General features: G+C 63.3%; 49 protein-coding genes and 1 riboswitch (1 of these 50 cut by a window edge). Of the genes, 34 read left to right on the plus strand and 15 right to left on the minus strand.

The annotated features are described in order from the left end of the window. The first annotated feature begins 73 nt into the window (after window positions 1-73). The 9 genes from epd to B4L76_RS15985 all read left to right on the plus strand — a co-directional run bounded on the left by epd (window position 74) and on the right by B4L76_RS15985 (window position 8,259). A complete protein-coding gene (epd, locus tag B4L76_RS15945; RefSeq protein WP_296233787.1) occupies window positions 74-1,135 on the plus strand; it encodes an erythrose-4-phosphate dehydrogenase in 1,062 nt (353 codons plus the stop codon). Window positions 1,136-1,147: 12 nt separating this feature from the next. Then, a complete protein-coding gene (locus B4L76_RS15950) occupies window positions 1,148-2,311 on the plus strand; it encodes a phosphoglycerate kinase (protein WP_296233788.1) in 1,164 nt (387 codons plus the stop codon). After that, window positions 2,311-2,562, plus strand: coding sequence for a hypothetical protein (locus B4L76_RS15955; RefSeq protein WP_296233789.1), 252 nt, complete (start codon window positions 2,311-2,313; stop codon window positions 2,560-2,562). Before B4L76_RS15950 ends, B4L76_RS15955 begins: the two co-directional genes overlap by 1 nt. Before the next feature lie 78 nt (window positions 2,563-2,640). Further along, complete coding sequence (locus tag B4L76_RS15960; protein WP_296233790.1) at window positions 2,641-2,970, plus strand: MliC family protein; 330 nt, start codon at window positions 2,641-2,643, stop codon at window positions 2,968-2,970. Between the two features lie 100 nt (window positions 2,971-3,070). Then, entirely contained in the window at window positions 3,071-4,135 is a 1,065-nt protein-coding gene (gene fba, locus B4L76_RS15965) for a class II fructose-bisphosphate aldolase (protein ID WP_170033124.1), read from the plus strand. Between the two features lie 245 nt (window positions 4,136-4,380). Then, entirely contained in the window at window positions 4,381-6,507 is a 2,127-nt protein-coding gene (locus B4L76_RS15970; protein WP_296233791.1) for a putative bifunctional diguanylate cyclase/phosphodiesterase, read from the plus strand. A gap of 39 nt (window positions 6,508-6,546) precedes the next feature. Further along, a complete protein-coding gene (locus tag B4L76_RS15975; RefSeq protein ID WP_225779493.1) occupies window positions 6,547-7,047 on the plus strand; it encodes a M48 family metallopeptidase in 501 nt (166 codons plus the stop codon). A 12-nt stretch (window positions 7,048-7,059) separates the two neighbouring features. Beyond that, window positions 7,060-7,356 (plus strand): winged helix-turn-helix domain-containing protein, encoded by a 297-nt coding sequence (locus B4L76_RS15980; RefSeq protein WP_003249396.1) that lies wholly within the window; start codon window positions 7,060-7,062, stop codon window positions 7,354-7,356. 165 nt (window positions 7,357-7,521) lie between these two features. Then, complete coding sequence (locus B4L76_RS15985) at window positions 7,522-8,259, plus strand: substrate-binding periplasmic protein (protein ID WP_296233794.1); 738 nt, start codon at window positions 7,522-7,524, stop codon at window positions 8,257-8,259. Between the two features lie 19 nt (window positions 8,260-8,278). Here the strand turns inward: B4L76_RS15985 and yccS are convergent, their stop codons facing one another. The 7 genes from yccS to B4L76_RS16020 all read right to left on the minus strand — a co-directional run bounded on the left by yccS (window position 8,279) and on the right by B4L76_RS16020 (window position 19,403). Beyond that, complete coding sequence (yccS, locus tag B4L76_RS15990) at window positions 8,279-10,462, minus strand: YccS family putative transporter (RefSeq protein WP_296233959.1); 2,184 nt, start codon at window positions 10,460-10,462, stop codon at window positions 8,279-8,281. Between the two features lie 83 nt (window positions 10,463-10,545). Beyond that, window positions 10,546-11,727: an NAD(P)/FAD-dependent oxidoreductase gene (locus tag B4L76_RS15995; RefSeq protein WP_296233796.1), complete on the minus strand. Its 1,182-nt coding sequence runs from the start codon at window positions 11,725-11,727 to the stop codon at window positions 10,546-10,548. Window positions 11,728-11,820: 93 nt separating this feature from the next. Further along, a complete protein-coding gene (dbpA, locus tag B4L76_RS16000) occupies window positions 11,821-13,158 on the minus strand; it encodes an ATP-dependent RNA helicase DbpA (protein ID WP_296233962.1) in 1,338 nt (445 codons plus the stop codon). A 112-nt stretch (window positions 13,159-13,270) separates the two neighbouring features. After that, window positions 13,271-14,698 carry a multidrug transporter subunit MdtD gene (gene mdtD / locus B4L76_RS16005; RefSeq protein ID WP_296233798.1) on the minus strand — a complete coding sequence of 476 codons (1,428 nt, stop codon included), beginning with the start codon at window positions 14,696-14,698 and terminating at the stop codon, window positions 13,271-13,273. A gap of 109 nt (window positions 14,699-14,807) precedes the next feature. Further along, window positions 14,808-16,127, minus strand: a complete 1,320-nt coding sequence (locus B4L76_RS16010) for a TldD/PmbA family protein (RefSeq protein ID WP_296233800.1) — start codon at window positions 16,125-16,127, stop codon at window positions 14,808-14,810. Further along, window positions 16,127-17,569, minus strand: coding sequence for a TldD/PmbA family protein (locus B4L76_RS16015; protein WP_296233801.1), 1,443 nt, complete (start codon window positions 17,567-17,569; stop codon window positions 16,127-16,129). Before B4L76_RS16015 ends, B4L76_RS16010 begins: the two co-directional genes overlap by 1 nt. A 31-nt stretch (window positions 17,570-17,600) precedes the next feature. Next, the gene (locus tag B4L76_RS16020) at window positions 17,601-19,403 is read right to left on the minus strand and encodes an acyl-CoA dehydrogenase (RefSeq protein ID WP_296233802.1); all 1,803 of its coding nucleotides are present in this window, start codon (window positions 19,401-19,403) and stop codon (window positions 17,601-17,603) included. Between the two features lie 304 nt (window positions 19,404-19,707). Here B4L76_RS16020 and B4L76_RS16025 point away from each other — a divergent pair, with 304 nt between their 5' ends. After that, window positions 19,708-20,271, plus strand: coding sequence for a hypothetical protein (locus tag B4L76_RS16025; RefSeq protein WP_296233804.1), 564 nt, complete (start codon window positions 19,708-19,710; stop codon window positions 20,269-20,271). A gap of 191 nt (window positions 20,272-20,462) precedes the next feature. Next, a complete protein-coding gene (locus B4L76_RS16030) occupies window positions 20,463-20,861 on the plus strand; it encodes a hypothetical protein (RefSeq protein WP_296233806.1) in 399 nt (132 codons plus the stop codon). A gap of 96 nt (window positions 20,862-20,957) precedes the next feature. Here the strand turns inward: B4L76_RS16030 and putA are convergent, their stop codons facing one another. Further along, window positions 20,958-24,911 carry a trifunctional transcriptional regulator/proline dehydrogenase/L-glutamate gamma-semialdehyde dehydrogenase gene (putA, locus tag B4L76_RS16035; RefSeq protein ID WP_296233808.1) on the minus strand — a complete coding sequence of 1,318 codons (3,954 nt, stop codon included), beginning with the start codon at window positions 24,909-24,911 and terminating at the stop codon, window positions 20,958-20,960. A 68-nt stretch (window positions 24,912-24,979) separates the two neighbouring features. Here putA and B4L76_RS16040 point away from each other — a divergent pair, with 68 nt between their 5' ends. From B4L76_RS16040 to B4L76_RS16085, 10 genes are all read left to right on the plus strand, one after another. Next, window positions 24,980-25,162 (plus strand): hypothetical protein, encoded by a 183-nt coding sequence (locus B4L76_RS16040; protein ID WP_296233810.1) that lies wholly within the window; start codon window positions 24,980-24,982, stop codon window positions 25,160-25,162. A 105-nt stretch (window positions 25,163-25,267) separates the two neighbouring features. Further along, window positions 25,268-26,746 (plus strand): sodium/proline symporter PutP, encoded by a 1,479-nt coding sequence (gene putP / locus B4L76_RS16045; protein WP_296233812.1) that lies wholly within the window; start codon window positions 25,268-25,270, stop codon window positions 26,744-26,746. Window positions 26,747-26,852: 106 nt separating this feature from the next. Next, a complete protein-coding gene (locus B4L76_RS16050) occupies window positions 26,853-27,689 on the plus strand; it encodes a 23S rRNA (adenine(2030)-N(6))-methyltransferase RlmJ (protein WP_296233813.1) in 837 nt (278 codons plus the stop codon). Between the two features lie 150 nt (window positions 27,690-27,839). Continuing rightward, window positions 27,840-29,597: a carbamoyltransferase family protein gene (locus B4L76_RS16055; RefSeq protein ID WP_296233814.1), complete on the plus strand. Its 1,758-nt coding sequence runs from the start codon at window positions 27,840-27,842 to the stop codon at window positions 29,595-29,597. Continuing rightward, window positions 29,581-30,711 carry a glycosyltransferase gene (locus tag B4L76_RS16060; RefSeq protein ID WP_296233816.1) on the plus strand — a complete coding sequence of 377 codons (1,131 nt, stop codon included), beginning with the start codon at window positions 29,581-29,583 and terminating at the stop codon, window positions 30,709-30,711. Before B4L76_RS16055 ends, B4L76_RS16060 begins: the two co-directional genes overlap by 17 nt. Next, window positions 30,711-31,607 (plus strand): antimicrobial resistance protein Mig-14, encoded by an 897-nt coding sequence (locus B4L76_RS16065; protein WP_296233817.1) that lies wholly within the window; start codon window positions 30,711-30,713, stop codon window positions 31,605-31,607. The genes B4L76_RS16060 and B4L76_RS16065 overlap by 1 nt, the downstream gene beginning before the upstream one ends. Beyond that, window positions 31,604-33,007, plus strand: coding sequence for a PIG-L deacetylase family protein (locus B4L76_RS16070; protein WP_296233963.1), 1,404 nt, complete (start codon window positions 31,604-31,606; stop codon window positions 33,005-33,007). Before B4L76_RS16065 ends, B4L76_RS16070 begins: the two co-directional genes overlap by 4 nt. 44 nt (window positions 33,008-33,051) lie before the next feature. Next, window positions 33,052-34,008, plus strand: a complete 957-nt coding sequence (locus B4L76_RS16075) for a glycosyltransferase family protein (protein ID WP_296233818.1) — start codon at window positions 33,052-33,054, stop codon at window positions 34,006-34,008. Between the two features lie 66 nt (window positions 34,009-34,074). Continuing rightward, on the plus strand, window positions 34,075-34,848 hold the full coding sequence (locus tag B4L76_RS16080) for a glycosyltransferase family 2 protein (RefSeq protein WP_296233819.1): 774 nt from the start codon (window positions 34,075-34,077) through the stop codon (window positions 34,846-34,848). A gap of 37 nt (window positions 34,849-34,885) precedes the next feature. After that, window positions 34,886-35,977, plus strand: coding sequence for a glycosyltransferase (locus B4L76_RS16085; protein WP_296233821.1), 1,092 nt, complete (start codon window positions 34,886-34,888; stop codon window positions 35,975-35,977). A gap of 3 nt (window positions 35,978-35,980) precedes the next feature. On the opposite strand, the gene B4L76_RS16090 is transcribed toward B4L76_RS16085, so the two are convergent. Further along, window positions 35,981-36,586 carry a toluene tolerance protein gene (locus tag B4L76_RS16090; RefSeq protein ID WP_296233823.1) on the minus strand — a complete coding sequence of 202 codons (606 nt, stop codon included), beginning with the start codon at window positions 36,584-36,586 and terminating at the stop codon, window positions 35,981-35,983. A 101-nt stretch (window positions 36,587-36,687) separates the two neighbouring features. Here B4L76_RS16090 and B4L76_RS16095 point away from each other — a divergent pair, with 101 nt between their 5' ends. The 3 genes from B4L76_RS16095 to hldE all read left to right on the plus strand — a co-directional run bounded on the left by B4L76_RS16095 (window position 36,688) and on the right by hldE (window position 41,240). Then, entirely contained in the window at window positions 36,688-37,863 is a 1,176-nt protein-coding gene (locus B4L76_RS16095) for an O-antigen ligase family protein (protein ID WP_296233824.1), read from the plus strand. 15 nt (window positions 37,864-37,878) lie between these two features. Next, entirely contained in the window at window positions 37,879-39,687 is a 1,809-nt protein-coding gene (msbA, locus tag B4L76_RS16100) for a lipid A export permease/ATP-binding protein MsbA (RefSeq protein ID WP_296233825.1), read from the plus strand. A 131-nt stretch (window positions 39,688-39,818) separates the two neighbouring features. Further along, window positions 39,819-41,240, plus strand: coding sequence for a bifunctional D-glycero-beta-D-manno-heptose-7-phosphate kinase/D-glycero-beta-D-manno-heptose 1-phosphate adenylyltransferase HldE (gene hldE, locus B4L76_RS16105; protein ID WP_296233827.1), 1,422 nt, complete (start codon window positions 39,819-39,821; stop codon window positions 41,238-41,240). Between the two features lie 26 nt (window positions 41,241-41,266). On the opposite strand, the gene B4L76_RS16110 is transcribed toward hldE, so the two are convergent. The 4 genes from B4L76_RS16110 to B4L76_RS16125 are packed head-to-tail and all read right to left on the minus strand — an operon-like array spanning window position 41,267 to window position 44,651. Continuing rightward, on the minus strand, window positions 41,267-42,235 hold the full coding sequence (locus B4L76_RS16110) for a metal ABC transporter ATPase (RefSeq protein ID WP_296233828.1): 969 nt from the start codon (window positions 42,233-42,235) through the stop codon (window positions 41,267-41,269). A 52-nt stretch (window positions 42,236-42,287) separates the two neighbouring features. Beyond that, complete coding sequence (locus tag B4L76_RS16115; protein WP_296233829.1) at window positions 42,288-43,100, minus strand: aldo/keto reductase; 813 nt, start codon at window positions 43,098-43,100, stop codon at window positions 42,288-42,290. Next, complete coding sequence (locus B4L76_RS16120; RefSeq protein ID WP_296233830.1) at window positions 43,097-44,272, minus strand: NAD(P)/FAD-dependent oxidoreductase; 1,176 nt, start codon at window positions 44,270-44,272, stop codon at window positions 43,097-43,099. Before B4L76_RS16120 ends, B4L76_RS16115 begins: the two co-directional genes overlap by 4 nt. A gap of 46 nt (window positions 44,273-44,318) precedes the next feature. Beyond that, the gene (locus B4L76_RS16125) at window positions 44,319-44,651 is read right to left on the minus strand and encodes a DMT family transporter (protein WP_225779464.1); all 333 of its coding nucleotides are present in this window, start codon (window positions 44,649-44,651) and stop codon (window positions 44,319-44,321) included. 88 nt (window positions 44,652-44,739) lie between these two features. Here B4L76_RS16125 and B4L76_RS16130 point away from each other — a divergent pair, with 88 nt between their 5' ends. The 3 genes from B4L76_RS16130 (at window position 44,740) to B4L76_RS16140 (ending at window position 47,632) form a co-directional block, all read left to right on the plus strand. Next, entirely contained in the window at window positions 44,740-45,630 is an 891-nt protein-coding gene (locus tag B4L76_RS16130) for a LysR family transcriptional regulator (protein ID WP_296233832.1), read from the plus strand. Between the two features lie 11 nt (window positions 45,631-45,641). Beyond that, window positions 45,642-46,916: a lipid IV(A) 3-deoxy-D-manno-octulosonic acid transferase gene (gene waaA, locus B4L76_RS16135; RefSeq protein WP_296233834.1), complete on the plus strand. Its 1,275-nt coding sequence runs from the start codon at window positions 45,642-45,644 to the stop codon at window positions 46,914-46,916. 257 nt (window positions 46,917-47,173) lie between these two features. Beyond that, window positions 47,174-47,632: a hypothetical protein gene (locus B4L76_RS16140; RefSeq protein ID WP_296233836.1), complete on the plus strand. Its 459-nt coding sequence runs from the start codon at window positions 47,174-47,176 to the stop codon at window positions 47,630-47,632. A gap of 56 nt (window positions 47,633-47,688) precedes the next feature. Here the strand turns inward: B4L76_RS16140 and B4L76_RS16145 are convergent, their stop codons facing one another. Beyond that, window positions 47,689-49,122, minus strand: a complete 1,434-nt coding sequence (locus tag B4L76_RS16145; RefSeq protein ID WP_296233838.1) for a TolC family outer membrane protein — start codon at window positions 49,120-49,122, stop codon at window positions 47,689-47,691. Between the two features lie 161 nt (window positions 49,123-49,283). Beyond that, window positions 49,284-49,390, plus strand: a riboswitch (TPP riboswitch). A gap of 154 nt (window positions 49,391-49,544) precedes the next feature. On the opposite strand from B4L76_RS16145, the gene thiC reads away from it, so the two are divergent. Together thiC and cytX are read left to right on the plus strand one after the other, a co-directional pair. Continuing rightward, a complete protein-coding gene (gene thiC, locus B4L76_RS16150; protein WP_296233840.1) occupies window positions 49,545-51,425 on the plus strand; it encodes a phosphomethylpyrimidine synthase ThiC in 1,881 nt (626 codons plus the stop codon). A 169-nt stretch (window positions 51,426-51,594) separates the two neighbouring features. Next, window positions 51,595-52,878, plus strand: coding sequence for a putative hydroxymethylpyrimidine transporter CytX (gene cytX / locus B4L76_RS16155; protein ID WP_296233842.1), 1,284 nt, complete (start codon window positions 51,595-51,597; stop codon window positions 52,876-52,878). Here cytX and B4L76_RS16160 read toward each other — a convergent pair. Next, entirely contained in the window at window positions 52,847-53,593 is a 747-nt protein-coding gene (locus B4L76_RS16160) for an RsiV family protein (protein ID WP_296233843.1), read from the minus strand. The genes cytX and B4L76_RS16160 overlap by 32 nt on opposite strands. A gap of 185 nt (window positions 53,594-53,778) precedes the next feature. On the opposite strand from B4L76_RS16160, the gene B4L76_RS16165 reads away from it, so the two are divergent. From B4L76_RS16165 to parE, 5 genes are all read left to right on the plus strand, one after another. After that, entirely contained in the window at window positions 53,779-54,396 is a 618-nt protein-coding gene (locus tag B4L76_RS16165) for an NUDIX domain-containing protein (RefSeq protein WP_296233845.1), read from the plus strand. Beyond that, window positions 54,387-54,839 carry a DUF1249 domain-containing protein gene (locus B4L76_RS16170; protein ID WP_114170587.1) on the plus strand — a complete coding sequence of 151 codons (453 nt, stop codon included), beginning with the start codon at window positions 54,387-54,389 and terminating at the stop codon, window positions 54,837-54,839. The genes B4L76_RS16165 and B4L76_RS16170 overlap by 10 nt, the downstream gene beginning before the upstream one ends. A 95-nt stretch (window positions 54,840-54,934) precedes the next feature. Further along, window positions 54,935-55,735: a 3',5'-cyclic-AMP phosphodiesterase gene (cpdA, locus tag B4L76_RS16175; protein ID WP_296233847.1), complete on the plus strand. Its 801-nt coding sequence runs from the start codon at window positions 54,935-54,937 to the stop codon at window positions 55,733-55,735. A 164-nt stretch (window positions 55,736-55,899) separates the two neighbouring features. Further along, window positions 55,900-56,508 (plus strand): YqiA/YcfP family alpha/beta fold hydrolase, encoded by a 609-nt coding sequence (locus B4L76_RS16180; RefSeq protein WP_296233848.1) that lies wholly within the window; start codon window positions 55,900-55,902, stop codon window positions 56,506-56,508. 35 nt (window positions 56,509-56,543) lie between these two features. Next, window positions 56,544-57,250: the beginning of a DNA topoisomerase IV subunit B gene (parE, locus tag B4L76_RS16185; RefSeq protein WP_225779454.1), read on the plus strand. Its footprint extends 1,198 nt past the window's final position; the window shows 707 of its 1,905 coding nt (coding positions 1-707); the start codon lies at window positions 56,544-56,546; the stop codon falls past the right edge of the window.

The raw sequence follows: 57,250 nt of genomic DNA on the forward strand, positions 1-57,250 counted from the left end.
TGTAGGAGCGGCCTTGTGCCGCGAATGGGCTGCGCAGCGGCCCCGTTCAACTGCCGGAGTTCAAGAGCTACCTATGTCCCACCCGCGTCCCTACAAAGTTGCACTCAACGGTTATGGCCGTATCGGCCGCTGTGTCTTGCGCGCGCTGTTCGAGCGGGGGGCAAAGGCCGGTTTCGAGATCGTCGCGCTGAACGACCTGGCCGACCAGGCCAGCCTGGAATACCTGACACGCTTCGACTCCACCCACGGGCGCTTTCCCGGTGAGGTGAAGGTCGACGGCGACTGTCTGCATATAAATGGCGACTGCGTGAAGGTGATGCGCAGTGCCACCCCTGAAGGCATCGACTGGGCCGCCCTGGACATCGACCTGGTCCTGGAATGCTCCGGCGCCTACCACACCCGCGCCGATGGCCAGCGTTTCCTCGACGCCGGTGCACCGCGGGTGCTGTTCTCGCAGCCGATGGCCAGCGAGGCCGATGTCGACGCCACGGTGGTCTTTGGCATCAACCAGGCCTGCCTGACCGGCCGTGAGCGCCTCGTGTCCAACGCCTCGTGCACCACCAACTGCGGCGTGCCGCTGCTGCGCGTGCTGGACCAGGCGTTCGGTATCGAGTACGTGCAGATCACCACCATCCACTCGGCGATGAACGACCAGCCGGTAATCGATGCCTACCACCACGAAGACCTGCGCCGCACGCGTTCGGCCTTCCAGTCGGTGATCCCGGTGTCCACTGGTCTGGCGCGTGGCATCGAGCGTCTGCTTCCGGAACTTGCCGGGCGAATCCAGGCCAAAGCGGTACGCGTACCGACCGTCAACGTTTCGTGCCTGGACATCACCCTGCAGACTGCCCGCGATACCAGTGCGGTCGAAGTCAACCGGGTGTTGCGCGAGGCGGCGCTGGAAGGCCCGCTGAAAGGCTTGCTGGCCTACACCGAGTTGCCGCATGCCAGCTGTGATTTCAACCACGACCCGCATTCGGCGATCGTCGATGCCAGCCAGACCCGTGTTGCCGGCCCACGCCTGGTTAACCTGCTGGCCTGGTTCGATAACGAATGGGGCTTTGCCAACCGTATGCTCGACGTTGCCGAACATTATCTGCACGTCGTCCACCCCACCCGCAACAAACAGCCCTGAAGGACTGCATTCATGACCGTGTTGAAGATGACCGACCTCGACCTGCAAGGTAAACGCGTACTGATTCGCGAAGACCTCAACGTGCCTGTGAAGGACGGTGTGGTAGCCAGCGACGCGCGCATCCTGGCAGCGCTGCCGACCATCAAGCTGGCCCTGGAGAAGGGCGCGGCGGTAATGGTCTGCTCGCACCTTGGCCGCCCGACCGAAGGCGAATTTTCGGCCGAGAACAGCCTCAAGCCAGTCGCCGACTACCTGAGCAAGGCCCTGGGCCGTGAGGTGCCGCTGGTGGCCGATTACCTCGACGGTGTCGAAGTCCCGGCCGGTTCCCTGGTGCTGTTCGAAAACGTGCGCTTCAACAAGGGCGAGAAGAAAAACGCCGACGAGCTGGCGCAGCAATACGCTGCCCTGTGCGACGTGTTCGTCATGGACGCATTCGGTACCGCCCACCGCGCCGAGGGTTCGACCCACGGTGTCGCCAAGTTCGCCAAGGTCGCCGCTGCCGGCCCGCTGCTGGCGGCCGAACTGGATGCCCTGGGCAAGGCCCTGAAAGCCCCGGCCAAGCCGATGGCTGCCATCGTTGCCGGCTCCAAGGTGTCCACCAAACTGGATGTGCTGAACAGTCTGAGCGCAGTCTGCGACCAACTGATCGTCGGCGGCGGCATCGCCAACACCTTCCTCGCTGCCGCCGGCCACCCGGTGGGCAAGTCGCTGTACGAGCCGGACCTGGTCGACACGGCCAAGGCTATCGCCGCCAAGGTCAGCGTGCCGCTGCCAGTCGATGTGGTGGTTGCCAAGGAGTTTGCCGAAAGCGCCGAAGCCACGGTCAAGGCCATTGCCGATGTTGCCGCTGACGACATGATCCTGGACATCGGCCCGCAAACCGCAGCCCACTTCGCCGAGCTGCTGAAGTCGTCGAAAACCATCCTGTGGAACGGTCCGGTCGGTGTGTTCGAGTTCGACCAGTTCGGCAACGGCACCGAGGTGCTGGCCAAGGCCATCGCCGACAGCGCGGCGTTTTCCATCGCCGGCGGCGGTGACACCCTGGCGGCGATCGACAAGTATGGCGTTGGCGCCGATATCTCCTACATTTCTACCGGTGGTGGTGCCTTCCTCGAGTTTGTCGAGGGCAAGGTCCTGCCGGCCGTGGCCATTCTGGAAGAACGGGCCAAGGCCTGATGATGCCGGCGCTTGGCAAAGGGAGTGGCCTGATGGTCAAGCAATTGCCTGTGATGATGCTGGTTGGCCTGCTGAGCGCATGCGCTGGCAGCCCGGCCTCGGATGTCGACCCGGCGCAGCCGCCCAAGGGCGGCTGTTACCAGTCCGAATGGCAAGCCGAGACCGTGCCGGTCATCAGCAAGCGCGTGGGCCCGGAAGGCCTGGAGAAATACGACGAAGACCACCAGCGCAAGGCGCCGGGTTGCCCTTGATCGGGTGACAGGCAACCTGAAGACTGATTTGTGGTCTTGAAAAGGGGCCGCGGTGCGGCCCTGTATCGAGGAAGCTGAATGAAAGCGCTTTTGGCCGTGATGGCCCTGGCGACACTGGCAGGATGCTCGCTGCTGCAGCCGGCGCAACCCGCCCCGGCAGAGGACTGGACCCGTTGGGTCTGCGATAGCCAGGCTGAAGTGCTGTGGCGTTTCGCGGATGCGCAACGTGACCAGGTCGACGTGCGCCTGGGGGGCGGTGACCAGGTCTACCGACTCAAGGCCGAGCCCGGTGCATCGGGTGCGCTGTACAGCGATGGCATGCTGGCCTTCCATACCAAGGGCGAAGAGGGCCTGGTGTACTGGGTGGCAACCAACGATCTGATTGGGCGGGGCTGCAAGGCACCGTGACTGGCCGGGCCGCGAGGGTGGCCCACACTACTTGAACAGCAACCGCCCCTGCGGCAGGCTTGCACGAAACAAACGACGCTTGTCGGGAGAGAGATACACCATGGCACTCATTAGCATGCGCCAGATGCTGGACCACGCCGCCGAGTTCGGTTACGGCGTACCAGCTTTCAACGTCAACAACCTCGAGCAGATGCGCGCCATCATGGAAGCGGCCGACAAGACCGACTCCCCGGTGATCGTCCAGGCTTCGGCCGGTGCCCGCAAATACGCCGGCGCGCCGTTCCTGCGTCACCTGATCCTGGCGGCCATCGAAGAATTCCCGCACATCCCGGTGTGCATGCACCAGGACCACGGCACCAGCCCTGACGTCTGCCAGCGTTCGATCCAGCTGGGCTTCAGCTCGGTGATGATGGACGGTTCGCTGGGCGAAGATGGCAAGACCCCGACCGACTACGAGTACAACGTGCGCGTTACCCAGCAGACCGTTGCCATGGCTCACGCCTGCGGTGTTTCGGTAGAAGGCGAGCTGGGCTGCCTGGGTTCGCTGGAAACCGGCATGGCCGGTGAAGAAGACGGCATTGGCGCCGAAGGCGTGCTGGACCACAGCCAGATGCTGACCGACCCGGAAGAGGCTGCGGACTTCGTCAAGAAGACCCAGGTCGACGCCCTGGCGATCGCCATCGGTACCAGCCACGGTGCCTACAAGTTCACCAAGCCTCCAACCGGTGACGTGCTGGCTATCGACCGCATCAAGGAAATTCACAAACGCATCCCCAACACCCACCTGGTGATGCACGGTTCGTCCTCGGTACCGCAAGAGTGGCTGGCGATCATCAACCAGTACGGCGGCGACATCAAGGAAACCTACGGTGTACCGGTCGAGGAAATTGTCGAAGGCATCAAGTACGGTGTGCGCAAGGTGAACATCGACACCGACCTGCGTCTGGCGTCCACCGGCGCCATCCGCCGCCACATGGCCATGCACCCGAGCGAGTTCGACCCACGCAAGTTCTTCGCCGAAACCGTGAAGGCCATGCGTGATGTGTGCATCGCCCGCTACGAAGCCTTCGGCACCGCTGGCAATGCCTCGAAGATCAAGCCGATCTCCCTGGAAGGCATGTTCCAGCGCTATGCCAAGGGCGAGCTGGCCGCCAAGGTCAACTGATCGACTGGCAACACGGAAGACCCGCAGAAATGCGGGTTTTTCATTTTCGCGGTGCAGGAAACCTGCTGCTAATGCAGGCCTGGTCATCGGCAGCACGGAAAGCCCGGCGAACCGACCGTTAGTCGGCTTCGGTACAGTTGAGTCGCTGATAGCGTTCTGATTGCATTGCGTGTTATTCGCTCAGAGCTAGAGTACTAGTGGATCCAAGTGTATTTTTGAAGTCGGTCACATAATAGAGAAGCAGCATGGATGGCGCTCACGCTCTACCACAGCCACTGGATGGCAGTTCGGTTCTCCTGGTGGTAGACGATTACCCCGAGAACCTCATCAGCATGCGGGCATTGCTGGCCCGTCAGGATTGGCAGGTACTAACGGCAAGTTCGGGTATCGAAGCCTTGAACACATTGCTTGAACATGAAGTCGATCTGGTCTTGCTGGATGTACAGATGCCGGAGATGGATGGCTTCGAAGTCGCCCGGCTGATGCGCGGCAGCCAGCGTACCCGGCTGACGCCGATCATCTTCCTCACCGCCAACGAACAGTCCGAAGCCGCCGTGCTCAAAGGCTATGCCAGCGGCGCCGTGGACTACATGTTCAAGCCGTTCGACCCACAGATCCTCAAGCCCAAGGTCCAGGCCCTGCTCGAGCAGCAGCGAAACCGGCGCATGCTGCAACGCCTGACCCGTGAGCTGGAGGCGGCCACGGCGTTCAATGCGTCGATCCTGGAAAACGCCGCCGAGGGTATTCTGGTGGTGGATGCGCAGGGCATCATCCGCTTTGCCAACCCGGCCATATCCAACCTGTTGTCCACGCCGGTAGCACAGCTGCAGGGCGCCCGCCTGCTCGATCTGGTGCAGCTGGCCAATGCCGGCCTGTGGGAGGACTCGGCCTTCTACCAGGCGTACCTGGGCAGACAGATCTTCCGTGTGCATGATGCCCAACTGCGCACCTCTGGTGGTGAGCTGTTGCCCGTGGCATTGTCCTGCGCGCCGCTGCCGGTCGACCAGCAGGCCATGGTGGTGACGGTGCTGGACATGTCGGTGGTGCGCAACCTGCACCAGCAGCTGGAGTACCAGGCCGTGACCGACCCGCTAACCGGCCTGCTCAACCGCCGCGGTTTCTACCAGGCCGCCGAAGGCGTGCTGTTGCGCAACGAGCGCTCGGACAAGGCGCAGGCGCTGATGTACATGGACCTGGACGGCTTCAAGCGCATCAACGACTCGCTTGGCCACGACGCCGGTGATCGGGTGTTGCGCTGGGTGGCCGAGCAGCTCAAGGACTGCCTGGGCAGCGAGGCGCTGTTGGCGCGCATGGGCGGTGATGAATTCACCGCGCTGTTCGACGGCCTGCCGTATCCGGAGCAGGCCGGGCGTTATGCCGAGCGGCTGTTGGAGCGTGTTTCCATCAGCCACGAGGTGGACGGCTTCGACGTGTGCCTTGGGGTCAGCATCGGCATCGCCACCTACCCGGACTGCGGCGCCAACGTCGAAGGCCTGTTGCGTGCCGCCGATGCGGCGATGTACGCGGCCAAGCAGGCGGGGCGCCAGCAGTACCGCTTCTATGACCAGGAGCTCAATGGCCGGGCACGTTCGCGGCTTATGCTCGAAGACAGCGTACGCGCGGCCATCGAGCAGCAGGACTTTACGTTGGTGTACCAGCCGCAGGTCGCCTTCAATGGCGGCCAGCTGCGAGGTTTCGAGGCGTTGCTGCGCTGGCAGCACCCCAGTGTTGGCGATGTGCCGCCCGGGTTGTTCATCCCGCTGCTGGAAGAGGCGCGCCTGATCAACCGCCTGGCCAGCTGGATCTACCGCCAGGGTGCGGCCCAGCGTCAGGCCTGGTGCCAGCGCTTTGCCCCGGACCTGGTGCTGGGTATCAGCCTGAGCCGTGCACAATTCGTCATGCCTGGCCTGGTCGAAGAGTTGCAGCGGGTGATCCAGCTGTACCAGCTGGACCCGGCACAGCTTGAAGTAGAGGTGGCGGAAACCTCGCTGATGTACAACATCGATGCGGCGGTGAAACAGATCCACCGTTTGTGCGACCTGGGTGTGCGGGTGGCGCTGGACGATTTCGGTGCCGGCGACTGTTCGTTGCGCATGTTGCGTGACCTGCCGATCGATACCCTCAAGCTCGACCGCCACCTGGTGGCGCGCCTGCCCGGCTCGGCGGTGGACGCCGCGCTGGTGCGCAGCGTCATCAGCCTGTGCGGCGACTATCGCATCACGGTGATCGCCGAGGGCGTGGAAACCCCGGTTCAGGCGGCCTGGCTGAAGGCCAACGGTTGTGAGTACGTGCAAGGCTTCCTGGTGGCGTATCCGATGACCGCAGCGGATGCCAGCAGTTTCCCGGCGATTTTCTCCTGGCCAGTGCCCTGATTGGCTAGAATCGGCATTCGTCATACCGAAACCCGCGCCATGACTGTATTACGTTACTTGCAAGCCTACCCCCCGCACCTGCAGCAGCAGGTGCGGCAGATGATCGACAGCGGCCGCTTGGGCGAGTATCTGCAGCGCCGTTACCCTGGCCGCCACGACGTGCAAAGCGACAAGGCGCTGTACGGCTATGCCCAGGATCTGCGCCAGCAGTACCTGCGCAGCGCGCCGCCCCTGGACAAGGTATTGTTCGACAGTCGCCTCGACCTGACCCACCGTGCCCTGGGCCTGAACACGGCGGTATCAAGGGTGCAGGGCGGCAAGCTCAAGGCGAAGAAGGAAATCCGCATTGCCTCGCTGTTCAAGGAAGCAGCGCCGCAATTCTTGCGCATGATCGTGGTGCACGAACTGGCGCACCTGCGCGAGCGTGATCACAACAAGGCGTTCTACCAGCTCTGCCAGCACATGGAGCCGGACTACCACCAACTGGAATTCGACCTGCGCGTCTACCTGACCTATCGGGAGCTGCCGGGCAACTGTTAAGGACCACGCAGCATGGAAGTGAGCAAGACCAAGAGCAGCTTCTACCGGCGCCTGTACGTCGCCTGGCTGATCGACAGCCAGACCGCGACCAGCGTGCCCGCCCTGATGGAGGCTACCGGCATGCCGCGGCGCACCGCCCAGGACACCATCGCCGCGTTGGCCGACCTGGATATCGTCTGCGAATTCGAGCAGCAGGAAGGCGCGCGCAATCACGCCGGGCATTACCGCATCCATGACTGGGGGGCAATCGACAAGCAGTGGATCATCCGGCACTTGCGGCAGATCCGTGAAGTGCTGGGTTATCCCTGAACAGATCGCGGCTTTATGCGGCCAGACAGAGGCTTCGGCCAAAATAGAGGCTAAATGACACTATTGGCCGCTGTCCTGGGCAGAGGCTTTGTGTAATCTCATCGGTAGTTGCGAAGAAGACCGCCCTGACAATGTGTGCTCCCCCATTGCGAAAAGGACTTGAGCATGCGGCCACTGCTTTGTGTGCTGGGATTACTGGCAATGATGCTGGCGACGCCTGCTCTGGGTGCTGACCGGCTGCGCCTGGTGGCGGACAACTGGCCGCCGTTCACCGACACCAATATGCCCGGCGGCGGCCTGGCGACCAGCATCGTCACTACCGCGCTGACTCGGGCCGGCTACACCAGCGGGTTCGAGGAGGTGCCATGGGCGCGGGCGTTGCTCGGGGTCAGCGAAGGGCGCTACGACGTGCTGATCAACGCCTGGCACAACGACTCGCGCGAGCGTATCGGGCAGTTTTCCTCTGCCTACCTGACTAACCGCGTCCGGCTGCTGCAGCGCAAAGGCGAGGCGTTTCGCTACAGGCGTCAATCCGACTTGTATTCCTACAGCATCGCCGTGGTGCGTGGTTACGCCTATTCCCCGGCGTTCGATGGTGACAGCCGCCTGCACAAAGTGCCGGTGCGCAACTTTTCATCAGCGGTACGCATGTTAGCCGCTGGGCGGGTGAACCTGGCGGTGGAAGACGAATACGTGGCCCGCTACAACCTGCAGCGCGAGCCGCAGGAAGTGCGTGATGGGGTGATGCTGGTGGAGCCCCCGTTGGGCGAGAACACCCTGCATATCCTGGTCAGCCTGAAGCATCCCGAGCATGCGCAGATCGTCGAACGGTTCGAGCGGGCGATTGCGGCGATGAAGGCCGATGGCAGCTATGCACGGCTGCTGCGTCAGCATGGCTTCTGATAGCCCAGACACCCAGGAATCAGCTTGGCGCACCTTCCTTGATCAGGTGCGCGGCCAGGGTCCGCAAGGGGGCCAACTGTCGGCAGATCAACGCCAGCTGCGTTTGTACCAGACGCTGGTGCTCATCCAGGTCGTCCGGCATCTGCTCCAGGGCATTGGCCAGCGCTTCTTCGGCATCACTGTGAATCGCCACCGGCGCGCGCGCGGCCAGGCCGTTGGCGATCTCGTCCAGGCTGCTGGCCAGGCTCTGCCCGGCACCTTCGATCAACTGTTCCTGCACTTGCGCAGGCAAGGCGGTATCGCGGTGCGCGCCCAGCCCGGAGAGGTAGCTGAGCAAGGTGTGTGACAGCACCAGGAAGCGGAAGCCGACGTCGGCCTCCTTGCGGAAATGCCCGGGCTCCATGAGCATGTTGGCCAAGGTGGTGGACAGTGCCGCGTCGGCGTTATGGGCATTACGCCGGGCCAGGCGGTAGGCCAGGTCGTCGCGCTTGCCGTGGGCATATTGTTGCATGATCTGCCGCAGGTACTGGCTGGCGCAGGTCAGGGTATTGGCCAGCACCTTGTTCAGGCGCCGCCCTTGCCAGTCGGGCAGGAACAGGAACACCGCGAGGATGGCGATCAGGCTGCCCACCAGGGTATCGAACAGGCGTGGCAGGAACAGGCCGTAGCCATCGCCGATCTGGTTGAAACAGAACAGCACCATCAGGGTGATGGCTGCCGTGGCCAGGGTATAGCGGGTGGTGCGATTGACGAAGAACACCACCCCTGCGACCACGGCGAACAACGACTGCACAACCGGGTTGGGGAACAGGTCGAATAACGCCCAGCCTACGGTAAGGCCGAACGCGGTGCCGACTATCCGCTGCCCCAGCTTGCGCCGGGTTGCACCGTAGTTGGGCTGGCATACGAACAGGGTGGTGAGGATGATCCAGTAACCTTGGGTCGGGTGGATCAGGTGCACCATGCCATAGCCGATCGACAATGCCAGCGGCAGGCGCAAGGCATGGCGGAACAGCAGTGAGGTTGGTGTCAGTTGGGTGCGCAAGCGGGTCCACACGTCCTTCAGCGAACGGGGTGAGCGATCGAGCAGGCTGCTGTCGCTGGCATCGGCCAGGCTGTCCGGGTTGCTGGCCGCACTCAGCAGGCGGTCCAGCGTCGCCAGGTTGGCAGCCAGTGCCCTCAGCGAGCGCAACAGGCCGCGCCACGCCGGGTTGCTCTGGATGCGCAGGTGTTCAAGCGAGGCGTTGAGGTCCTCGAGGGCTTCGGGGTAACCGCTGGCCAGCACGAACGGTTGGCGCAGGCGGATCGAACGGGCCAGTTCCTGGCAGGATGAGCCCTGTTTGCGCAACAGACGCTGGCAGCGGAACATCACGTCGCTGTGGAAGAATGTCTCGGTCAGTGCGTTGTAGGGGTAGTGCGAGGCACTGACCCGCTCATGGATGTCCTGTGCCAGGAAATACAGCTTGAGGTACCGGCTGACCTTGGAGTTGGGCTGGCTGTTGCCGACCCGGTGCAGAATGATCTCCTTGGCTGCGTTGAGGGCCGCCACCACCTTGCCGTTCTGTCGGGCCAGCTCCAGACGTCGGGCTTCGACGTCGAGGGTGCGGATGGGCTCGAACAGGCTGGCCTTGAGCTTGAGGTAGCTGCCCAGCTCGAAGAACAGCCTGGCCAGGCTCTGCTGCACCGGCTGGTTTGAAAACAACGCTTGCCACAGCACTGACAGCAGCCCGTACCAGGCCGCACCGGCCACCAGCAGCAGCGGTTCGTGCCAGAAGTCGGTGACTTGGCCGCCGCGCTGGTCTACGCCGATCATCGTGTATACCGAAGTGATCAAGGTTGCCGAAGCAATGGCGCCATAGCGCTCGCCCAGCGCCCCGAGCATGGTCAGGCTGAAGGCGGCGAGGGCCAGGGCAATGACGAAGATCCAGGGGTAGGGGAACAGCAATTCGACCGCCAGCGCGGCGATCGCGAAACACACCAGGGTAACGGCCAGGGCGCTGAGGCGGCCCTGCCAGCTGTCATCGGTTTCCGCCAGGGCGCTGGCGATGATGCCGAGAAACAGCGGAATCAGCAGGGCCATCTCGTTCTGGTACCAGCACAGGGCCAGGCTGCCGGTCAGGGCGATGGTCACCCGGATGCTGTAGCTGAACTTGTCTTGGCCCCACAGGCGACGCAGTGACTGACGGAACGAGCTCGATGACATGATGGCCTGCTGGGCAGTGATCGATTGAATGCATGGCGGCACGGTCAGCAAGAAGCGTTCCGTGCTGCTGAATGGATTCTACTCTACACGAACTGCGCAGCGGCGTTGGCGGAGGCCCAGGCCCACTGGAAATTGAAACCGCCCAGGTGGCCGGTCACATCCAGCACCTCACCGATGAAATACAAGCCGGGGCTCTTCAGCGACTCCATGGTCTTGGACGACACTTCGCGGGTATCCACCCCACCCAGGGTCACTTCGGCGGTGCGGTAGCCCTCGGTGCCGGCCGGCACTACCTGCCAGTTCGCCAGCTTGTCGGCGATCTGCGCCAGTTCTGCCGGGGTGTACTGCTTCATGGGCCTGGACTCGAACCACTGCTCGGCCAGCAGGTTGGCCAGTTTGCGGGTGAATACCTCGCCGAGCACGGTCTTCAGTTCGGCGTTGGCGCGTTCGGCCTGCATCTGTTGCAGCCAGGCCAGCGCATCGCGGTCGGGCAGCAGGTTGATCTCGACCGTGTCACCGGCTTCCCAGAATGACGAGATCTGCAGGATCGCCGGGCCGCTGAGGCCGCGGTGGGTGAACAGCAGGTTCTCACGGAAGCTGGTGCCGTTGCAGCTGGCGGTGCAATCCAGCGAGGTGCCGGACAGCTCGCTGCACAGTGCCTTGAGTTGGGGCTCGGTAATGGTGAATGGCACCAGGCCGGCGCGGGTCGGCAGCAGGGTGTGGCCGAACTGGCGCGCCACCTGGTAGCCGAAGCCGGTGGCCCCGAGGGTCGGGATCGACAGGCCGCCGGTGGCGATCACCAGCGACTGGCAGGCGAACTGGCCGCCGCTGGTCTGCAGCAGGTAGCCGCCTTCGGTCTTCTCGATCTGTTCGATGCTGGTGTGCATGCGGATCTCGGCACCGGCCTCGTCGCATTCGGCCAGCAGCATGTCGAGGATGTCGCTGGCCTTGTTGTCGCAGAACAGCTGGCCGAGCTTCTTCTCGTGGTAGGGCACGGCGTGCTTGCACACCAGCTCGATGAAGTCCCACTGGGTATAGCGGGCCAGGGCCGATTTGCAGAAGTGGGCGTTGTGCGAGAGGAAGTTGCCGGGTTCGGTGTACAGGTTGGTGAAGTTGCAGCGCCCGCCACCGGACATGAGGATCTTCTTGCCCGGTTTGTTGGCGTGGTCGAGCACCAGCACCCGGCGGCCGCGGCGGGCGCTGAGCTGGGCGCACATCAGGCCGGCGGCGCCGGCGCCGAGGATGATCACGTCGGTGGAGTGCACGGTGTTACCTCTTCAGGATTGCTGGGGCTGCGCGGCCCCTGCGGGAGCGGCCTTGTGTCGTGAACGGGCCGCAACGCGGCCCAAAAATCAGCATCAGACGATGCGCACTTTCAGGGAGCGCCCCTTGATCTTGCCGTTGTTCAAGCGCTGCATGGCCTGCCTGGCCAGTGGCCGCTCCACGGCAACAAAGGCCTGGAAGTCAAAGATCGCAATCTTGCCCACCTGCTTGCCCGGGATCCCGGCATCCCCGGTCAACGCGCCAAGGATGTCGCCCGGGCGCAGCTTGTCCTTGCGCCCGGCAGCGATGCACAGAGTGCTCATCTGCGGCAGCAGCGGCTCGCCGCCCTTGCTCTTCAGGCTGTCCAGCTGGTCCCAGCGCAGCGGGCTCTTCTGCAGGTCTTCGATGGCCTGGGCGCGGTGCCCCTCGGCAGGTGCCACCAGGCTGACTGCAATGCCTTTTTCGCCCGCGCGGCCGGTACGGCCCACCCGATGCACATGGATCTCAGCGTCACGCGCCAGCTCGACGTTGATGACCATGTCCAGGCCGTCGATGTCCAGGCCGCGGGCAGCCACGTCGGTGGCTACCAGCACCGAACTGCTGCGGTTGGCGAACATGGTCAGCACCTGGTCGCGGTCGCGCTGCTCCAGGTCGCCATGCAGGGCCTGGGCAACGATACCCTTGGCGGTCAGGTGGGCGACCAGGTCCTCGCACTGCTGCTTGGTGAAGCAGAACGCCACGCAGGACTGCGGGCGATAGTGGCCGAGCACGCGGGTAACGGCCTCCAGGCGCTGCTGCGGGTCGATCTCGATGAAGCGCTGCTCGATCTGGTTGTCGCTGTGCAGGCTCTCGACCTTGACCTGTTGCGGGTTGCGCATGAAGTCGGCGGCCAACTGCTTGATACCGGCCGGGTAGGTGGCCGAGAACAGCAGGGTCTGGCGGCGCGACGGGGTCTTGCCGATGATGCTGGCGATGGCGTCGAAGAAGCCCATGTCGAGCATGCGGTCGGCTTCATCCAGCACCAGAGTGTTCAGGCCGTCGAGGACCAGGGTGCCTTTGTCCAGGTGCTGCTGGATGCGGCCCGGGGTGCCGACGATGATGTGCGCGCCATGCTCCAGCGAAGCGATCTGCGGGCCCAGCGAAACGCCGCCGCAGAGGGTGAGGATCTTGATATTGTCCTCGGCGCGGGCCAGGCGGCGCAGTTCCTTGGCCACCTGGTCGGCAAGCTCGCGGGTGGGGCACAGCACCAGCGCCTGGCAGCCGAAATAGCGCGGGTTGATCGGGTTGAGCAGGCCGATGCCGAAGGCGGCGGTCTTGCCGCTGCCGGTCTTGGCCTGGGCAATCAGGTCCTGGCCCCTGAGGATGACTGGCAGGCTCTGGGCCTGGATCGGCGTCATCGAGGCATATCCGAGGGCGTCCAGGTTGGCCAGCATGGCAGCGGACAGCGGCAGGGAGGCAAAGGCGGTGGAATCGGTGGTCACGAGGCAGGCCTGCGGTGCGAAGCGAAAAATGCCGCATAGTCTACCAGCCTCGTGGCCATTCGCCCTACGACTCCATGTGTTGTTCCGGACGACGGGCACGCCTTCCGTCCGTCGGCGCCAGCTGCAGGAAGATCGCCGCCGCGAGCATGGCCATCACGCCGATGGTCACGAAGGTCAGCTGGAATGCGCCCAAGGTGGTTTCCACACCTTCGGCGCTGCCGGCAGCGGTGAAACCACCCAGCAGCGCACCGGCGCAGGCCACGCCCAGGCTCAAGGACAGCTGCGCCACCACCGACAGCAGGCTGTTGCCGCTGCTGGCGCTGGCGTCGTCAAGGTCGATCAGGGTGACGGTGTTCATTGCCGTGAACTGCATGGAGTTGACTGCTCCGAGCAGGCCAAGCTGAAGCAGCAGCACGGCATAGGGCGTCTGCTCGTCGACCAGGCCGAGGCTGGCCAGCAGCACGCCCAGCAGCAATGTGTTTGCGGTGAGGATGATGCGGTAGCCAAAGCGTTCGATCAGCGGCCGGGCGATGGACTTGGCGAGCATGGCCGCCGCGGCCAGCGGAATCATGCTCATGCCGGCCTGGGCCGGTGAGTAGCCCAGCGCCACCTGCAGCAGCAACGGCACCAGGAACGGCAGGGCGCCACTGCCCAGGCGGGCGAACAGGTTGCCGAGGATACCGATGGCAAAGGTGCGCACGCGGAACAGGCTGGGCGAGAACAGTGGCTCCGGGTCGCGCCCGGCGCGCAGCCAGTAGGCCGCCAGGCAGGCCATGCCGGCGAACAGCAGCAACATCACCCGCAGGTGTGGCAGGTGCAGCTCACCCAGGCCCTCCATGGCGATGGTGATCAGCACCATCGCCGCGCCAAACAGCAGGAACCCTGGGCCGTCGAAGGTGGTGCGTTCGGCGCCGCGCAGGTCGGGGATGAACTTCCATACGGCATAGCAGCCGACCAGGCCGACGGGCAGGTTGAGCAGGAAGATCCAGTGCCAGCTTAGAATTTCCACCAGCCAGCCGCCAACCGTCGGGCCCAACAGCGGGCCGAGCAGGCCGGGAATGGTGATGAAGCTCATGATGCGCACCAGCTCGGTGCGTGGGTAGGCGCGCAGTACCACCAGTCGCCCGACTGGCAGCATCAGCGCACCGCCCAGGCCTTGCACGACCCGGGCGAAGATCAGGAAGCCGAGGCTGTTGGCCGCGGCGCACAGCAGCGAGCCGAAGCTGAACAGCAGGATGGCGCTGAAGAAGATGCGCTTGGTGCCGAAGCGGTCGGCGATCCAGCCCGAGGCGGGGATCAACAAGGCCACCGTGAGCATGTAGGCGATGATCACGCCTTGCATGCGCAGCGGGTTTTCGGCCAGCGAGCGGGCCATGGCCGGCAATGCGGTGTTGAGGATGGTGCCATCCAGGGACTGCATGAAGAAGGCGATGGCCACCACCCAAGGGATCCAGCGGGCGGTGACGGGGTCCAGCGGGGTGCGTTCGGGCATGACTTCCTCGTTTGTCAGTGCCGGCCTTTTCGCGGCGCAAACCTCTACCACAGGGGGTGTGCGTTCCCTGTTGGAGGGGCTTTAGCCGCGAAAGGCCCGGCAAGTCCAATCACAATGTCAGGGTCAGGCGTTTGACCAGCGCCCCCGGCAAATGACTCGACCCGGTACTGCGCTGCCCATAGGTACTGGTCGATAGAATCATCTCGCGCTCACGGGTCAGGTCTTCCAGCTGGTTACCCAGCAAGTTGTACAGGCTGTCATCGAAGCGCATGGTGCGCACCGGCTCCTGGATCTGCCCATTCTCCACCCAGAAGGTGGCGAAGCGGGTCAGCCCGGTCATTCGCGCTGCTGGCAGGTCGGAGTAGTTCAGGTACCACAGGTTGCTGATGTACAGCCCGGTGCCGAGCCGCTCAAGCACCGCTTCGCTGGGCAAACTACCTGGTGCAAGGCTGAGCGCACATGGCGATTCGTAGCTATCGGCACCATTGGCCAGCAACCCGAATTCGGCGGCGCTGCGTGCGCTGACCAGCCGTTGCAGCGCCTTGCCTTGCTGGATCAGCGGCACATCCAGGCGCGGTGAGCCTTCATCGGAAAACGCCGGGCTCAGCGAGCCGCTGACCTGCTCGGTGAAATTCACCAGCGGGCTCAGCCGCGCATCGCCGTGGTAGAGGCGCTGCAAGGCGCTGTTGCCGGTGGCCAGGGCCTGCGCGGAAAACCCGCCCCAGCACAGCATGCCGGCAATCTCGTCCATCGCCGCCGGGGCCAGGTAGGCGCGATAGCTGCCAGGCTTCAGGGAAACTGCCGGGCGGCCGAGGAAACCTAGTTGTTCTCGTGCCTGGCGCAGGCGCGTGGTGAACTCGTCAGCGCGCCACGCCTGCCCCGCGTAGTTGGCCTTCACCGCCTCGCCATTTGCGTGAAACAGGCTCCAGTCGAAGTTGAAGCTGTTGGCCTGATGCCAGCCGAAGGCTCCGAACGAGCTGGCGAAGCCCCGGCACACGGGGCCGGCGGCGTAGATGCCGACCAAGTCCAGGTCGCCGGCTTCGTGCTCGAGCAGGGCCAGTACTTCATTCAGTTCGGGCAGCGGCTGTTGCTGCTGGCTGTGGCTACGCCAGGCGCTTTCGTCCAGACGCAGGTACGGATCGACGGCCAACAGCGGCAAGGTCTGGCGCAGTTGCTCAAGGGCAGTGTTCAGGCGCTGGCCATCGAGTTGCGCGTCACCACTCAAGGTCACCTGTTGCTCTGCCTGACGGCCATCGCAGACAAGCCGCAGTTGCGCACTGGCCTGGCTCACTTCGCCGGCCTGGCGCACCTTGGCATGGTTGAAACGCACGAACTGCGACCGTTCGGCGCTGTAGCCAAGGGTGAAGTGTTCGCCCGCTTGCAAGGCGGCATGCAGGTTTCCGACCAGGGTTTCGAATGCGTGTTGCATCAGGCGTCTCCTCCGAATACGTCGATCTGGCGGAACACGCAGGCCGGTGAAGCGTGACCAACCCGTACCACCTGGTTGGGTTCGCCCTTGCCGCAGTTGGGCGTACCCAGCACCTGGAAGGTGGTACGGTCACCGACTGCCGCCAGGTTGCGCCAGAAATGCGCGGAGATGCCGCGGTAGTTGGGGTTCTTGACGATGCCCTTGAGTTCGCCGTCTGCGATCAGCTGGCCCCATTCGCAGCCGAACTGGAACTTGTTGCGCGCGTCGTCGATGGACCAGGAACGGTTGGTGCGCATCAGGATGCCGTGCTCGATGCCCTCGATCAGCTCGTTCAGCGATTTGTCGCCCGGCTCGATGTTGAGGTTGGCCATGCGGTCGATCGGCGCACGGTTCCAGCCGCAGGCACGGCTGTTGGCCACGCCGTCCAGGCCGGAGCGGAACTGCGACAGCGCACCACCCAGCGGGCGCAGCAACAAGCCGTCGCGGATCAGGAACTGTTTGCTGGCCAGGGTCCCGTCATCATCGAAGCTGTAGCTGGCCAGCTCTTCGTCGATGGTCGGGTCGAAGGTCACGTTCAGCAGGCTGGAGCCGTACTGCAGGTGGCCGAAATCGCTGGCTTTGACGAAGCTGGTGCCGGCGTAGTTACGTTCGTCACCCAGGATGCGATCCATCTCCAGCGGGTGGCCGATCGATTCGTGAATCTGCAGCATCATCTGGTCCGGCATCAACAGCAGGTCGCGCGGGCCGCTGGGAGTGTTCGGCGCCAGCAGCAGTTGCAGCGCCTCGTCCGCCACCCGGCGGGCGGCGCCGACCAGGCCGCAGCGCTCGATGATCTCGAAACCGCCCTGCTGGCCGAAGTTGTCACGGCCCAGGCTGCGGCTCTGGCTGTCCTGGCCGTCGCTGGCGGTCACCCCTAGGCCGGGGAACAGGAAGCGCTGGGCATGGCGCAGTTGTGCGCCGGCCGAATTCAGATAGGTCTGTTCGACCAGGCTCATGCCCAGGCTGGCTTGCCAATCTACCAGGCGGCTGTCCTTGGGCACGCTGGCCGATTCTGCCGCGAGCAGGCCAAGGCAATCGGCGAGGGAGGGCACAGGCTGGTCAAAGTTGGGCGAAATGTGGTCATGCCGGGCACTGGTCACTGCCTGCCCGCGCAGGTCCAACAAGCTGTGGCGGGCGATTTGCCGGGCCAGTGCCTCGGCTTGCTCCAGCGTACGTTGCAACCCGGCCTGGGACAGGTCTGCGGTGGCGGCATAGGCCTCTACGCCATTGACCCGCACGGTGAGCATGGCGCCTTCGTCCTGGCTGAACAGCGGCGGCTCTGCGACGTTGCGGCGTACCGACAGCGCCTGGTGCGACTGTTTCACATGGCGCAGGGAAAACAACTCGGCCGAACTGCGCAGCGCGGCGAAGCGCTGGCGCAGCAGGGCGCTGGAATCGAACATGCGAAAGCCTCCGTATACACGGTGGCTCCCCCTAGAACCACTCGTCTTGCATGGCGAGGCAGGTGTCGTCGCGCGCCTCGAGCAATGCCAGCTCATTATGGCAGCCTGGCACTTCCCAGGTCAGGAAATAACGAGCAGCCTGTAGCTTGCCGAGGTAGAAGTCGCGGTCGACCGGGCTGCCCTCGAGCAGGCCAAGCTCGGCGTGAATGGCCTGTTCCAGCCAGCGCCAGCCGATCACGCAGTGGCCGAAGGCCTTGAGGTAAAGGGCAGAGTTGGCCAGGGCGCCGGCGAGTTTGCCCTGGGCCAGGTCACCGAGCAGGGCCAAGGTTACGGCTTGCAGGCGGGTGACCAGTTGTTCCAGTGGTTGGCGCAGTAGGTCGAGGCTCGGGTGATGACTGGCGCGCTCGCCGGTTGCGGCGATCAGGCGGAGCAGTTGCTTGAGCCCGGCGCCGTTGTGCTGTGCCAGCTTGCGGCCCAGCAGGTCAAGCGACTGGATGCCCTCGGTGCCTTCGTGGATCGGGTTCAGGCGGTTGTCGCGATAGTATTGCTCGACAGGATATTCACGGGTATAGCCGTGGCCACCAAGAATCTGGATCGCCAGTTCGTTGGCCTTGAGGCAGAACGTCGAAGGCCAGGACTTGACGATCGGGGTCAGCAGGTCGAGCAGGTCTTGCGCCTGTTTACGGGCGCCTTCATCGGCGGCGGTGTGGGTGTCATCGAACAGGCGCGCTGCGTACAGGCCCAGGTCGAACGCGCCTTCCACATAGGCCTTCTGTGCCAGCAGCATGCGTTTCACATCCGTGTGCTCGACAATCGGCACCGCCGGGCTGTGCGGGTCCTTGTTATCCGGTAGCCGGCCCTGAGGCCGCTGGCGGGCATAGTCCAGGGCGTACAGGTAGCCGGCATAGCCAAGCATCACTGCGCCCATGCCCACCCCGATACGGGCTTCGTTCATCATCTGGAACATGCAGGCCAGGCCCTGGTGCGGCTGGCCGACCAGGTAGCCGACGCACTGGCCGTTGTCGCCGAAGTTCAGCGCGGTGGACGTGGTGCCACGCCAGCCCATCTTGTGGAACAGCCCGGCCAGCAGCACATCGTTGCGCATGCCGCGGCTGCCGTCCGGGTTGACCAGGTACTTCGGCACGATGAACAGCGAGATGCCTTTCACCCCGGGCGGGGCATCCGGCAGCTTGGCCAGCACCATGTGCACGATGTTTTCCGACAGTTCGTGGTCGCCGCCGGAAATGAAGATCTTGTTGCCCTTGAGCCGGTAGCTGCCGTCACCGGCAGGCTCGGCACGGGTGCGGATATCGGCAAGCGAAGAGCCGGCATGGGGTTCGGTCAGGGCCATGGTGCCGAAGTAACGGCCGTCGATCATCGGCTGCAGGAACAGGCGCTTCTGTTCTTCGCTGCCGAAGCTTTCGATCAGGTTGGCTGCGCCCATGGTCAGGAACGGGTAGGCCGTGGTGCCGGCGTTGGCGGCCTGGAAGTGGGCGAAGCAGGCCTGTGAGACCAGGCTGGGCAACTGCATGCCGCCGACTTCGAAGTCGCGGTTGGCGTTGAGGAAGCCGGCTTCGAGGAAGGCGTCGATGGCGGGTTTCACTTCCGGGATCAGTTCGGCGTGGCCGTCCACATAGCGCGGCTCGTTTTCATCGGCTTTGCGGTTGTGCGGGGCGAAGAACTTTTCCGCGATGGTGCGGGCGGTGGTGAGCGCGGCGTCGAAGGTTTCGCGGCTGTGCTCGGCAAAGCGTGGGCGCTGGGTCAGGGCTTCGGCGTCGAGTACTTCGTAGAGCTCGAAGGCCAGGTTGCGGGGGCTGAGCAGGGTCTCGGGCATGGTCGCGGTCCTGTTGCGAGATGCTGCGAGTCTAGGCCGATAGGGTGGGGTGGGGGAGGTTAATAGGTTTGGGTGATATGGGTTCAGAAAGCTGGGATCCCTGCGCGGGCCCTTTGGCGTGAGCCCACGGCTAGTGTGTTGATGCCGGGACCTGCGCATTACCAGTAGGGGTCACGAGAAAGGCCGAACAGACGCCGAAAAAACCGAGACGTTTCCCACAAGTCGGAGTGGATTTGGACTACCGCGGACCAAGTGGCATTTGGCCTTGAATGTGCTCTTTGGTTTTCACAAGGCGGCGTTTCAGATGAGTGATGTCCACAGTAATGACTTGACAGATGGCCAACGCGATCAGGTGCCCTTCTTCGTAGTTTCGCCTACGAAGTTTGGGGTAATGACCTTTTTCACCATGGGCTTCTACTGGCTGTATTGTTTCTATCAAAATTGGAAGCTATATGGAGCCAGAACAGGTGAGAAGGTCAGCCCGTTCTGGCGAAGCGCTTTTGCTGTGTTCTTCATCTACCCATTATTGAGAAGGGTGAATGACCATATTCGCGACTCAGGTAGAAGCTATCCATGGTCCATCCTGGGGCTCACGCTGGGCTATTACGTTATGTGCGTTGTTTGGGTGGTTGCCAGCATTGTTCTGGAGAACCAACCGTGGGAAGCCTATTTTGCCGGGCTGGTGTCTCATGCTGCCTGGCTGATCGTTCTGGTACCCATGCAAAAAGGCACCAACTTTAGCGCAGGTGACAAATACGGCTTGGCCAACAGCCGTTTCACGCTGGCCAATTGGCTTTGGATGTTATTGTGTATCTCGCTTACAACAGCACAGCTGTTTGCTTTGATCGCACTTTCATCAATGGTCTGAGCGGATTCGCTGCTCCGTGCAGAAGCGGCCCTGGGCTTCACTTCACAGATGAAATTGCTGAGGCCGTGTTGCGGCCGTTTCGCCACGCGAGACCGCTCCTACAGAAAGCGGTACATCTGCGAAAACTGGAGGTGACGTTGGAGAGCTCGAGCTTGAGCATACGTAGAACCGCTTTCCTGTTCTGGGGAGGCATGGATGCGTTCTACCTCGTTCTTTACGTCCTTCGCAGCATGGCGCGAGGCGCAATACCTTTCTGGACGGATTTCAACGATGGATTGCACAACATGCAGAACTGGGGAGGAGGGCTGGAGTTCATAGTCTGGCTGGGCCTGGCTCTGCAGCTCTCCTTGATCGCGACTTGCGTTTTGTTTCTTCTGCGTTGTCGGGTGGCCATCTACCTGGCGATGGTGCAGATCCCCTTTCGTATCTTTTTTTTCGTTCCTTCGATATCCACAATCCTGGTTTGGCCGATGCTGGTTTCCAATATGGGCTATTCGGTGTGGCTTGGGCTGATGCTACTTTCGGAGGGAGGCAAAAGCTGGTGTCTCTGGTGGCTCTGGCGATGTGATGGACAAAGCGCTCATGGATGATACTGAGTTGGGCAGGAAGAAGGCCTGATTTTCAACTCAGCGCCCATAAAAAAAGGAGAGCCGAAGCTCTCCTTTCTCTTCAACAACCCTCAGCTATCAGCCAATGGTCATCAGGCTGGCGTTACCACCCGCCGCCGCAGTGTTAACACTCACCGCCCGCTCGATCACCAGGCGCTCCAGCGCAATCTGATGATCGCCGCTGGACAGCCCGTGCACACCGACGATCGCCCCGGCACGCTTGGCCACCTGCTGGCACACGCCGCGCAGCTGGTCCGAGTCGCCATGGTGGATCACGGCGTCGAATGCCACTTCGTCCTTGCTCCAGTCCGCCACCAGCTTGACCTTGGCCTGCAGCTCTTTCGGCAGGCGAGCGCGCAGGGCCTTGCCAGGTTCACCGTCTACCCACACCGCCGAGCTGCCCACAGCCAGCACTGCGGCGAACTGCGCCAGCAGGTCGGCTTCGTTGTCGGCCAGGCACAGCACGTGCTCGCGCGGCAGGATGGTGTAGCTGTTGCGCTCGCCGGTCGGGCCTGGCAGCAGGCGGGCAATGCCGCTCTGCGACTGGCTGGCAAACTGGCTGCACAGCGCGGCCAGGTCGGCATGCTGGTTGCTCTCGGCCCAGGCTTTCAGGCCGTGCAACGGCTTGATCAGCTGCTCGTGCAGGGTGCGGTCCGGCTTGCCTTCGCCATCCTGCTGCTGGAAATGGCGGCCAATCGCGTCGGCCGGGCGGGTCGACAGCAGGCGGTACAGGTACAGCGGGCCGCCGGCTTTCGGGCCGGTACCGGACAGGCCCTCACCACCGAACGGCTGCACACCGACCACGGCACCGACGATGTTGCGATTGACGTACATATTGCCGGCATTGGCGGTTTCCACCACCTTGGCGATGGTCTCGTCGATGCGAGTGTGCACGCCGAGGGTCAGGCCGTAACCGGAGTTGTTGATCTGCTCGATCAGTTGGTCGAGGTTGCGGCGGTTGTAGCGCACCACGTGCAGCACCGGGCCGAAGATTTCGCGCTTCAGTTCGTCGAAGCTTTCCAGTTCGATCAGGGTCGGCATGACGAAGGTACCGCGCTTGATCTCGGCGGCATCGGCAATCGCCACCTGGTAGACCGGGCGGCCTTTCTCGCGCATGCCCTGGATGTGCTTCTCGATGCCAGCCTTGGCTTCAGCGTCGATCACCGGGCCGATGTCGACGGCCAGGCGGTCCGGGCTACCCAGGCGGCTTTCGGCCATGGCTCCCTTGAGCATTTCGATCACACGGTCGGCGGAGTCTTCCTGCAGGCACAGCACGCGCAGTGCCGAGCAACGCTGGCCGGCGCTGTCGAACGCCGAGGACACCACGTCGATCACTACCTGTTCGGTCAGCGCCGAGGAGTCGACGATCATCGCGTTCTGGCCACCGGTTTCAGCGATCAGCGGGATCGGGCGGCCCTGGTTGTCCAGGCGGCCGGCGACGTTGCGCTGCAGCAGGCGGGCGACTTCGGTGGAGCCGGTGAACATCACGCCCTTGACGCGCTCATCACCGACCAGGCCGGCACCGACGGTTTCGCCACGGCCTGGCAGCAGTTGCAGCACGCCTTCCGGAATGCCGGCTTCCAGCAACAGGCGCACGGCCTGGGCGGCGATCAGCGGGGTCTGCTCGGCCGGCTTGGCCAGCACCGGGTTGCCGGCGGCCAGGGCCGCGGCCACCTGGCCGGTGAAGATCGCCAGCGGGAAGTTCCACGGGCTGATGCACACCACCGGGCCCAGTGGGCGATGGGCGTCGTTGCTGAAGTCGTTGCGTGCCTGCACCGCGTAGTAGCGCAGGAAGTCTACCGCTTCACGCACTTCGGCGATGGCGTTGGCGAAGGTCTTGCCGGCTTCGCGGATGAGCAGGCCCATCAGCGGCTGGATCTCGGCCTCCATCAGGTCGGCGGTGCGTTCCAGGATGGCAGCACGTTCGGCCGGCGGGGTGGCCTGCCAGATCGGTGCGGCATTCAGGGCGCACTGGATGGCGTTGTCGACGTCGGCGACAGTGGCTTCCTGCACATGGCCGACCACGTCGCGGTGGTCCGCCGGGTTCAGTACGGCTACGGCAGCGCTCTCGCTGGCGGCGCAAGCCAGCAGCGGGGCGGCTTTCCAGTCGTTGTGGGCGGTGGCCAGCATGGCGCAAGACAGCGACGCCAGGCGGTGTTCGTTGGCCATGTCGATGCCGGCCGAGTTGGCCCGCTCGCTGCCATACAGTTCACGCGGCAGCGGGATGCGCGGGTGCGGCAGGCCGATGCTGCCTTCCTGGGTGCCCATGCGCTCGATGCTGGCGACGGGGTCGGCGACCAGTTCCTGGATGGAGATCGAATGGTCGGCGATGCGGTTGACGAACGAGGTGTTGGCGCCGTTCTCCAGCAGGCGGCGGACCAGGTAGGCCAGCAGCGTTTCGTGGGTGCCGACCGGTGCATAGACGCGGCACGGGCGGTTCAGCTTGCCTTCGGAAATCTTGCCGACCACTTGCTCGTACAGCGGCTCGCCCATGCCGTGCAGGCACTGGAACTCGTACTGGCCCGGGTAGTAGTTCTGCCCGGCGATGTGATAGATGGCCGACAGGGTATGGGCGTTATGGGTGGCGAACTGCGGATAGATGGCCTCGGGTACGGCCAGCAGCTTGCGGGCGCAGGCGACGTAGGACACGTCGGTGTACACCTTGCGGGTGTAGACCGGGTAGCCTTCCAGGCCCTCGACCTGGGCACGCTTGATCTCGCTGTCCCAGTAGGCACCTTTTACCAGGCGGATCATCAGGCGGTGGCGGCTGCGCTTGGCCAGGTCGATGACATAGTCGATCACATAAGGGCAGCGCTTCTGGTAGGCCTGGATGACGAAGCCGATACCGTTCCAGCCGGCCAGCGAAGGCTCGAAGCACAGGCGCTCGAGCAGGTCGAGCGACAGCTCCAGGCGGTCGGCTTCCTCGGCGTCGATGTTCAGGCCGATGTCGTACTGCTTGGCCAGCAGGGTCAGCGACAGCAGGCGCGGGTACAGCTCCTCCATCACGCGCTCGTACTGGGCGCGGCTGTAGCGCGGGTGCAGGGCCGACAGCTTGATCGAGATGCCCGGCCCTTCATAGATGCCACGGCCATGGGAGGCCTTGCCAATCGAGTGGATGGCCTGTTCATAGGACGCCAGGTACTTCTGCGCGTCGTGCTCGGTCAGTGCGGCTTCGCCGAGCATGTCGTAGGAGTAGCGGAAGCCTTTGGACTCGAAGCGGCTGGCATTGGCCAAGGCTTCGGCGATGGTTTCGCCGGTGACGAACTGCTCGCCCATCAGGCGCATGGCCATGTCGACGCCCTTGCGGATCATCGGCTCGCCGCTCTTGCCGATAATGCGGGTGAGCGAGGCAGTAAGGCCGGATTCGTTGTGGGTGGACACCAGCTTGCCGGTCAGCAGCAAGCCCCAGGTAGCCGCGTTGACGAACAGCGACGGGCTGTTGCCCAGGTGGGGCTGCCAGTTACCGGTACTGATCTTGTCGCGGATCAGTGCGTCACGGGTTCCCTTGTCGGGGATGCGCAGCAGCGCTTCGGCCAGGCACATCAGTGCCACGCCTTCCTGGGACGACAGCGAGAACTCCTGCAGCAGGCCCTGGACGATACCGGCACGGCCACCGGCGCTCTTCTGGTTACGCAGTTTTTCGGCGAGGCCGGCAGCCATCTTGTTGGTCGCCTCGGCCAGCGGCGCGCTCAGGCGAGCCTGCTCCAGCAGCATCGGCACCACTTCCTGTTCGGGGCGGCGGTAGGCGGCGGTAATCGCCGAGCGCAGCACCGACTGCGGCAAGATGCTCTCGGCGAACTCGAGGAAGCACTGGTGACTGTGGTCGGGCTGGATTTCGCCGGCGTCGTCGGCCAGGTTGCTGGCGTGACCGTTGAGTTCGGTCAGGGTGGCACCACCCTCGAGCTTCTCCAGATAGTTGAAGATCGCTTGCTTGATCAACCAGTGCGGCGTGCGGTCAATGGACTGCGCAGCTGCCTTGAGTCGCTCACGGGTCGGGTCATCGAGTTTGACCCCAAGGGTGGTCGTCGCCATTTCTTATCCTCGTTATTGCCACGGTTGTGGCCTAAGCTGGCGCCAAGAGTAGCTGTAGGACAATTCGGGTGCAACCAGGTGCAACCCTAAATTTCGATGAAAAAGGTGCAACTCGTCAGCTGGTCGATCACGGACATGTAAAAGGCGTGTTTTCGGTGCGTTTTATTCTGAAAACCAGCCTGTTTGCTCCAAAAAGGAGCAAAAAATCAGCTTTATCGGAAAATGCTCCGGCAGGTGCAACTTCTCGGTGAAAAATGGTTGCACCCGCTTCGCGTTGTTGCATAGCATTCGCCGCCTGGGTGCAACCGCCATGCTGCGGTTGTGCATGAGATAAAAACAAACGCCAGGGCACACATATGGGCAACCCACTAACGATCACGTTCGTGATCTACATCGCGGCAATGGTGCTGATCGGCTTCGCGGCCTATCGCTCCACCAAGAACCTTTCCGACTACATCCTTGGCGGTCGCAGCCTGGGCAGCGTGGTTACCGCGCTCTCCGCCGGTGCTTCCGACATGAGTGGCTGGCTGCTGATGGGCCTGCCGGGCGCCATCTACTTCGCTGGTTTGTCCGAGGCCTGGATCGCCATCGGCCTGACCGTCGGCGCCTACCTGAACTGGCTGTTCGTCGCTGGCCGCCTGCGCGTGCAGACCGAGCACAACGGCGATGCACTGACCCTGCCGGACTACTTCTCCAGCCGTTTCGAAGACCACAGCGGCCTGCTGCGAATCATTTCGGCGATCGTGATCCTGGTGTTCTTCACCATCTATTGCGCTTCTGGCATCGTTGCCGGTGCCCGTCTGTTCGAAAGCACCTTTGGCATGTCCTATGAAACCGCCCTGTGGGCCGGTGCGGCGGCGACCATTGCCTACACCTTCATTGGTGGCTTCCTGGCGGTGAGCTGGACCGACACCGTGCAGGCATCGCTGATGATCTTCGCGCTGATCCTCACCCCGGTGATCGTGCTGATCTCCACCGGCGGCTTCGATCAGACCTTCGCCGCTATCGAGGTGGTGAACCCGGCTCACTTCGACATGTTCAAGGGCGCGACCTTCATCGGCATCATTTCGCTGATGGGTTGGGGCCTGGGCTACTTCGGCCAGCCGCACATCCTGGCGCGTTTCATGGCAGCCGACTCGGTTAAATCGATCGCCAACGCCCGCCGCATCTCCATGACCTGGATGATCCTGTGCCTGGCTGGCACCTGCGCCGTGGGCTTCTTCGGCATTGCCTACTTCTCGGCGCACCCCGAGCTGGCAGGCCCGGTCACCGAAAACCACGAGCGTGTGTTCATCGAGCTGGCCAAGATTCTGTTCAACCCGTGGATCGCCGGTGTGCTGCTGTCGGCCATCCTGGCGGCGGTGATGAGTACCCTGAGCTGCCAGCTGCTGGTTTGCTCCAGCGCCCTGACCGAAGACTTCTACAAGGCTTTCCTGCGCAAGAACGCTTCGCAAGTCGAGCTGGTGTGGGTCGGTCGCCTGATGGTCCTGGCCGTAGCGCTGATCGCCATCGCCATGGCCGCCAATCCGGAAAACCGTGTACTGGGCCTGGTGGCATACGCCTGGGCTGGTTTCGGTGCCGCATTCGGCCCGGTAGTGCTGATTTCGGTACTATGGAAAGGCATGACCCGTAACGGCGCACTGGCCGGTATCGTGGTCGGTGCGCTGACCGTGATCCTGTGGAAGAACTTCGACACCCTCGGGCTGTACGAAATCATCCCGGGCTTCCTGTTCGCCAGCATTGCCATCGTTGTGGTGAGCAAGCTGGGCAGCCCTTCGAAAGCGATGGTACAGCGCTTCGAAACGGCTGATGCGGCGTATCACGCTGACAAGTAACACCGGTTGAAACGGCGGCGCCTGCCTGGCGGGCGTCGCTGATCGACAGCCAGGCCTGACTCCGCCTGCAAGGCAAGGTAAACTTGCCGCCCCCGCAGGAGTTGCCATGAATTATCGTCACGCCTTCCACGCCGGCAACCACGCCGACGTCCTCAAGCACATCGTGCTGACCCGCCTCATCGCCCTGATGTCGCGCAAGGAGCAGCCGTTCGCCTACATCGATACCCACGCAGGGCTCGGCTTGTACGACCTGCAAGGTGACCAGGCAACCCGGACCGGCGAATACCTGGAAGGGGTGGCCCGCCTGTGGAGCCGCGACGACCTGCCGGCCATGGCTGCTGACTACCTGCGCATCATCAAGCGCCTGAACGCCGATGGCGAGTTGCGCTATTACCCCGGTTCGCCCGAGCTGGCCCGCCGCCTGATGCGCCAGCAGGATCGCGCCCTGCTCAACGAGAAGCATCCCGAAGACGGGCCGCTGCTCAAGGAGAACATGAAGAAGGACCCGCGTGTGGTCGTGCACCTGGGCGAAGGCTGGCATGTGCCGCGAGCCCTGCTGCCGGTGCAGGAAAAGCGCGCGATCATGCTGATCGACCCGCCATTTGAACAGGCTGATGAACTGAAGCGCTGCACCACGGCGATGAAAGAAGCGATCAGCCGCATGCGCCAGACGGTCGCGGCCATCTGGTATCCGATCAAGGATCAGCGCTCGCTGACCCGTTTCTACCAGGACCTGACCAGCACCGGCGCACCGAAGCTGCTGCGTGTCGAGCTGTACGTGCACCACCAGGACAGCCCGCAGGGCCTGAATGGTTCGGGCCTGGCCATCGCCAACCCGCCATGGGGGCTGGAGGACGAACTGAAGGAGCTGCTGCCCTGGCTGGCCAAGGAGCTGGCGCAGACCGCCGGCAGCTACCGCATGGACTGGTTGATCGCTGAATAAGCTTATCTTGCCTGCCTGTACTGGCTTGCCGGCAATGGGGTCGGTACGGGTTGCCGCGTTGTGCACATGTTTGCGTTATAATCCCGCCCTTTAGCCGCCACCCGCCCGCTGGGCCGCTGGCGCATTTCTACGAATGAAGAGGCTGATCCCTTGGCATTGACGATTCTTGGCCTGTCCGGCGCCCTTAGCCATGACCCTTCCGCGGCCCTGTACATAGACGGCAAGCTGGTTGCCGCCGCCGAAGAAGAGCGCTTCGTGCGTGACAAGCATGCGAAGAACCGCATGCCCTACGAGTCGGCGAAGTTCTGCCTGGAGCAGGCCGGCATCAAGCCATCCGATGTCGACGTGGTAGCCATCCCGTTCGCCCCGATCAGCCTGTTCGGCAAGGCACGCTGGCACTATGCCAAGCGTTACTGGTACGCCCCGGATCGTGCCCTCGACGCCATCCTGATGGGCAACCGCCGCTACAAGCGCTACCGCAAGAAGATCGTCTGGTGCCTGGAGCAGCTGGGCTTCGACCCGAAAAAGGTCAAGATCGAGCCGGTCGAGCACCACCTGGCCCACGCCTCCAGCGCTTACCACTGCTCGGGCTTCAAGGAAAAGACCGCAATTCTCGGCATCGACGGTAAAGGCGAATATGCCACCACCTTCTTTGGCTACGGCGAAAACGGCAAGATTCACAAGATCAAGGAATTCTTCGACCCGGACTCGCTCGGTGGCCTGTACGGCGCAATCACCGAGTTCCTCGGTTTCGAGATGCTCGACGGCGAGTTCAAGGTCATGGGCATGGCGCCGTATGGCGACGCCAGCAAATACGACTTCTCGCGCCTGGCCAGCTTCGAAAACGGCGAGCTGTTGATCAACACCGAATACGCCAACGTGATCGGGCTGCGCCGCTACAAGGAGAAGGGCAAGGGCTTCTACTTCTCGCCGAAACTGATCGAATGGCTCGGCCCCAAGCGCGAGGGCGACATCGCCGATGAGCCGTACATCCATTACGCAGCCAGCATGCAGGCGCTGTTCGAGAAAATCGCCCTGCAGATGATCGACCATTACCTGGGCGACACCCTGCGTGAAACCGGCAAGCTGGCCTTCGCTGGCGGCTGTGCGCTGAACGTCAAGCTCAACCAGAAGATCATCGCCCGTTCCGATGTGAAGGAGCTGTTCGTACAGCCAGCCTCCGGTGACGCCGGCACCGCCGTGGGCGCTGCAGCCTACGTTTCCCACGCCCGTGGCGTACCGGTCGAGAAGATGGAACACGTCTACCTCGGCCCGTCGTATTCCAACGAAGACGTGGTCGCTGCCTGTGCCCGCCACCCGAACGCGCCGAAGTGGCGCAAGCTCGACGACATGCCGCAGCGCATTGCCCGGATCATGGTCGATGGCAACCCGGTGGCCTGGTTCCAGGGCCGCATGGAGTTCGGCCCGCGTGCCCTGGGTGGCCGTTCGATCATCGGTTGCCCGAGCGTGCCGGGCGTGGCCGACCGCATCAACGAGCAGATCAAGTTCCGCGAACGCTGGAGACCTTTCTGCCCGTCGATGCTCGACACCGTCGCCCCGCAGATGATCAAGGTCGACCACCCGGCGCCGTTCATGACCTTCACCTTCGAAGTGGCTGAAGAGTGGAAGACCCGTGTGCCAGAAGTGGTCCACGAGGATGGCACGTCGCGGGCCCAGGTGCTCAAGCGCGAATACAACCCGCGCTACTACGACATGATGAAGGCGCTGGAGGACCTGACTGGCAACGGCGTGTCGCTCAACACCTCGTTGAACCGCCGTGGTGAACCGATGATCTGCTCGCCGACCGACGCCTTGAACATGTTCTTCGGCTCGGATCTGCAGTACCTCATCATGGAGGACATCCTGGTGGTGAAGGACGGCGCAGCCCTGTATGACCAGCCGCTCTGAACCGCGCGTCCTGCAGTTCTGCCATGGCTATGACGGGCCGTTCCTGGACTGCGCCCGTCAGTACGCCAGCCTGTTCCAGGGGCATGGCTACCAGGTGACCACGGTGTTCCTCACCGGCGCTGCCGACCCGCAAGTGGCGGCCGGCTGCGCCTCGGACGAGGTACTGTTCCTGGAGTTCAGCTCCAAGGCCGTGCGCGGCCTGAAGCTCGGCGCCATCCGCGCGTTGCGGCGGATTGCCGCCGAGCGCAATTTCACCTTCTGCATTGCCCATCGCTTCAAGCCGATCTACGTGGCGCTGCTGGGTACCGGCTTGCCGGTGATCGGCGTGCACCATGCCTTTGGCGACTACCAGCGCAAGGGCCGCCGCCTGTTCGCCAACCTGTTCAGCCAGCGCCTGAGCCTGCTCGGGGTATCAGACGCAGTGCGTGACGAGATGCGCAGCTGCCTGCCGAAGTGGCCAGCCGAACGTATCCAGACCCTTTACAACCGCATCGACATCGAAGCCCTGCAAGCGGCCCTGGTGCCACGCGCCGAAGCCCGTCAGGCCCTGGGCCTGGATGCGCAGGCATGGATTGTCGGCAATGTCGGGCGCCTGCACCCGGACAAGGACCAGGCCACCCTGTTGCGTGGCTTTGCCGAAGCGCTGCCGGGGCTGCCGGCCGGTGCACGTCTGGCGATCCTCGGCAAGGGCCGCCTGGAGGTCAGGCTCAAGGCCCTGGCCGCCGAACTGGGCGTTGCCGGGCAAGTGGACTTCCTTGGCCAGGTGCCCGACGCACGCCGTTATTTCCAGGCGTTCGACGTGTTTGCCCTCAGTTCCGACCATGAGCCGTTCGGCATGGTCCTGCTCGAGGCGATGGCCGCCGGAGTTCCCGTGCTGGCAACGGCCTGTGGCGGTGCGCGCGAAGTGGTCGAGGGTGTCGGCGTGCTGTTCCCGCTGGGGGATGCCGGCCAGCTGGCCCAAGGCCTGAAGCACATGGCCGTGCTTGATGAGCCGCAGCGCCAGGCCTGTACCGCGCACATGCTGCAGCGTCTGCGTGAGCGCTTCTCCGACCAGGCGGTGCGCGAAGCCTTCTGGCAGCTGCCGCAAGTCCGTTCTCTGGTAGGGAAGGCTTGATGCTCAACCGTATTCAGGCCTTCCGCGAACGCGGTTGGCAAACCATCGACGCCAAAGCCTACGCCGAGGCATGGGCCCGCTTTGGCGGCAGCGTCGCTACCCATCCGCTGGTCGTCGAACAACTGGCCGACCTGGCGCAGCTGCCGGTGCGTTACCTGGGGTGGCATCAGGCTGGCGTGCTGAAGGCAGCCATCCCGGCCTGGGGCCACCACCTGGCGCTGTCCAAGGATGTGCTCAAGCGTACCGGCAAGAAAGCCCTGTTCGACCTGGGCAATGCCGAAATCATCCTGCCGGCGGCGGCCGATGCCGCAGCGCCGTTGCGCCATACGGCGCGTTACCTGTCCGAACTGAACAAGGGCCGCTTCAGTGGCCTCAAGGCGCAGAAGGAACAGTTGGCCATGGCACGTGCACCGGAAGAGCTGTCGAAGAAGTTCCGCTACAACCAGCGCCGCGAGCTGCGCCTGCTGGAAGAGGCGGGCGGGGTGGTGCGTCCGATCGGCGACTTCAGCGCGCAGGAGATTGCCAGAATGTACTGCGACCTGTTCCAGCGTCGCTGGGGCTTCCCGGCCACCGGGGCCGAGCGCATGGCCGATGTGCTGGAGCGCTTGCGCGAGCTGCTGATCGGTTCGGTGCTGCTGCTGGATGGCAAGCCGATTGCCATCCAGCTGGTGTACCGTGTCGAAGCGCCGGAGTGGATCAGCGTCGAGTACATCAATGGTGGTGTCGACCCGCAAACCAAGGCATTCAGCCCCGGTAGCGTCTTGAGCTTCCTCAACACCCAGGCTGCCTGGGAGGATGCCCGGGCGCGCAACAAGCCGCTGCGGTTCTCGTTCGGTCGTGCCGACCGCGAGTACAAGGACCGCTGGTGCAACCCCGTGTCGGTGTACCAGGCGTGAGCCGCAAGCAGCAGTTGCTCAAACGCCATCGGCGCAACAAGCGCCTGGGCCTGCTGGTGGGCGTGGTTGCGCTGGTTGCCCTGGGGCTATTCACCTGGTGGTGGCTGCCGCTGCTGCTGTTGCCGCTGTTGTGGGCGGGCCATGAAGCCTGGTTTGCCGACCATCTGTTCTATGCGCCCAGCGAGGACTACGCCTATGACTTCGGCGACCAGGCCCGGCCGGTTGCCGCCAGCCTGGACGCTGGCCTGCTCAAGGCCGATTGCGTGCTGCAGGGCAACGAAACCTTGATCCTCGAGTTGCGCGTGAAAAGCACCTGGCTCGGGCGCTTCTTCGACCCGCGGGTCGAACTGCTGGCTACCGGGCAGGACGACCGGCAAACCTTCGAGCGCGGTGTCGATGGCATGCGGTTCCTCAACCTGAGCGGCCTGGCGGCACCCTTGCAAGCCGGTTCGTTGCGCCTGCGTGGCCGTCATTGCCGGTTGCAAGGCCAGCCGCGCCTGTGGATAACCCCGCCGGTCGAGCTGCAACGGCGCCGGGTCATGGTGATTGCGCCGCATGCCGATGACGCCGAGCTGGCCGCTTATGGTCTCTACAGCCAGGCTGACGAAACCTGGGTGGTGACCCTGACCGCCGGTGAGATCGAGGCTGAACACTACCAGCAGATGGGCCTGGCCAAGGCCGAGGCTGCACGGTTGAAAGGCCGCTTGCGGGCCTGGGACAGCATCGCCGTGCCACGCTGGGCCGGCGTCCCGGAATCGCACTGCGTGCAACTGGGCTATTTCTGCCTGCAACTGCCCGCCATGCAGGCCGCGCCAGACCAGCCGGCCGCTTCCCGTGAGGCTGGACTCGCCGATATCCGTATGTTCCGCCAGTTCAACCCGTTCCCACTGCCGGCCGATGGCGATGGCGCGCCGACCTGGCACAACCTGCTTGCCGACCTGCGGACCTTGCTGGAAATGGTCAGGCCGCAAGTGCTGGTGATGCCGCACCCGCAGCTCGACCCGCACCCCGACCACGTCTGCGCCCAGGCCGCAGTGCTGGAGGCCTTGCAAGGCCTGGCCTGGCAGCCGCAAACCTTGCTCTGCTATGCCAACCACCTGCATGACAACGACCGTTGGCCGATGGGTGACAGTGGCGATGGCGTGGCGTTGCCACCGCAGATGAGCGCTGATCAGGCCTGGGCGCCCTGTAGCCTGGTGCTCGACCTGGCGACCCAACGCGACAAGGCCATGGCCCTGGGCATGATGCACGACCTGCAGCCGCCCGCGCCGTTCAAGCGCCGAGTGCGCCGCTGGTTGCAGCGTTGGCTGGCCGGACGGAGACCATCGCCTTACGGGGAGAACGAGTTCTTCCGCAAGGCCGTGCGCCGCCATGAACTGTTCTGGCGGCGCGAGCTGTAGACCCCATGGTTGACCGCGATGGCGCAGAGCGCCCAAGGAAAGCAATGAAAGTCCTATTTCTGGTGCAGAAGGAACAGCGGGCCATTCTCGACCGCCTGTACGATGGCGTCGCGGCCAACTGCGAATGTGACCTGCGCTGGCTGACCAGCGAAGACCAGCGTAACCTGCGTCGCTATTTCAAGCGGGAAGTGCAGGTCGAGCGCTATGACCGCATCCTGTTCTTCCTGCGCTTCAAGCAAGAGATTCGCCAGGTGGCGTTCATCCGCACGGTGCCGAACCTGGTCATTCTCGAACATGATGCCTACCAGAACTACATCCCGTGCAAGTACACCGGCAAGTTCAGTGCGCATTATCGCCAACTGCCATGGGCGCGGGTGATCAGCTCCGGGTACATGGTCAGCGAGCGCCTGCGCGAGGAAGGGTTCGATGCCGTGTTCGTGCCCAAGGGTTACGACGAGCACTTGCTCAGTGACCAGGGGCGCGAGCGTGACATCGAGCTGGCGTTTGTCGGCAGCACCAACAGTGTCGCCTATAGCGGACGCAAGGCGCTGCTGGACGAGCTGGGCCGGGTGGAGAACCTGGTGGTGACCCGTACCAAATCGGGCGAGGACTACTGCAACACGCTCAATCGTATCCGCTTCTTCGTCAGTGCCGATGTCGGCATGGGCGAATACATGATCAAGAACTTCGAAGCCATGGCCTGCGGCTGTGTGTTGCTGGCGTATGACCAGGGCGAGGCAGAAAACCGCGCGCTGGGCCTGCAGGACATGCACAACGTGGTGTTTTATGACAGCATCCCGACCCTTCAGGAAAAACTCCGCTGCTTGCGTGCGGACCCTGCACTGGCCCGGCAGATTGCAGAAAATGGTCGCCATCTGGCGGTTTCCCGTTTCAGTTTCGGGGCCGTTGGACGTAGCATCGTCGACCACATGCGCCCGGCGCTCAGGCCCCACCCGCCGTTGTCTGCATGGCAGCGGCTGCGCCTGAAGCTGGGCATCTAACACAAGAACTTTCGCCCGTACGGAGCGGGTGTTGAAAGTCGATAGTCGCAAGGCGGAGGGAGTCCGGTGCGCTTTTCAAATGATAGTGATGTCACGCTCGTCGTGACCAGCTGTGGGCGGTTCGATCTGCTCAAAGATACCCTTGAGAGTTTCGATCGCTACAACACCGCGCCCATTCGTGAGGTATTCATCACCGAGGATTCCGGTGACGATGCCGTGCACGCCGCTGTGCCGGAGCACTGGAAACCGCACTGCAAGGTGTTCGTCAACCGGCCCAAGCTTGGTCAGTTGCCGTCCATCGACCTGGCCTACAGCCACGTCAGGACGCCGTACATCTTCCACTGCGAGGATGACTGGCATTTCTACCGCCAGGGCTTCGTCGAAGACTCGCGGGCCATTCTGCAGGCCAGCCCCGACCTGTTGCAGGTGTGGCTGCGTAGCCACGCCCATGACCTGGCCATCCACAGCCCCTATATCCACCTGGGCGATCGTCAGGTGATCGCCGGTGTGCCTTGTTATCCGCTGCTGTCCGAGAAGGCCGAGTGGCAGGCCTTTTCGCTCAACCCAGGGCTGCGTCGGCTGGCCGACTACCAGCGCTGCGCGCCATTTGCCGCCTATTCTGGGGAAAAGGCTCTTTCCCGACGCTATGCTGAGTTAAATCTGACAGCGGTCACCCTGGAGGGTGATGCAGTATTGCACACCGGGTTTGGTAACCATGTGACCTTGCCCATCGAAGTGGAGCGCAAGGCAAAGCGTCGTAAGCGGGATCGGATCAAGTTGGCATTGACGTTGGTGGCAGGTGCCGTAATCGGCATGGCAATCACCCTATTTGTTCAATGAAGTCGCTGTCCCACCTGACATGAGCGGGAGCGGACCCATGAACATCGTCAATATGATGTGGGCGGGTGGAACGCCGTACATGTCCATCCACAAGGTGCATCGGCAAGTATTATCGCACGCGGGTGCCGATGCCCGTATCAGTAACTGGCTACTGCTCGGTAGCGGGCTCTGCTGTGGGCTCGGCTCGACCCGGGAGTGGCACATGCCGTCACGGGCCCTGAAAGGGCGGCACCTGTGGCGCCTTTTGCGTCCATGGTTACGCATGCGCTTGCGCAAGGCGCTGGACGAGGCCCAGGCCGAAGTGGTGCTGCTCGACGGCGTCGGCGTGGCGCGGCTGGTGTTGCCGTTGCTGCAGCAGGTTCCGCGGCTGCGCGCCAAGGTACTGTTCCATGGCAAGACGCGGCTGAGTGCCAGTGATTTGCGCCTGCTACGCATGTTCCCGGCAGAGCGGCTGAGCATTGCCGCTGTTTCCCAGACGCTCGCGGCGGCGCTTGAAAACGATCTGGGCAGGCCCGTGCAGACGTTGCGCATGGCCCTGGATCCGCGGGCTTTCGCCGAGCCGTTGTTGAGCCGCGAAGCGGCCAGACAAGCGCTGGACTTGCCAGCGGCCAGCGGTTTGCTACTGGGTGCGGTCGGGCGGCTGGTGGAGAGCAAAGGCTTCGAGATGCTGATCGAGGCCTTTGCCAAGGCCAGCGCGCGCCAGCCGGGGCTGCAATTGGCGATCATCGGTGAAGGCCCGCTGCATGCGGCGCTGCAGGCGCGTATCGACGCGCTGGGCCTGGCCGGGCGCGTACACCTGAGCGGTCACCGCGACGACCTGCAGCAACTGTACCGTGCATTCGACTGGCTCATGGTCCCTTCGCGTTCCGAAGGACTGGGGCTGGTAGTGCAGGAAGCGGTCATGGCCGATGTGCCGGTGGTCTGCAGCGACCTGCAGGTATTCCGTGAGCAGTTGCGGGACACGGGTTGCTACCTGCCAATTGCCGATGAAGACGCCTGGGCCAAGGCGATCGAGCAATGCGCGACGCTCGATGGCCCTGCAGCGGCCGCCCGGCAGCGCCAGGCGCTGGCCCCGGAGCAGGCCTGGCAAGCGTTCAGCAACGGCTCGCATAACCTGCTGCGCGGTTGACCTTCAGCGCGCCAGCAGGGCTGCCTCGAAGGCGGCAACGGGGAACCGGTCACCGAGGTTCTCCCGCTCGATGTAGCGCACCATGTGCTGCACGTTGCGACGAATCATGCGCGCCGACAATGGCGCGCGCAGGAAACGCATGTCCGCCACGTCGATCAGGCCCAGCTGATGGTCGGGGGTAACCACCACATTGCCCAGGTGCAGGGAGCGGAAGTACACGCCGCTGCGATGCAACTGGCGGATCAGCTCGATCAGGCGCGGCAGGTAGATATCCCAGCTGAAACCGTCGTCGCGCGACATCTGCAACAAGGTCCGCCCTGGCAGCGGGCGATACAGCACCGCAGTGCGACCTGGCAGGTCGAGCTTGTGCTGGCTGATCACTTCCAGGGTGGGAATGCCCATTTGCGCCAGGCGTGCAGCATTGTCGACGAAGCGCTGCGAGTACGGACGCAGCAGTGCAGATGAAATCAGGCGCTTGCGACGAAAAACCTTGAGGAAATTACCATCCGCGAGAAGGTAGACTTTGGCGCCATGGCTATCTGCCTCAAGCACCTGAGCGCCTTGTGTCAGCTGATCGAAGTCGACCTGGGGGAGCCGGGAGCATTGCATGAATAGGGCCTTGTCGTCTGGCGAACAAAATGACCGGCAATAATGCCGAAAATAATGCAGTAGCACCATGGATGGTGTATTTGATTCATCGGGGGAAGAGGATGTTGTATCGAAAAAGCTGGGCTCGAGCCTGGTTGGGCTTGGGTCTGGTCTGGTTCCTGGCGGCCATCGCCCTGGCACCCAGCAACAAGATTTATCAGCAAGGCCTGGTGTTGTTCCTGTGGTTGCCCACGCTGGTTCTGGCCTGGTCCGCCAGGCATGTCCTGGTGCAGGCCTGGAAGCATCAGCCAGCTTTGTGGGGCAGCGTGCTGTTGCTGTTGGCATGGAGCGGGCTGAGCCTGACATGGTCGATAGCAGAAGATCCGGGGCGAGAGGCCAAGCGGTTGCTTTACATCCTGATCTTCCTGCTGGCGTTTCCACTGCTGGCACAGCTTGGCCAGGCACGCATTCGCCAGTTGTTGCTGGCCGGCAGCGCATTGCTGGCCGTTGCCGCGCTGGTCTCCGTGATCCGTTTCTATGGCATGCAGGGCGAGCCTTTGCTGGCTCGCCTGCAAGGCATCGGTGAAATATCGCACCCGATCCTGGGTGCTTATGTCATCGGCTCGGCCGTGCTCTTCCTGCTCTACCTGCCGCCACGGCAACGCGGCCTGCAGCTGTTGTGGCTGGCAGCGCTGGCCTGTCTGGGCGCGTTCGCCATGCTCAGCCAGAGCCGTGGCGCGGTATTGGCTCTGGTGCTGACCGTGATCCTGGCCCCGCTGTGGTTCCGTGACTGGCATAGCCGGGTGTTTTCGATCCTGGCGGCCACTGCCACTGGTCTGGCCTTCTACCTGGTGTATGACCTGATCACCCAGCGCGGCTCGTCCTACCGGCCGGAAATCTTCCGTGCCGTGGTCGACATGATTGCGGCACATCCGTGGACCGGTCTCGGGCTGGGGGCAGCCTACGACGTGAGTGCGGTGGGCAAGCACTTCGACCACACCCATAACATGTTCACCCATATCGCGGTGGAAATCGGCCTGCCCGGTATGGTGCTGTGGGTTTTGGTATGGCTGTACACGCTGGGTGAAATCGTACGTGCACGCCACACACTGTTCGGCAAGATCCTGCTCGGCTTCTGGGTTTATTCGACCCTGGCCATGCAGTTCGATGCCGCCAGCCTCACCGGTACCCCACGTGCCGAATGGTTCATCAGCTGGCTGCCCGTGGGCCTGGCCATGTTGCTGCCGTGGGGGCGTGCCGAAAATGTCGCCTGTGGTAAAATTGCCGGTTCAACCTGAACAGCGAGCTCGATAATGGCCGAAACACCGCGACCGGCGGAACACACCTCCAGCCTGAAGATCTACTTCCGGCTGCTGAGCTATGTGAAACCCTATGTCGGCATTTTCCTGCTGAGCATCGTTGGTTTCGTGATCTTTGCCTCGACCCAGCCGATGCTGGCGGGCATCCTCAAGTATTTCGTCGATGGGCTGAGCAACCCCGAAGCGGTGTTGTTCCCCAACGTTCCCTACCTGCGTGACCTGCAGTTGCTGCAGGCCGTACCGCTGCTGATCATCCTCATTGCCGCGTGGCAGGGCCTGGGTTCGTTCCTTGGCAACTACTTTCTGGCCAAGGTTTCCTTGTGCCTGGTGCACGACCTGCGCGTGGAGTTGTTCAACAAGCTGCTGGTCCTGCCCAACCGCTACTTCGACAACCACAACTCCGGGCACCTGATTTCGCGCATCACCTTCAACGTGACCATGGTCACCGGTGCGGCCACCGATGCAATCAAGGTCGTGATCCGCGAAGGTCTGACTGTGGTGTTCCTGTTCGCCTACCTGCTGTGGATGAACTGGCACCTGACCCTGGTGATGATTGCCATCCTGCCGTTGATCGCGGTAATGGTCAGTGTCGCCAGCAAGAAATTCCGCAAGCAGAGCAAGAAGATCCAGGTGGCCATGGGCGACGTCACTCATGTCGCTTCGGAAACCATCCAGGGCTACCGCGTGGTGCGCAGCTTCGGCGGCGAGGCCTACGAGGAGCAGCGTTTCGGCAAGGCCAGCCAGAGCAACACCGACAAGCAGTTGCGCATGACCAAGACCGGTTCGTTGTACACGCCGATGCTGCAGCTGGTGATCTACATCGCCATGGCTGCGCTGATGTTCCTGGTGCTGTTCCTGCGCGGCGAGTCCACCGCCGGTGACCTGGTGGCCTATATCACCGCTGCTGGTTTGCTGCCCAAGCCGATTCGCCAGCTTTCCGAGGTAAGTTCGACAATCCAGAAGGGCCTGGCCGGAGCCGAGAGCATCTTCGAGCAACTGGACGAAGCGCCTGAAGTGGACACCGGCACCGTCGAGAAAGAGCGGGTTGAAGGACGCCTGGAGGTACGCAACCTGAGCTTCACCTACCCGGGCACTGATCGCGAGGTGCTCAGCGACATCAGCTTCGTCGCCGAGCCTGGGCAGATGATTGCCCTGGTCGGCCGCTCCGGCAGCGGCAAATCGACCCTGGCAGCGCTGATCCCGCGGTTCTATCACCACGACCAGGGGCAGATCCTGCTCGACGGCGTGGAAATCGAGAACTATCGCCTGCGCAACCTGCGCCGCCATGTTTCTCAGGTGACCCAGCACGTCACCCTGTTCAACGATACCGTGGCCAACAACATCGCCTATGGCGACCTGGCCGGCGCACCGCGCGCCGCCATCGAAGCTGCTGCGGCCGATGCCTATGCCAAGGAGTTCGTCGACCGGTTGCCGAAAGGCTTCGATACCGAAGTGGGTGAAAACGGCGTCCTGCTTTCCGGCGGCCAGCGCCAGCGCCTGGCCATCGCCCGGGCGCTGCTGAAAAACGCACCGCTGCTGATCCTCGACGAAGCCACTTCGGCGCTGGATACCGAGTCCGAGCGGCATATCCAGGCTGCCCTGGACCACGTGATGCAAGGCCGGACCACGCTGGTGATTGCCCACCGTCTGTCGACCATCGAGAAGGCCGACCAGATCCTGGTCATGGACCAGGGCCGCCTGGTCGAACGTGGCACCCATGCCGAGCTGCTTGCGGCTAATGGCCATTATGCCCGCCTGCATGCCATGGGCCTGGATGAGCAGGCCAAGGCCGATATCACCTGAACCCCTCGTTGATCGGGGCCATCACGGCCCCGATTGTCACGGGAATTTTCCCAGGGTGATCTGGCCGTAAAGCCGTTCTCAACCCTGTGCTAATATCCTGCCCCTGTTCATTATTTCCATATGGGTTGCCCATGAAGTTGTCCCTGCCGCGTTTCGATCAAGCCCCGGTACTGGTGGTCGGCGATGTCATGCTCGACCGCTACTGGCATGGCGGTACTTCGCGTATCTCGCCGGAAGCGCCAGTCCCGGTGGTCAAGGTCGACCAGATCGAGGATCGCCCCGGGGGCGCGGCCAACGTTGCCTTGAACATTGCCGCCCTGGGTGCACCGGCTTCGCTGATTGGCGTCACCGGCCAGGACGAGGCCGCCGACAGCCTGGCCAACAGCCTGCAGGCCGCCGGCGTGCGTTCGGTGTTCCAGCGCATCGCGCACCAGCCGACCATCGTCAAGCTGCGGGTCATGAGCCGTCACCAGCAACTGCTGCGCATCGATTTCGAAGAACCGTTCGCCACCGACCCGCTGTCGCTGGGGGCCGAGGTCGACAGCCTGCTCGAGGGCGTCAAGGTGCTGGTCCTGTCCGACTACGGCAAGGGCGCACTGAAAAATCACCAGGGCCTGATCCAGGCGGCGCGGGCCAAGGGCATTCCGGTGCTGGCCGACCCCAAGGGCAAGGACTTTTCGATCTACCGCGGTGCCAGCCTGATCACACCGAACCTCAGCGAGTTCGAGACCATCGTCGGCCGTTGCGCCGATGAGGCCGACCTGGTCGCCAAGGGCCTGCAGTTGCTGCAAGACCTCGACCTGGGGGCCCTGCTGGTGACCCGTGGCGAGCACGGCATGACCCTGCTGCGCAGCGGCCAGCCGGCGCTGCACTTGCCGGCACGGGCGCGGGAAGTATTCGACGTGACCGGTGCCGGCGATACCGTCATCTCCACCCTCGCGGCAGCCATCGCTGCCGGAGAGGACCTGCCGCACGCGGTGGCACTGGCCAACCTGGCGGCGGGTATCGTGGTCGGCAAACTGGGCACTGCGGCGATCAGCGCCCCTGAGCTGCGCCGGGCCATCCAGCGTGAGGAAGGCTCCGAGCGCGGCGTGCTGGGCCTGGAGCAGTTGCTGCTGGCCATCGATGATGCGCGGGCGCACAAAGAGAAGATCGTCTTTACCAACGGTTGCTTCGACATCCTGCACGCGGGCCATGTCACCTACCTGGAGCAGGCCCGTGCCCAAGGCGACCGCCTGATCGTCGCGGTCAACGACGATGCCTCGGTCAGCCGCCTGAAAGGGCCGGGCCGGCCGATCAACAGCGTCGACCGGCGCATGGCCGTATTGGCCGGGCTGGGAGCAGTGGACTGGGTGATCAGCTTCCCCGAGGGTACCCCGGAAAACCTGCTGAGCCAGGTCAAGCCCGATGTGCTGGTCAAGGGTGGTGACTATGGCATCGACCAGGTGGTGGGCGCCGATATCGTCAAGGCCTACGGCGGTACCGTGAAGGTGCTGGGGCTGGTCGAGAACAGCTCGACCACGGCGATTGTCGAGAAGATTCGCAAGAACTGAAGCCGGGGCCGCGCGGCGGCCCCTGATCACTTGTGCAGTGAAATACGCGCCCGCTCCAGCAGCGCCCGCGCCTTGTCTCCAAAGCGTTGCAGGTGCGAGGCTCGCACCGGCTTGCTTTCCACTAAACCCTGCTGCTTCACCCAATCCTTCCAGCGCACCCGCTCTTCCTTCACCACCCAACCCTCCTGGTGAGCAAAACTCTCAGCCAGGTGTAGCCCCCGCGTGCTTGCCGGCACCAGTTCATCCTTCTTGAGCGTATACAGCTCAGGCAATGGCTGGCCATCCTGCAAAGGCATCAGGTACAGGTCCGGCCGTTTGCGGTTGAGCCGCGCCACCAGTTGGTCACCCTCGAGCCGCTCGTCGACGTGGAACAGGCTGAGCTTCTTGGCTTCCCGAGGTACCTGCAGGCGCATGTCATAGATCAGCTGCAACGAGGCGGTAGGCAGGTGTACATAAGCACGTGGCCGCTCCAGCAGCATCAATTTGCCGCAATGCACCGGGCGCGCGGCACCGGACTGCGGGGTCAGCACAAAGTGTGGGTTTTCGCGATAGTGCAGGGCGGCCGCGTAGGGCACAGGCAGCCAGGTATCGTTGAAGCGCCCGCCCAGCCAGCCTTCCGGGGTTTCCAGCAGGCATTCCTCGGCGACTTCCTGCACGGCGGTGTGCAACGGCAGGTTCAGCTCCTGCGCCGGCACGTAACCGGAAATCAGTTTCAGCACCACATCGCCACGGTCCTGTCGACGCTGGCGTACCAACACCCAGTAATCGCGGTTTTGCCAATGCAAGGTCAGCCGCACCGATACACCCAGGTTGGCCAGCTCCACCACGAAGCGCTGCGCATCGGGCAACTGGATGGCCTTGCGCCGCTGCTGGGTCTGGGCGAAATTCAGCGGCATGCCGATGCTCTGGTAGATCAGCCCTTCGGGCGTGGCCTCGACATGCAGCGGCAGCGTCTTGAAGTTGCTCGGGTTCTTGCGGATCAGCGTTCGCGCCACGCGGCTCCTCCTTGCGTCCGGTCAGTCTCCAGGCCCGAGGGCCTGGGGCAACTCAATGCTGGCCAAGAATACGGGCGACGGTTGCCACGTTGTGGGCCAGGTGCAGCGGATTGATGGTGCCGACGATAGCACTGCTGACGCCCGGATGGGCAAACAGCAGCTCGAAGCTGGCTTGCACCGGGTCGACGCCCGGGGCCAGGCAGATATGCCCGCTGGCCAGGGCCTTCTTCACCAGGATGGCCTTGCCGTGTTCGGCAGCGTAGTCCAGCACCGGGCGTTCTGCCTGCTCGTTGAGGTTGTAGGTGACCATGGCACAGTCGCCTTGTTCCAGGGCCTTCAGGCCACCGGCGACGGTCTTGCCAGACAGGCCATAGCCGCAGATCTTGCCCTCCTGCTTGAGTTCGGCGAGGGTCTGGTACACCTCCTGCTGTTCGAGGATCGCCAGGTCGTTGCCATCGGAGTGCACCAGCACCAGCTCGATACGGTCGGTTTCCAGGCGCTGCAGGCTGCGCTCTACCGAACGGCGGGTGTGGGCTGCGCTGAAGTCGAAGTGTGACTGGCCATTGACGAACTCTTCGCCCACCTTGCTGACGATCACCCATTCATCGCGCTGGCCGCGCAACAGCGGGCCCAGGCGTTCTTCACTGCGACCATAGGCCGGGGCGGTGTCGATCAGGTTGATGCCCAGCTCGCGAGCCTGGTCCAGCAGCAGGCGGGCTTCGTCATCACCGGGGATGGTAAAGCCGGTGGGATACTTGACGCCCTGGTCGCGGCCCAGCTTGACCGTGCCCAGGCCCAGAGGCGAAACCCTGAAGCCGGTGCTGCCCAGGTTGCGGTGGAAGTCGTGCAGGGTTGGCAGGCTCATGGCAGCAGTTGCTCCCAGGCCGGTACGCCCAGCGGTGGGCGCGGCAGGTCGGCGAGGTCGGCATGGGCCTGTGGCCGGATGCCGTCGCGCTCCAGGTGGGCGATGACCCGGTCGCTGAAGTCCGGTGCCAGGGCCAGCTTGGTCGGCCAGCCGACCAGCAGGCGCTGCTGGTCGGCGAGGAAAGCATTGTCCGGGCGCACCAGGCCCGACTGCGCCGGTTCTGCGCGGTTGACCCGCAGGGTGGCCCAGCGTACCTGGCTCTGGTCGACCCATGGCAGCAGGCTGGCGATTTCCTTCTGTGCCGCCACGATTTGCGCAGACGGCTCGCGGGCGACGCCATCGGCCTCGGCCAGGTCGCCGCCCATATACCAGACCCACTGGCCATCGGCGGCCGGATGGGTGGTCACTGTCACCCGCGGCTTGGGTCCGCCGCCCAGGCAGTGGGCATAAAGCGGCTTCAGGTTGGCACCTTTGGCCATGACCATGTGCAGCGGGCGGGTCTGCATGGCTGGCTGGGTCAGGCCCAGGGCATGCAGCAAGTCTTCGGTGCCGGCGCCGGCGCTGAGCACGATGCGTTGGGCGCGGATGTCGCGGCCGTCGACGCGCAGGCCGACCAGCTCGTCAGCCTCGCGCAACGGTTCGATGCGCTCGCCGGCCAGCAGGCTGTCACCCGCCAGTTCGGCCAGGTTGGCCAGCAGGCTGGGCACGTCGACGACCAGTTCGGCCAGGCGATAGACCTTGCCCTTGAAGGCGCGGTCCTGCAGTGCGGGTGGCAGTTGCTCGCCCTTGACCTGGTCGACCCGGCCGCGCACGGCCTTGCTGGCGAAGAAGCTGGTGAGGTTGCCGGCCAGGGTGCCTGGCGACCACAGGTAGTGTGCGTCGGACAGCAGGCGGGTATGGGTAAGGTCCAGCTCGCCGCTGCCATTCAGCGCTTCGCGCCAGCGGCGCGGCATGTCGGCGATGGCTTCCGAGGCACCGGTGAGGGCGCCGTGCAGGGCATACTTGGTACCACCATGGATGATGCCCTGGGACTTGATGGTTTGCTCGCCGCCAAGGCTGGCGCGCTCCACCAGCACCGTCGAATAGCCCAGGCGGCGCAGGCGGGCATTGAGCCAGAGGCCTGCGACCCCGGCGCCGACGATCAGCACGTCAGTGGAAATGGCGGATGGCATGGCGGTACCTCGAAAACTGGGACAGCTGGCAAGTATACAGGCAACATCAATGGCCAGCCGTCTTCGAAAACAGCTGAATCACCACCACCCCGCCCACGATCATCGCCATACCCAGCATGGCCGGCACATCCAGCTTCTGCCCATAGATCACCAGCGCCGCCACACTGATCAACACGATCCCCAACCCTGACCAGATGGCATAGGCGATCCCCACCGGAATGCTGCGTACCACCAGGGTCAGCATCCAGAATGCGACGGCATACCCGACTACCATGAGCAACAGCGGCAAGGGCGTGCTCAGGCCCTTGACCGCTTTCATCGAGGCGGTGGCAATGACTTCGGCGCAGATGGCGATGGCGAGGTAGGTGTAGGCATTCATGGCGAGGATCCTCCGGTAACTGGCGGCAGATTCTAGACTTACCTTGAATGGGGTAAAGTCATTACCTATCTATACGGGAGATAGGTCGATGGCCGAGCAGTGGAACCTCGAACAGCTGCGCACGTTCCTGCGGGTTGCTGAACTGCGCTCGTTCTCGGCCGTGGCCCGCGAACAGCGCAAAGCCCAGTCGGCGATCAGCAGCGCGATAGCCCTGCTTGAAACCGACCTGGGGGTCACCTTGTTCGAGCGCAGCAGTGGCCGCCAGCCTCGGCTGACTGAAAACGGCAGTGCCCTGCTGGAAGATGCCCGTGAACTGTTGCGCCAGTGCGAGCGCCTGGATGGCCGTGCGCTGGCGCTGATGCGCGGCCAGGAGGCTCTGCTGCGGGTGGCTCAGGACGAAGCCATGCCCTACCAGCCGGTGATCGACAGCCTCGACGAGCTGGCCAGCCGCTACCCGTTCCTGGAGGTGCAGTTGGCCAGTGGCGCCCAGGGCGATGTGGCGCGCAAGCTGGTGGAGCGACGCGCCGACCTGGGCTTGTTCTTCAACCACGAACGTATCCCGGCCTCCTTGGAGCGGCGCGCCCTGGGCAGTGTGGAAATGGTCACCGTGTGCGCGGTCGGCCACCCGCTGGCAGGCGAAGGTCGGGTAACCCGCCAACAACTGGCCCGGCACCGACAGTTGCTGATCACTCCGCAGCAGAGTGGCTACCCCGGTGGTGAGGCGATCAGCCCGCAGGTATGGCGTGCCGATAGCTTCTATGCCATGGCCGAACTGTTGATGCGCGGTTTGGGTTGGGCGTGGCTGCCACGGCACGTGGTGCAGTACCCGACCTACCAGGCACACATGGTAGAACTGGACAGCGAGTGGTGTCCGCCGGCCTTGGTGGCGGAGCTGGCCTGGCGCCGTGACCAGCCACTGGGGCCCGCCGCGCGGTGGCTGGCCGAGCGCTTTGCAGTACACCTGCGTGCGATCGGGTAAACTCCGCCGCCATGAACAGAACACTCTATACCCTGCTGTTTCACCTGGGCCTGCCGCTGGTTGCGCTGCGCCTCTACCTGCGTTCGCGCAAGGCGCCGGCCTATGGCCAGCGCATCGGCGAGCGCTTTGCCTGCAAGCTGCCGGCCATGCGCCAGGGCGGCATATGGGTGCATGCCGTTTCGGTGGGCGAAAGCATCGCTGCGGCGCCCATGGTGCGTGCCTTGCTCAAGGCCTACCCGGGGCTGCCGATCACCCTGACCTGCATGACCCCGACCGGTTCCGAGCGCATTCGCGCCATGTTCGCCGATGAGCCATGCGTGCAGCACTGCTACCTGCCCTATGACCTGCCTTGGGCGGCGGGGCGTTTCCTCGATCATGTCCGGCCGAAGCTGGGCATCATCATGGAAACCGAGCTATGGCCCAACCACATTCACCAGTGCGCCAAGCGCAGCATCCCGGTGGCCTTGGCCAACGCGCGCCTTTCCGAGCGCTCGGCCCGTGGCTATGGGCGCTTTGCCAAACTGACCCGGCCGATGCTGGCCGAGATGAGCCTGATCGCCGTGCAGACCGAAACCGAGGCCCGGCGCTTCCGTGACCTGGGCGCGCGTCCTGAGTGCGTGCAGGTCACCGGTTCGATCAAGTTCGACCTGAAGATCGACGAGCAACTGCTGCCGCGTGCCAGGGCGTTGCGTGAACAGTGGGGTGCCGACCAGCGCCCGGTGTGGATCGCCGCCAGCACCCACGAAGGCGAAGATGCCCTGATCCTGCAGGCGCATCGGCAGTTGTTGCAGGTGCATGGTGATGCGTTGCTGATCCTGGTGCCGCGTCACCCCGAGCGTTTCGCTGCGGTGCATGCGCTGTGCAGCGAACAGTTCACCAGCGTGCGTCGTTCGGTCGGTACCTCTGTCGATGCGCAGACGCAGGTGTTGGTTGGCGACACCATGGGCGAGTTGCTGTTCCTCTATGCACTGGCCGACATTGCTTTCGTTGGCGGCAGCCTGGTAGCGACTGGTGGGCACAACCCGCTGGAGCCCGCAGCACTGGCCTTGCCGGTGCTGATGGGGCCGCATGTGTTCAATTTTCTCGAAATCAGCGCCATGCTGCGTGAGGCGGGGGCGCTGCAACAGGTGGACGATGCCGAAGGGCTGGCCGAGGCGGTGCGGCGTTTGATCGAATTGCCGCAGGATGCGCAGCGCATGGGCGAGGCGGGCAGGTCGGTGATGCGGGCCAACCAGGGCGCGTTGCAACGGTTGCTGAAGGGGCTTGGTGACTTGCTTCATAAGTGAAAGCGCAGCTTGTACGTGAGGCTGAACAGGTCGCTGATAGTCAGGAACGCTGTCAACTGTCAGTATTGCCAGTTTCACGTTAAAGCAGTTTCATCAGTTTATTAGTCAAGAGACTAACCTATGGCAACAGAGTGAGGATCGCTGGTCGAATCGCTACGGTATCTATTGATACCGAGCAGGATGATGGCTAGTTTTTCATTGAAATAGATAATCATAACCCTGAGTTGGAGGGGAATGATTATAGATTTTCTCAGTTTATGTTTCGTTCAGCGGTTGATGTCACCGACTTTGAAACAGGTGAGGATGAAGAGCGCTTGAATGGCTGGGTAATGCTTGAAGATTACAGGTTTGAATTCCAGGTCATCCAAGATGAAGGTAAGGTCCTTTATCTTCATACGCATAAAATTGAAGCTGGGCATAAAGGCGTATTTTTGAAAAAAGAATACCCCCTGCTGGTGCGTGACAAAAAGTACGAGTTTTCCATGACGGTGATGTTGGATTACCCGGGCAATCCTCCCGAACTGGAAGTGAAGGCTGCGGGGGACGTGGTAATCGAAAAAGTGACACTTTCCCGACTCCATGAATGGCAAGTCTTTTCTGGCATCTTCACGGTAAAGGATGATCTGACCAGCATTACTATCGAAAACCATACAGACACGGAATATGGCAATGATTTTCTCATTGCCAAGCTGCAGGTCTCTCCCGTCCCCGTCTGACTATGACGGCAAGGTCGCGCGCCTCGCCGTCTTTCGGTGAGGCGCCCGCCATATTCCTACGGCCGTCGCTCGAAGTTCTTCGCCGCTGCAGCAGCCAGGTCCGGCGGCAGGAAGTCCTTGTCCGGGTTGTAGTCTGGTTTCAGGTACTGCTTGAGGTCCTGAAGGTCTTGCGGGCTCAAGGTGCCGGCTGCCTGCTTCAGGCTCAGGTTGTCGAGAATGTAGTCGTAGCGGCTGTTGTTGTAGTCGCGCACCGAGGTATACAGCTGGCGCTGGGCGTCGAGCACGTCGACGATGTTGCGGGTACCCACCTGGTAGCCGATTTCGGTGGCTTCCAGGGCGCTCTGGTTGGAGATGATCGACTGCTTGCGCGCCTGAACCTGTTCCACGTCGGTGTTCACTGCGCGGTGCAGGTTGCGGGTGTTTTCCACCACCTGGCGACGCAGGCTCTCTCGCTGCTGCTCACTCTGGCTCAGGCGCTGGTAGGCTTCGCGCACTTGCGAACTGGTCAGCCCGCCACTGTAGATCGGAATGCTCAGCTGCAGGCCGACGCTGGTCTGCTCGACATCACCGCTGTAACGCACCCCTGGCAGGGACGGGTTGGTGAAGCCGAGGCTGTCGTTGTCACCCTTCTGGTACTTGGCTACCGCATCCAGTGTCGGTGCATGGCCTGCCTTGCGCTGGCGCAGCGTCTCCTCGGCCGCAGACACCGCATAGTTCGTAGCCAGCAAGTTGAGGTTCTGGCGCCCGGCGGTTTCGACCCAGGCCTTGGCATCGTTCGGGGTAGGTACCTGCACCGGCAGGGTGTGGACCACGCCCTGGATCGACGTGTATTCACGGTTGGTCAGCGTAACCAGTGCTTCGAAGGCATCCTGCACCTGGCGTTCGGCAATGATCCGGTTGGCGCGCGCAGTGTCGTAGCTGGCCTGCGACTGCAGGACATCGGTCTTGTCCGACAAGCCCACATCGAAGCGCTCGTTGGACTGGTCCAGCTGGCGCTTGAACGCTGCTTCCTCGGCCTTGGTGGCGGCCAGGTTGTCCTGGGCACGAAGCACGGCGAAGTAGTTCTGGGCGGTTTGCAGTATCAGGTTCTGCTCGGTGGCAGACAGCTCCAGTGCCGCTTGTTCGTTGACGGCCTCGGCGGCCTGCAACTGAAACCAGCGGTCAGCGCGGAAAATCGGTTGGGCCAGGGTCGCGCTCCATGAATTGCCACTGCGGTTGGAGGTCATCGATGGCTCATCCAGCTTGGTGCGGGTGTTCATCATCTCGGCACCGGCAGACAGGTTTGGCAGCAACCCGGCTCGGGCCTGCGGCACCACTTCGCGGCGGGCACCGTAATCGGCGCGGGCTGCGGCCAGATCGGCGTTGTTGTCCACGGCTTCCTGATAGACGCTGACCAGGTCGGTTTTCACTGTAGAGGGCACGTCCGCTGCCCAGACCACTCCGTTGGACGCACAAGACACGGCTATCGCCAGTGAGAGTTTGCGCAGCATAGAGGCAATCCTTGTACGAAAATTGAATTACTGAACTGTTGAGTATCGAGCGCCGCGCCAGTGTAGTGCCATGCGCACCTGGCAACAATCGCTCGGTGTGCCTTTCATCATCCGCGCATTTACCCGCTTGGCTTTGCCGACCACTCCAGTCTAGACTGCGCATGTTCTTGTCGGGGTGCCTTGAAGCAAAGGCTGAGATCGCAAAGTTGCGGATCCCGTTGAACCTGATCAGGTTAGCGCCTGCGTAGGGAACAAGATTGCTCGCCTTCCCGGCCAGCCTCTTGTGCCAGGTCCGGGAATGTCGCGGCTGCATGCAGCTTCAGGCACCCCATATCCGGCACTGCACCCATGAAGGGGTGCGTCCGCGCCTTTCAGGTTCACCCCGACATTCCACTGCTAGGAAGCCGTCTGGAGAGCCTGTGATGACCAAACAAGAAAAAGCGATAAACCTCAGCGAATCGGCACAAGTCGATCAGCAGTCCGTGCAACCGTTCCCGCGTTCGCGCAAGGTGTATGTCGAAGGCTCGCGCCCCGACATCCGCGTGCCCATGCGCGAAATCAGCCTGGACCATACCCCGACCGATTTCGGTGGCGAGGCCAATGCTCCGGTTCTGGTCTACGATACTTCCGGCCCGTACACCGACCCCAACGTGGTCATCGATGTGCGCAAGGGTCTGGCCGATGTGCGTTCCGCGTGGATCGAAGCCCGCGGTGATACGGAACGCCTGGACGGCCTGAGTTCCCACTTCGGTCAGCAGCGCCTGAACGATGCCGAACTGGCCAAGCTGCGCTTCGCCCATGTGCGCAACCCGCGCCGTGCCAAGGCGGGCGCCAACGTCTCGCAGATGCACTACGCCCGCAAAGGCATCATCACTGCCGAGATGGAATACGTGGCCATCCGTGAAAACATGAAGCTGCAGGAGGCCCGCGCTGCCGGCCTGCTGAACGAGCAGCACGCCGGCCACAGCTTCGGTGCCAATATTCCCAAGGAAATCACCCCCGAGTTCGTTCGCCAGGAAATCGCCCGTGGTCGCGCGATCATTCCGGCAAACATCAACCACCCGGAACTGGAGCCGATGATCATCGGTCGCAACTTCCTGGTGAAGATCAACGGCAACATCGGTAACAGCGCCCTGGGTTCCTCGATCGAGGAAGAAGTGGCCAAGCTGACCTGGGGCATCCGCTGGGGTTCGGACACGGTCATGGACCTGTCCACCGGCAAGCACATCCACGAAACCCGCGAGTGGATCATCCGCAACTCGCCGGTGCCGATTGGTACCGTGCCAATCTATCAGGCCCTGGAAAAGGTCAATGGTGTAGCCGAAGACCTGACCTGGGAGCTGTTCCGCGACACCTTGATCGAGCAGGCCGAGCAGGGCGTGGACTACTTCACCATCCACGCCGGCGTGCTGCTGCGTTATGTGCCGCTGACTGCCAAGCGCGTCACCGGTATCGTCAGCCGCGGTGGCTCGATCATGGCCAAGTGGTGCCTGGCGCATCACAAGGAAAACTTCCTGTACACGCATTTCGAAGAGATCTGCGAAATCATGAAGGCCTACGACGTCAGCTTCTCGCTGGGCGACGGCCTGCGCCCGGGCTCGATTGCCGACGCCAACGATGCCGCGCAGTTCGGTGAGTTGGAAACCCTCGGAGAGCTGACCAAGATTGCCTGGAAGCACGACGTGCAATGCATGATCGAAGGCCCCGGCCATGTGCCGATGCAACTGATCAAGGAAAACATGGACAAGCAGCTGGAGTGCTGCGACGAGGCGCCGTTCTACACGCTCGGCCCGTTGACCACCGATATCGCCCCAGGCTACGACCACATCACCTCGGGTATCGGTGCGGCGATGATCGGCTGGTTCGGTTGCGCCATGCTCTGCTACGTCACGCCCAAGGAGCACCTCGGCCTGCCGAACAAGGATGACGTGAAGACCGGCATCATCACCTACAAGATCGCCGCGCATGCTGCCGACCTTGCCAAGGGCCACCCGGGCGCGCAGATTCGCGACAACGCCTTGTCCAAGGCGCGCTTCGAGTTTCGTTGGGAAGACCAGTTCAACCTGGGCCTGGACCCGGATACCGCCCGTGCCTTCCACGACGAGACCCTGCCGAAGGAGTCGGCCAAGGTCGCGCATTTCTGCTCGATGTGCGGGCCGAAGTTCTGCTCGATGAAGATCACCCAGGAAGTGCGGGAGTATGCCGCCAAGATCGAAACCGTGGACGTCACGGTCGAGCAAGGCATGCGCGAGCAGGCTGAGCGGTTCCGCCAGGAAGGCAGCCTGCTGTACCACAAGGTCTGACCCGCAGCGCTAACCCTGTGTAGGAGCAGCGTCGGGTCGTGATGGGCCGCGAAGCGGTCCCGGCAATTTCAGTCGTGAAGCTGAAAAGCCGGGGTCGCTTTGCGGCCCTTTCGCGACACAAGGCTCTATCACGCGTCCAATCAAACTACCTTGCCGAGTGCCTGCAAGCATGACATCACCCAGCCAATTCTCACCCGAACACCCGGTCCCCACCGCCCAGCGCATCTTCGGCACCCGCGACCTGTTCTCGCTGTGGTTCTCCCTCGGCATTGGCCTGATGGTGCTGCAGGTCGGCGCCATGCTGGCGCCAGGCCTGGGCCTTGCTGGCGCGGTGCTGGCAATTGCCCTGGGTACGGGTATGGGCGTGCTGTTGCTGGGCGCTGCGGGTGTCATCGGTAGCGATACCGGCCTGTCGGCCATGGGCACCCTGAAACTCAGCCTGGGCAGCCATGGCGCACGCCTGCCAGCGCTGCTCAACCTGTTGCAACTGGTGGGCTGGGGTGCGTTCGAGATCGTCGTCATGCGCGATGCCGCCAGCCTGCTGGGCGCGCGGGCGTTCGGTGAAGCCAGCGCCTGGAACAGCCCGATGCTCTGGACCCTGTGCTTTGGCGCCCTGGCCACCTTGCTGGCAGTCAGCGGGCCACTGGCCTTCGTCCGCAAGGTGCTGCGTGCGTGGGGCATCTGGCTATTGTTGGGTGCATGTCTGTGGCTGACCTGGAACCTGTTTGCCAAGGCGGACCTGGCTGGATTGTGGGGCCGCGCCGGGGACGGATCGATGTCGCTGGCCGTGGGCTTCGACATCGTCATTGCCATGCCGTTGTCCTGGCTGCCACTGATCGCCGACTACTCGCGTTTCGCCCGCAACGGCAAGTCTGTGTTCGGCGGTACGGTAATCGGCTATTTCATCGGCAATACCTGGCTGATGAGCCTGGGCGTGGCCTACACCCTGGCCTTCGCCGCCAGTGGCGAGGTCAACGCCTTGCTGCTGGCCCTGGCGGGCGCAGGCATGGGCATTCCACTGCTGCTGATTCTGCTGGACGAGTCGGAAAAGGCTTTCGCCGACATCCATTCTGCGGCCGTTTCCAGCGGCGTGCTGGTGCGCCTGAAGGTCGAACACCTGGCGCTGGTCATTGGTGTGCTGTGCACGCTGATCGCCGTGCTGGCGCCGCTGGCACAGTACGAGCACTTCCTGTTGCTGATCGGCTCAGTGTTCGCGCCGCTGTTCGGCGTGGTGCTGGTGGACCACTACCTGATCCGTCGTCGTCGCCTGCCAGTGCACGAGAGTGGCTTGCACTGGCAGGCACTGCTGGCCTGGGTGGTGGGCGTGGCGGCTTATCATGGCATCGCCACACAGGCCCCCGACCTGGGGGCGACCCTGCCGGCATTGCTGCTGGCAGGGCTGGTGCACGGGCTGCTGGGTTTCAGCCGCGGCCGGGAAACAGCTCAGGCTTGAGCACGCCATTCAGGCGTGGGTAAGGGATCTTCAGTTCCACGTGGCCCATGGAGTAGGGTGCGATGGCATAGACCTCGTACTTCACCACCACCGCGCCGTAGGTCAGGGCGATGTGCGGCGACTGCTTGAACGGCCAGGTCTTGAGGAACTCGGTGTCCTTGTCCATGCCCACGCTCATCAGCCAGGCGCGGTGCGATTCCTCGACGGTTTTCCAGAAAGTGTCTTCCTGGCCGGGCACCAGCATGTCCTGCAGGGTCAGCACCTTGTCCAGCTTGCGCGAATAGTTGATGAAGCCGCGCCCGGGCATGCCGTGAGCGCCGCCGCTGTCCAGATAGCTGGACAGCTCGATGATCACCAAGCCGTCATGCTGCTCGCGTACCTTGGCCTGCAGGTAGCTGCTGTTGCGCTTGTCGGCGCTGGCCAGGTACTGCTGCTCGTAGGCTTGCAGGGTAGTTGGCGAATTGCCGCGCTGGTTGTCCTCGGTCAGCTGCAGCAGGCGTTTCTCGACGATGCCGTCGAGCTTCGGCAAGGTCGGGAAATGGATGGTGTCAATGTTCACCAGCGGGCAGTCGCTTTCGCTGCAGCCGGGTTTGACATGCTCCCAGGCTTCGCGCTTGACCTCGAGCGGCGCCCGATAGTTGGGCGTGAACAGGCTCTGGCAGGCGCCCAGGGCCAGGGCCAGCACGGCCACGGAAGTCAGTTTGACAAGTGTCATGGTGATCCTTGCAGAACAGGGAAAGTCGGCCTTTGACCGTCTGCGCGGCCTTCAGTTCGCCACTAAGCTAACAGAGAGCTGGCGCGCTGTCCCGACTGCGCGAACGGTTAGCGGAAAGGGGTGAAACCCGCTGGCGTGCAGAGTAGGATGGCGCGATGCTGGTAAGCGAGGTAATGAGGATTCCCATGTCAGATACGTTGAACTCAGTACCCAGGGCGGTCGAGATCGTCAAGCGCGATAACTGCTTCCAGGGCTTCTACCGGCTCGACAAGGTACACCTGCGCCACGAGTTGTTCGCCGGTGGCATGGGCCGCGAGATCAGCCGCGAACTGTTCGTGCGCCATGATGCAGTGTGCGTGCTGCCCTATGATCCGCAACGCGATGAAGTGGTGCTGATCGAGCAGTTCCGGGTAGGGGCCCTGGGCAAGATTGACAACCCCTGGCTGATCGAGATGGTTGCCGGGTTGATCGACAAGGACGAGCAACCTGAGCAGGTCGCCCACCGCGAAGCCGAAGAAGAGGCTGGCCTGGCCTTCACCGCGCTGTGGCCGATGACCCGTTACTTCCCGTCGCCTGGCGGCAGTGATGAATACGTACACCTGTTCCTCGGCCGCTGCAGCAGCGAAGGTGCAGGTGGCCTGCATGGCCTGGAGGAGGAGGGTGAAGACATTCGCGTGCGGGTGTGGTCGTTCGAGGATGCCATGCAAGCCGTGCGCGACGGGCGTGTGTGCAACGCGGCTACCATCATCGGCCTGCAATGGCTGGCGCTGAACCGCGACGAAGTACGAGGTATGTGGAAGTGAACCTGTTGCGCGAACGTTATCGGGTCGACCTGGTCGGGCTGCAGGCAGCCTGCGAGGCCAACTACGCCCGGTTGATGCGCCTGTTGCCCGACATGCGCACCACCCAGAGTTCGCGCCGCATCGGCATGACGCAGGGCGACCAGATGCTTGGCGTGCTGGTGCTCGACGTGGTGCTCGCGTGCCCGTACACCACCACCCTGCATGTGCGCCAGGAGCACAGCCTGCCATGGCTGCCGGTGCCGCATCTGGAAGTGCAGGTGTACCACGATGCCCGCATGGCCGAAGTGGTCAGTGCCGAGCATGCCCGACGCCTGCGCAGCATCTACCCCTATCCCAACGCGGCCATGCACCAGCCGGACGAAAAGGCCCAGCTCAACCTGTTCCTCGGCGAATGGCTGAGCCACTGCCTGGCCTGCGGCCACGAACTGGCCAGCGTTCGCTGACGATCGCGGAATTGTGACGTGGGTCGGCTGCGGGTGTTTGCTCGTAACCGATGTGCAGCCATAATTCGTGCTGAATCCGTTAGAGGAGACGGCCGTTGCCGCAGCCAGACCAATCGCGCCCCGTGCATGTGGTGCAACTGACCGATGCCCACCTGTTCGCTGACCCGGCCGGCAGCATGCTCGGGCTCAATACCCGTGACAGCCTGCGCCATGTGATAGCCCAGGTGCGCCGCGCGCAAACACCTGTCGACCTGCTGCTGTGTACCGGTGATCTGTCCCAGGATGCCAGCGTGGCGTCGTATGAAGCGTTTCGCGAGCTTACCGCGCCGTTCGCCGTGCCCACTCGCTGGTTGCCAGGCAACCATGACGAGGCGCGGGTGATGGCGCAGGTCGCCCCGGAATTGATGCAGGCAGTGACCGATATCGGTGCGTGGCGCATCGTTATGCTCGACACAGCGGTGCCCGGAGCGACACATGGGTGGTTGCAGGATGAGCAGCTGGCGGTGCTGAAAGCGGCCCTGAAGTCGGCGGGCGACCGGCACTGCCTGGTGTGTTTCCACCATCAGCCAGTGGACATCGGCTGTGCCTGGATCGCGCCGATCGGCTTGCGCAACGCGCAGGCGCTGTTCGCTATCGTCGACGCTTATCCACAGGTGCGGGCGTTGCTCTGGGGGCATGTGCACCAGCCATGGGATGAAATGCGCGCGGGTCGCCGATTGCTGGCCACACCGTCCACCTGCATTCAGTTCGCGGCAGGCAGCGAGGACTTCAAGGTCAGTGAAGAACAGCCTGGCTACCGTTGGTTGCGCCTGCACGCCGACGGGCGGCTGGAGACTGGAGTGGAGCGGGCGTCGGACTTCGCAGTGAAGCTCGACTTCGACAGCCCGGGCTACTGAGCTGCGACTGCAGGCGCGGCCGCCCCTTCCGGGCCCGCGTCAGCCAAGCGGGGCAAAATTGTTGCGAAACCCGTGACGCTGCGTCAAAACCCGCCGAACGCGCTACACTGCGCGTCCCTGCGCCCGCATCATCAGGCGCCAGGCCACAGATTACCGGGGGCAGCATGTCGGGTTCCATCCTCTATATCCATGGCTTCAACAGCTCGCCGCTTTCGACCAAGGCACGCCAGCTCGAGGCCGTCATGCAGCAGCTCGGCATGGCTGAGCAGTTGCGCGTGCCCGCCCTGCACCACCACCCGCGCCAGGCCATCGCCCAGCTTGAAGCGGCCATCGCCGAACTGGGTGCGCCTCTGCTGGTAGGCAGTTCGCTCGGCGGCTACTATGCCACCCATCTGGCCGAGCACCATGGCCTCAAGGCCCTGCTGGTCAACCCGGCGGTGACGCCGCACAAGCATTTCGACGGCTACCTGGGCACCCAGCGCAATCACTACAGTGGTGAAACCTGGGAGCTGACCCACGATCACGTGCAGGCGCTGGCCGAGCTGGAGGTACCGGCCCCGGTGGACCCCAGCCGCTATCAAGTGTGGCTGCAGACCGCCGATGAAACCCTGGACTATCGTCACGCCGAGCGCTATTACCGTGGCTGTGCCCTGCGCATCCAGGCTGGTGGTGACCACAGTTTCCAGGGCTTCGCCGAGCGCCTGCCGGCACTGCTGGCCTTCGCCGGCATTGCGCGCGGGCAGTATGCAGCGCTCGATTTTTCTGTATTTTGACTTTCTTGCATTCACCAGACTGACGACGAGACCCCATGGCCAATCCCAGCGCTAGCGCCTATAACGCAGACGCCATCGAAGTCCTCTCGGGCCTTGACCCGGTCCGCAAGCGGCCAGGCATGTACACCGACACCAGCCGCCCCAATCACCTCGCCCAGGAAGTCATCGACAACAGTGTCGACGAAGCCTTGGCCGGGCACGCCCGTTCGGTGCAGGTCATCCTCCATGCCGACCACTCGCTGGAAGTCAGCGACGACGGTCGTGGCATGCCGGTGGACATCCACCCGGAAGAAGGCGTGTCCGGGGTGGAGCTGATCCTCACCAAGCTGCACGCCGGCGGCAAGTTCTCCAACAAGAACTACCAGTTTTCCGGTGGTCTGCACGGGGTGGGCATCTCGGTGGTCAATGCCCTGTCGACCCAGGTGCGCGTGCGCGTCAAACGTGACGGCAACGAATACCAGATGACCTTCGCCGACGGTTTCAAGGCCAGCGAGCTGGAAGTGATCGGCTCGGTCGGCAAGCGCAATACCGGCACCAGCGTGTACTTCAGCCCCGACCCCAAGTACTTCGATTCGCCGAAGTTCTCCATCAGCCGCCTCAAGCATGTGCTCAAGGCCAAGGCCGTGCTATGCCCGGGCCTGCTGGTCAGTTTCGAGGACAAGGCCAGCGGCGAAAAGGTCGAGTGGCACTATGAGGATGGCCTGCGTTCCTACCTGGTCGACTCGGTCAACGAATTCCAGCG

The organism is Pseudomonas sp. UBA4617, assembly GCF_002386445.1.
Taxonomy (GTDB): Bacteria; Pseudomonadota; Gammaproteobacteria; order Pseudomonadales; family Pseudomonadaceae; genus Aquipseudomonas.

Excerpts from the sequence above, each read along its gene's own strand:
- B4L76_RS16020 (WP_296233802.1), bottom strand. The coding sequence starts at position 19,403 with ATGCCCGAGACCCTGCTCAGCCCCCGCAACCTGGCCTTCGAGCTCTAC.
- cytX (WP_296233842.1), top strand. The coding sequence starts at position 51,595 with ATGACATCACCCAGCCAATTCTCACCCGAACACCCGGTCCCCACCGCC.
- B4L76_RS15985 (WP_296233794.1), top strand. The coding sequence starts at position 7,522 with ATGCGGCCACTGCTTTGTGTGCTGGGATTACTGGCAATGATGCTGGCG.
- B4L76_RS15950 (WP_296233788.1), top strand. The coding sequence starts at position 1,148 with ATGACCGTGTTGAAGATGACCGACCTCGACCTGCAAGGTAAACGCGTA.
- putA (WP_296233808.1), bottom strand. The coding sequence starts at position 24,911 with ATGGCGACGACCACCCTTGGGGTCAAACTCGATGACCCGACCCGTGAG.
- B4L76_RS15980 (WP_003249396.1), top strand. The coding sequence starts at position 7,060 with ATGGAAGTGAGCAAGACCAAGAGCAGCTTCTACCGGCGCCTGTACGTC.
- B4L76_RS15955 (WP_296233789.1), top strand. The coding sequence starts at position 2,311 with ATGATGCCGGCGCTTGGCAAAGGGAGTGGCCTGATGGTCAAGCAATTG.
- B4L76_RS16120 (WP_296233830.1), bottom strand. The coding sequence starts at position 44,272 with ATGCCATCCGCCATTTCCACTGACGTGCTGATCGTCGGCGCCGGGGTC.
- epd (WP_296233787.1), top strand. The coding sequence starts at position 74 with ATGTCCCACCCGCGTCCCTACAAAGTTGCACTCAACGGTTATGGCCGT.
- B4L76_RS16025 (WP_296233804.1), top strand. The coding sequence starts at position 19,708 with ATGAGTGATGTCCACAGTAATGACTTGACAGATGGCCAACGCGATCAG.
- B4L76_RS16075 (WP_296233818.1), top strand. The coding sequence starts at position 33,052 with ATGAAAGTCCTATTTCTGGTGCAGAAGGAACAGCGGGCCATTCTCGAC.
- yccS (WP_296233959.1), bottom strand. The coding sequence starts at position 10,462 with ATGTCATCGAGCTCGTTCCGTCAGTCACTGCGTCGCCTGTGGGGCCAA.
- putP (WP_296233812.1), top strand. The coding sequence starts at position 25,268 with ATGGGCAACCCACTAACGATCACGTTCGTGATCTACATCGCGGCAATG.
- dbpA (WP_296233962.1), bottom strand. The coding sequence starts at position 13,158 with ATGCTGGCCAACCTGGACGCCCTCGGATATGCCTCGATGACGCCGATC.
- B4L76_RS16125 (WP_225779464.1), bottom strand. The coding sequence starts at position 44,651 with ATGAATGCCTACACCTACCTCGCCATCGCCATCTGCGCCGAAGTCATT.
- B4L76_RS16085 (WP_296233821.1), top strand. The coding sequence starts at position 34,886 with ATGAACATCGTCAATATGATGTGGGCGGGTGGAACGCCGTACATGTCC.
- B4L76_RS16115 (WP_296233829.1), bottom strand. The coding sequence starts at position 43,100 with ATGAGCCTGCCAACCCTGCACGACTTCCACCGCAACCTGGGCAGCACC.
- mdtD (WP_296233798.1), bottom strand. The coding sequence starts at position 14,698 with ATGCCCGAACGCACCCCGCTGGACCCCGTCACCGCCCGCTGGATCCCT.
- B4L76_RS16165 (WP_296233845.1), top strand. The coding sequence starts at position 53,779 with ATGTCAGATACGTTGAACTCAGTACCCAGGGCGGTCGAGATCGTCAAG.
- B4L76_RS15960 (WP_296233790.1), top strand. The coding sequence starts at position 2,641 with ATGAAAGCGCTTTTGGCCGTGATGGCCCTGGCGACACTGGCAGGATGC.
- B4L76_RS16095 (WP_296233824.1), top strand. The coding sequence starts at position 36,688 with ATGTTGTATCGAAAAAGCTGGGCTCGAGCCTGGTTGGGCTTGGGTCTG.
- B4L76_RS16130 (WP_296233832.1), top strand. The coding sequence starts at position 44,740 with ATGGCCGAGCAGTGGAACCTCGAACAGCTGCGCACGTTCCTGCGGGTT.
- B4L76_RS16090 (WP_296233823.1), bottom strand. The coding sequence starts at position 36,586 with ATGCAATGCTCCCGGCTCCCCCAGGTCGACTTCGATCAGCTGACACAA.
- B4L76_RS16160 (WP_296233843.1), bottom strand. The coding sequence starts at position 53,593 with ATGACACTTGTCAAACTGACTTCCGTGGCCGTGCTGGCCCTGGCCCTG.
- B4L76_RS16140 (WP_296233836.1), top strand. The coding sequence starts at position 47,174 with ATGTTTCGTTCAGCGGTTGATGTCACCGACTTTGAAACAGGTGAGGAT.
- waaA (WP_296233834.1), top strand. The coding sequence starts at position 45,642 with ATGAACAGAACACTCTATACCCTGCTGTTTCACCTGGGCCTGCCGCTG.
- fba (WP_170033124.1), top strand. The coding sequence starts at position 3,071 with ATGGCACTCATTAGCATGCGCCAGATGCTGGACCACGCCGCCGAGTTC.
- B4L76_RS16050 (WP_296233813.1), top strand. The coding sequence starts at position 26,853 with ATGAATTATCGTCACGCCTTCCACGCCGGCAACCACGCCGACGTCCTC.
- B4L76_RS16060 (WP_296233816.1), top strand. The coding sequence starts at position 29,581 with ATGACCAGCCGCTCTGAACCGCGCGTCCTGCAGTTCTGCCATGGCTAT.
- msbA (WP_296233825.1), top strand. The coding sequence starts at position 37,879 with ATGGCCGAAACACCGCGACCGGCGGAACACACCTCCAGCCTGAAGATC.
- B4L76_RS16145 (WP_296233838.1), bottom strand. The coding sequence starts at position 49,122 with ATGCTGCGCAAACTCTCACTGGCGATAGCCGTGTCTTGTGCGTCCAAC.
- B4L76_RS16015 (WP_296233801.1), bottom strand. The coding sequence starts at position 17,569 with ATGTTCGATTCCAGCGCCCTGCTGCGCCAGCGCTTCGCCGCGCTGCGC.
- B4L76_RS16065 (WP_296233817.1), top strand. The coding sequence starts at position 30,711 with ATGCTCAACCGTATTCAGGCCTTCCGCGAACGCGGTTGGCAAACCATC.
- thiC (WP_296233840.1), top strand. The coding sequence starts at position 49,545 with ATGACCAAACAAGAAAAAGCGATAAACCTCAGCGAATCGGCACAAGTC.
- hldE (WP_296233827.1), top strand. The coding sequence starts at position 39,819 with ATGAAGTTGTCCCTGCCGCGTTTCGATCAAGCCCCGGTACTGGTGGTC.
- B4L76_RS15970 (WP_296233791.1), top strand. The coding sequence starts at position 4,381 with ATGGATGGCGCTCACGCTCTACCACAGCCACTGGATGGCAGTTCGGTT.
- B4L76_RS16010 (WP_296233800.1), bottom strand. The coding sequence starts at position 16,127 with ATGCAACACGCATTCGAAACCCTGGTCGGAAACCTGCATGCCGCCTTG.
- B4L76_RS16180 (WP_296233848.1), top strand. The coding sequence starts at position 55,900 with ATGTCGGGTTCCATCCTCTATATCCATGGCTTCAACAGCTCGCCGCTT.
- B4L76_RS16030 (WP_296233806.1), top strand. The coding sequence starts at position 20,463 with ATGGATGCGTTCTACCTCGTTCTTTACGTCCTTCGCAGCATGGCGCGA.
- B4L76_RS15975 (WP_225779493.1), top strand. The coding sequence starts at position 6,547 with ATGACTGTATTACGTTACTTGCAAGCCTACCCCCCGCACCTGCAGCAG.